The sequence below is a fragment of the Sporosarcina sp. P7 genome, assembly GCF_002743425.1.
Lineage (GTDB): Bacteria > Bacillota > Bacilli > Bacillales_A > Planococcaceae > Sporosarcina.
This window is the reverse complement of record NZ_PDZF01000009.1, coordinates 57,672-115,342: the sequence shown is the minus strand read 5'-3', so window position 1 is coordinate 115,342 and position 57,671 is coordinate 57,672. Positions and strand designations below refer to the sequence as shown.

At 40.1% G+C, this 57,671-nt stretch carries 55 protein-coding genes and 1 pseudogene (2 of these 56 cut by a window edge); 22 read left to right on the top strand and 34 right to left on the bottom strand.

Annotated features, from left to right (window positions below; translation table 11 throughout):
* Positions 1–421, top strand: partial view of a methyl-accepting chemotaxis protein gene (locus CSV60_RS10420; RefSeq protein WP_099636948.1) — the 3' end only. Its footprint begins 1,313 nt before the window's first position; the window shows 421 of its 1,734 coding nt (coding positions 1,314–1,734); its start codon lies beyond the left edge, outside the window; it ends in the stop codon at positions 419–421.
* A 48-nt stretch (positions 422–469) separates the two neighbouring features.
* Here the strand turns inward: CSV60_RS10420 and CSV60_RS10415 are convergent, their stop codons facing one another.
* The 3 genes from CSV60_RS10415 to CSV60_RS10405 form a co-directional block, all read right to left on the bottom strand.
* Positions 470–1,684: a carboxylate--amine ligase gene (locus CSV60_RS10415; protein ID WP_099636947.1), complete on the bottom strand. Its 1,215-nt coding sequence runs from the start codon at positions 1,682–1,684 to the stop codon at positions 470–472.
* A gap of 75 nt (positions 1,685–1,759) precedes the next feature.
* Positions 1,760–2,461 (bottom strand): RluA family pseudouridine synthase, encoded by a 702-nt coding sequence (locus CSV60_RS10410; protein WP_099636946.1) that lies wholly within the window; start codon positions 2,459–2,461, stop codon positions 1,760–1,762.
* On the bottom strand, positions 2,458–2,925 hold the full coding sequence (locus CSV60_RS10405; RefSeq protein WP_099636945.1) for a low molecular weight protein-tyrosine-phosphatase: 468 nt from the start codon (positions 2,923–2,925) through the stop codon (positions 2,458–2,460). Before CSV60_RS10405 ends, CSV60_RS10410 begins: the two co-directional genes overlap by 4 nt.
* Positions 2,926–3,143: 218 nt before the next feature.
* Between CSV60_RS10405 and CSV60_RS10400 the strand changes: the two genes are divergently transcribed.
* Positions 3,144–3,518 (top strand): SLAP domain-containing protein, encoded by a 375-nt coding sequence (locus CSV60_RS10400; RefSeq protein ID WP_099631758.1) that lies wholly within the window; start codon positions 3,144–3,146, stop codon positions 3,516–3,518.
* Positions 3,519–3,558: 40 nt separating this feature from the next.
* Here CSV60_RS10400 and CSV60_RS10395 read toward each other — a convergent pair whose 3' ends face one another.
* On the bottom strand, positions 3,559–4,275 hold the full coding sequence (locus tag CSV60_RS10395; RefSeq protein ID WP_099636944.1) for a YebC/PmpR family DNA-binding transcriptional regulator: 717 nt from the start codon (positions 4,273–4,275) through the stop codon (positions 3,559–3,561).
* 546 nt (positions 4,276–4,821) lie between these two features.
* Between CSV60_RS10395 and CSV60_RS10390 the strand changes: the two genes are divergently transcribed.
* The 6 genes from CSV60_RS10390 (at position 4,822) to CSV60_RS10365 (ending at position 9,510) form a co-directional block, all read left to right on the top strand.
* A complete protein-coding gene (locus CSV60_RS10390; protein WP_099636943.1) occupies positions 4,822–5,529 on the top strand; it encodes a phosphoadenylyl-sulfate reductase in 708 nt (235 codons plus the stop codon).
* 67 nt (positions 5,530–5,596) lie between these two features.
* Positions 5,597–6,739: a sulfate adenylyltransferase gene (gene sat / locus CSV60_RS10385; protein WP_099636942.1), complete on the top strand. Its 1,143-nt coding sequence runs from the start codon at positions 5,597–5,599 to the stop codon at positions 6,737–6,739.
* Between the two features lie 11 nt (positions 6,740–6,750).
* Entirely contained in the window at positions 6,751–7,347 is a 597-nt protein-coding gene (gene cysC, locus CSV60_RS10380; protein ID WP_099636941.1) for an adenylyl-sulfate kinase, read from the top strand.
* Positions 7,348–7,359: 12 nt separating this feature from the next.
* Complete coding sequence (gene cobA / locus CSV60_RS10375) at positions 7,360–8,136, top strand: uroporphyrinogen-III C-methyltransferase (RefSeq protein ID WP_099636940.1); 777 nt, start codon at positions 7,360–7,362, stop codon at positions 8,134–8,136.
* Positions 8,133–8,894 (top strand): sirohydrochlorin chelatase, encoded by a 762-nt coding sequence (locus tag CSV60_RS10370; RefSeq protein WP_099631752.1) that lies wholly within the window; start codon positions 8,133–8,135, stop codon positions 8,892–8,894. Before cobA ends, CSV60_RS10370 begins: the two co-directional genes overlap by 4 nt.
* A complete protein-coding gene (locus tag CSV60_RS10365) occupies positions 8,845–9,510 on the top strand; it encodes a precorrin-2 dehydrogenase/sirohydrochlorin ferrochelatase family protein (protein ID WP_233189600.1) in 666 nt (221 codons plus the stop codon). Before CSV60_RS10370 ends, CSV60_RS10365 begins: the two co-directional genes overlap by 50 nt.
* Before the next feature lie 72 nt (positions 9,511–9,582).
* Here CSV60_RS10365 and CSV60_RS10360 read toward each other — a convergent pair whose 3' ends face one another.
* The 12 genes and pseudogenes from CSV60_RS10360 to efeO form a co-directional block, all read right to left on the bottom strand.
* Positions 9,583–9,927 (bottom strand): DUF6568 family protein, encoded by a 345-nt coding sequence (locus CSV60_RS10360; RefSeq protein WP_099631750.1) that lies wholly within the window; start codon positions 9,925–9,927, stop codon positions 9,583–9,585.
* Between the two features lie 108 nt (positions 9,928–10,035).
* A pseudogene (locus CSV60_RS10355) lies at positions 10,036–10,533 on the bottom strand (P1 family peptidase); the annotation flags it as partial.
* Positions 10,534–10,688: 155 nt separating this feature from the next.
* Positions 10,689–11,390, bottom strand: a complete 702-nt coding sequence (locus CSV60_RS10350; protein ID WP_085131671.1) for an ABC transporter ATP-binding protein — start codon at positions 11,388–11,390, stop codon at positions 10,689–10,691.
* Positions 11,383–12,156, bottom strand: coding sequence for an ABC transporter ATP-binding protein (locus CSV60_RS10345; protein WP_099631748.1), 774 nt, complete (start codon positions 12,154–12,156; stop codon positions 11,383–11,385). Before CSV60_RS10345 ends, CSV60_RS10350 begins: the two co-directional genes overlap by 8 nt.
* The gene (locus tag CSV60_RS10340) at positions 12,128–13,111 is read right to left on the bottom strand and encodes a branched-chain amino acid ABC transporter permease (protein WP_099631747.1); all 984 of its coding nucleotides are present in this window, start codon (positions 13,109–13,111) and stop codon (positions 12,128–12,130) included. The genes CSV60_RS10345 and CSV60_RS10340 overlap by 29 nt, the downstream gene beginning before the upstream one ends.
* Before the next feature lie 4 nt (positions 13,112–13,115).
* The gene (locus CSV60_RS10335; RefSeq protein WP_029055115.1) at positions 13,116–14,000 is read right to left on the bottom strand and encodes a branched-chain amino acid ABC transporter permease; all 885 of its coding nucleotides are present in this window, start codon (positions 13,998–14,000) and stop codon (positions 13,116–13,118) included.
* A gap of 108 nt (positions 14,001–14,108) precedes the next feature.
* Entirely contained in the window at positions 14,109–15,260 is a 1,152-nt protein-coding gene (locus tag CSV60_RS10330) for an ABC transporter substrate-binding protein (RefSeq protein WP_099631746.1), read from the bottom strand.
* 691 nt (positions 15,261–15,951) lie between these two features.
* On the bottom strand, positions 15,952–17,676 hold the full coding sequence (gene cysI / locus CSV60_RS10325; RefSeq protein WP_099636937.1) for an assimilatory sulfite reductase (NADPH) hemoprotein subunit: 1,725 nt from the start codon (positions 17,674–17,676) through the stop codon (positions 15,952–15,954).
* Positions 17,677–17,701: 25 nt separating this feature from the next.
* Entirely contained in the window at positions 17,702–19,516 is a 1,815-nt protein-coding gene (locus CSV60_RS10320) for an assimilatory sulfite reductase (NADPH) flavoprotein subunit (RefSeq protein WP_099636965.1), read from the bottom strand.
* Between the two features lie 325 nt (positions 19,517–19,841).
* Positions 19,842–21,593: an FTR1 family iron permease gene (locus tag CSV60_RS10315; protein ID WP_233189599.1), complete on the bottom strand. Its 1,752-nt coding sequence runs from the start codon at positions 21,591–21,593 to the stop codon at positions 19,842–19,844.
* A complete protein-coding gene (gene efeB / locus CSV60_RS10310) occupies positions 21,568–22,845 on the bottom strand; it encodes an iron uptake transporter deferrochelatase/peroxidase subunit (protein ID WP_099636936.1) in 1,278 nt (425 codons plus the stop codon). Before efeB ends, CSV60_RS10315 begins: the two co-directional genes overlap by 26 nt.
* A gap of 4 nt (positions 22,846–22,849) precedes the next feature.
* Entirely contained in the window at positions 22,850–23,698 is an 849-nt protein-coding gene (gene efeO / locus CSV60_RS10305) for an iron uptake system protein EfeO (protein WP_099631743.1), read from the bottom strand.
* Positions 23,699–23,942: 244 nt separating this feature from the next.
* Here efeO and CSV60_RS10300 point away from each other — a divergent pair, with 244 nt between their 5' ends.
* The 3 genes from CSV60_RS10300 (at position 23,943) to CSV60_RS10290 (ending at position 27,558) form a co-directional block, all read left to right on the top strand.
* Positions 23,943–25,025: a DUF2157 domain-containing protein gene (locus tag CSV60_RS10300; RefSeq protein WP_099631742.1), complete on the top strand. Its 1,083-nt coding sequence runs from the start codon at positions 23,943–23,945 to the stop codon at positions 25,023–25,025.
* Positions 25,015–25,554, top strand: a complete 540-nt coding sequence (locus CSV60_RS10295; protein ID WP_099631741.1) for a GDYXXLXY domain-containing protein — start codon at positions 25,015–25,017, stop codon at positions 25,552–25,554. The genes CSV60_RS10300 and CSV60_RS10295 overlap by 11 nt, the downstream gene beginning before the upstream one ends.
* Before the next feature lie 270 nt (positions 25,555–25,824).
* Complete coding sequence (locus tag CSV60_RS10290) at positions 25,825–27,558, top strand: AAA family ATPase (protein WP_099636935.1); 1,734 nt, start codon at positions 25,825–25,827, stop codon at positions 27,556–27,558.
* 54 nt (positions 27,559–27,612) lie between these two features.
* On the opposite strand, the gene CSV60_RS10285 is transcribed toward CSV60_RS10290, so the two are convergent.
* Entirely contained in the window at positions 27,613–28,929 is a 1,317-nt protein-coding gene (locus CSV60_RS10285; protein WP_099636934.1) for a cytochrome P450, read from the bottom strand.
* A 95-nt stretch (positions 28,930–29,024) separates the two neighbouring features.
* Here CSV60_RS10285 and CSV60_RS10280 point away from each other — a divergent pair, with 95 nt between their 5' ends.
* A complete protein-coding gene (locus CSV60_RS10280; RefSeq protein ID WP_099631738.1) occupies positions 29,025–29,180 on the top strand; it encodes a DUF1540 domain-containing protein in 156 nt (51 codons plus the stop codon).
* A gap of 41 nt (positions 29,181–29,221) precedes the next feature.
* Here CSV60_RS10280 and CSV60_RS10275 read toward each other — a convergent pair whose 3' ends face one another.
* Positions 29,222–30,112, bottom strand: a complete 891-nt coding sequence (locus CSV60_RS10275) for a DMT family transporter (RefSeq protein WP_099636933.1) — start codon at positions 30,110–30,112, stop codon at positions 29,222–29,224.
* Positions 30,113–30,154: 42 nt separating this feature from the next.
* Entirely contained in the window at positions 30,155–30,562 is a 408-nt protein-coding gene (locus CSV60_RS10270) for a PaaI family thioesterase (protein ID WP_099631736.1), read from the bottom strand.
* Positions 30,563–30,945: 383 nt separating this feature from the next.
* Between CSV60_RS10270 and speD the strand changes: the two genes are divergently transcribed.
* From speD to nspC, 6 genes are read left to right on the top strand one after another with little or no spacing between them, the layout of a single operon-like run.
* Entirely contained in the window at positions 30,946–31,770 is an 825-nt protein-coding gene (gene speD, locus CSV60_RS10265; protein WP_099631735.1) for an adenosylmethionine decarboxylase, read from the top strand.
* Positions 31,757–33,235, top strand: coding sequence for an aminotransferase class I/II-fold pyridoxal phosphate-dependent enzyme (locus CSV60_RS10260; protein ID WP_099636932.1), 1,479 nt, complete (start codon positions 31,757–31,759; stop codon positions 33,233–33,235). The genes speD and CSV60_RS10260 overlap by 14 nt, the downstream gene beginning before the upstream one ends.
* The gene (gene speE / locus CSV60_RS10255) at positions 33,235–34,086 is read left to right on the top strand and encodes a polyamine aminopropyltransferase (protein WP_099636931.1); all 852 of its coding nucleotides are present in this window, start codon (positions 33,235–33,237) and stop codon (positions 34,084–34,086) included. Before CSV60_RS10260 ends, speE begins: the two co-directional genes overlap by 1 nt.
* Complete coding sequence (gene speB, locus CSV60_RS10250) at positions 34,076–34,936, top strand: agmatinase (RefSeq protein ID WP_099636930.1); 861 nt, start codon at positions 34,076–34,078, stop codon at positions 34,934–34,936. The genes speE and speB overlap by 11 nt, the downstream gene beginning before the upstream one ends.
* Positions 34,937–34,952: 16 nt before the next feature.
* Entirely contained in the window at positions 34,953–36,152 is a 1,200-nt protein-coding gene (locus CSV60_RS10245) for a saccharopine dehydrogenase family protein (protein ID WP_099636929.1), read from the top strand.
* 10 nt (positions 36,153–36,162) lie between these two features.
* Complete coding sequence (nspC, locus tag CSV60_RS10240; protein WP_099636928.1) at positions 36,163–37,299, top strand: carboxynorspermidine decarboxylase; 1,137 nt, start codon at positions 36,163–36,165, stop codon at positions 37,297–37,299.
* 687 nt (positions 37,300–37,986) lie between these two features.
* On the opposite strand, the gene cax is transcribed toward nspC, so the two are convergent.
* From cax to CSV60_RS10205, 7 genes are all read right to left on the bottom strand, one after another.
* Positions 37,987–39,033 (bottom strand): calcium/proton exchanger, encoded by a 1,047-nt coding sequence (gene cax / locus CSV60_RS10235; protein WP_304442532.1) that lies wholly within the window; start codon positions 39,031–39,033, stop codon positions 37,987–37,989.
* Positions 39,034–39,252: 219 nt separating this feature from the next.
* On the bottom strand, positions 39,253–40,149 hold the full coding sequence (nikC, locus tag CSV60_RS10230; protein ID WP_099631728.1) for a nickel transporter permease: 897 nt from the start codon (positions 40,147–40,149) through the stop codon (positions 39,253–39,255).
* Between the two features lie 17 nt (positions 40,150–40,166).
* Positions 40,167–41,171 carry an ABC transporter permease gene (locus tag CSV60_RS10225; protein ID WP_099631727.1) on the bottom strand — a complete coding sequence of 335 codons (1,005 nt, stop codon included), beginning with the start codon at positions 41,169–41,171 and terminating at the stop codon, positions 40,167–40,169.
* Positions 41,172–41,264: 93 nt separating this feature from the next.
* Complete coding sequence (locus CSV60_RS10220; RefSeq protein ID WP_099631726.1) at positions 41,265–42,893, bottom strand: ABC transporter substrate-binding protein; 1,629 nt, start codon at positions 42,891–42,893, stop codon at positions 41,265–41,267.
* Positions 42,890–43,909 (bottom strand): ABC transporter ATP-binding protein, encoded by a 1,020-nt coding sequence (locus CSV60_RS10215; protein WP_099636926.1) that lies wholly within the window; start codon positions 43,907–43,909, stop codon positions 42,890–42,892. Before CSV60_RS10215 ends, CSV60_RS10220 begins: the two co-directional genes overlap by 4 nt.
* Positions 43,884–44,909 carry an ABC transporter ATP-binding protein gene (locus CSV60_RS10210; protein WP_099636963.1) on the bottom strand — a complete coding sequence of 342 codons (1,026 nt, stop codon included), beginning with the start codon at positions 44,907–44,909 and terminating at the stop codon, positions 43,884–43,886. The genes CSV60_RS10215 and CSV60_RS10210 overlap by 26 nt, the downstream gene beginning before the upstream one ends.
* 208 nt (positions 44,910–45,117) lie before the next feature.
* Positions 45,118–47,058, bottom strand: coding sequence for an alkaline phosphatase family protein (locus CSV60_RS10205; protein ID WP_099636925.1), 1,941 nt, complete (start codon positions 47,056–47,058; stop codon positions 45,118–45,120).
* A gap of 98 nt (positions 47,059–47,156) precedes the next feature.
* Between CSV60_RS10205 and CSV60_RS16255 the strand changes: the two genes are divergently transcribed.
* Entirely contained in the window at positions 47,157–47,339 is a 183-nt protein-coding gene (locus tag CSV60_RS16255; protein WP_158233171.1) for a hypothetical protein, read from the top strand.
* A 191-nt stretch (positions 47,340–47,530) separates the two neighbouring features.
* Here the strand turns inward: CSV60_RS16255 and CSV60_RS10195 are convergent, their stop codons facing one another.
* From CSV60_RS10195 to CSV60_RS10185, 3 genes are all read right to left on the bottom strand, one after another.
* Positions 47,531–48,334, bottom strand: coding sequence for an alpha/beta hydrolase family protein (locus CSV60_RS10195; protein ID WP_099636923.1), 804 nt, complete (start codon positions 48,332–48,334; stop codon positions 47,531–47,533).
* A 289-nt stretch (positions 48,335–48,623) separates the two neighbouring features.
* Entirely contained in the window at positions 48,624–49,982 is a 1,359-nt protein-coding gene (locus CSV60_RS10190; RefSeq protein WP_099631721.1) for a sodium-dependent transporter, read from the bottom strand.
* 84 nt (positions 49,983–50,066) lie between these two features.
* Positions 50,067–51,275: a CDP-glycerol glycerophosphotransferase family protein gene (locus CSV60_RS10185; protein ID WP_099636922.1), complete on the bottom strand. Its 1,209-nt coding sequence runs from the start codon at positions 51,273–51,275 to the stop codon at positions 50,067–50,069.
* A gap of 145 nt (positions 51,276–51,420) precedes the next feature.
* Between CSV60_RS10185 and CSV60_RS10180 the strand changes: the two genes are divergently transcribed.
* On the top strand, positions 51,421–52,638 hold the full coding sequence (locus tag CSV60_RS10180; protein ID WP_099631719.1) for a glycosyltransferase: 1,218 nt from the start codon (positions 51,421–51,423) through the stop codon (positions 52,636–52,638).
* Entirely contained in the window at positions 52,607–53,341 is a 735-nt protein-coding gene (locus CSV60_RS10175) for an HAD-IIB family hydrolase (RefSeq protein WP_099631718.1), read from the top strand. The genes CSV60_RS10180 and CSV60_RS10175 overlap by 32 nt, the downstream gene beginning before the upstream one ends.
* Positions 53,342–53,371: 30 nt before the next feature.
* Here the strand turns inward: CSV60_RS10175 and CSV60_RS10170 are convergent, their stop codons facing one another.
* From CSV60_RS10170 to CSV60_RS10160, 3 genes are all read right to left on the bottom strand, one after another.
* Positions 53,372–53,923: an integrase gene (locus tag CSV60_RS10170; RefSeq protein WP_099631717.1), complete on the bottom strand. Its 552-nt coding sequence runs from the start codon at positions 53,921–53,923 to the stop codon at positions 53,372–53,374.
* A 262-nt stretch (positions 53,924–54,185) separates the two neighbouring features.
* Complete coding sequence (locus tag CSV60_RS10165; protein WP_099636921.1) at positions 54,186–54,515, bottom strand: KGG domain-containing protein; 330 nt, start codon at positions 54,513–54,515, stop codon at positions 54,186–54,188.
* 590 nt (positions 54,516–55,105) lie between these two features.
* Positions 55,106–55,399: a KGG domain-containing protein gene (locus CSV60_RS10160; RefSeq protein ID WP_143560709.1), complete on the bottom strand. Its 294-nt coding sequence runs from the start codon at positions 55,397–55,399 to the stop codon at positions 55,106–55,108.
* 234 nt (positions 55,400–55,633) lie between these two features.
* On the opposite strand from CSV60_RS10160, the gene CSV60_RS15970 reads away from it, so the two are divergent.
* Positions 55,634–55,792: a hypothetical protein gene (locus CSV60_RS15970; protein ID WP_199173172.1), complete on the top strand. Its 159-nt coding sequence runs from the start codon at positions 55,634–55,636 to the stop codon at positions 55,790–55,792.
* A gap of 40 nt (positions 55,793–55,832) precedes the next feature.
* On the opposite strand, the gene CSV60_RS10155 is transcribed toward CSV60_RS15970, so the two are convergent.
* Positions 55,833–56,567 (bottom strand): hypothetical protein, encoded by a 735-nt coding sequence (locus CSV60_RS10155; RefSeq protein ID WP_099636920.1) that lies wholly within the window; start codon positions 56,565–56,567, stop codon positions 55,833–55,835.
* 4 nt (positions 56,568–56,571) lie between these two features.
* Positions 56,572–57,671, bottom strand: partial view of an AAA domain-containing protein gene (locus CSV60_RS10150; protein WP_099636919.1) — the end only. Its footprint extends 2,749 nt past the window's final position; the window shows 1,100 of its 3,849 coding nt (coding positions 2,750–3,849); its start codon lies beyond the right edge, outside the window; its stop codon occupies positions 56,572–56,574.

Sequence of the window (57,671 nt, the reverse complement as noted above, 5' to 3'; positions counted from 1 at the left end):
TTTATCTGAAGACACAAACGAGGCAACTACGAGAGTTCGCGACCTGCTCGTGCATATTCGGAAAGATACGACGACTGCCGAGAACCAAATGAAACACACATTAGATTTGACAAGTCATCAAGAAGGTACGATTCTGGAAACTAAAAATGCTTTCGAACAACTATCCGATTCCATTCTCAAAATCACATCGCTGTTGAAGACTATGGAAAATGATATGAATAGTATGGATGAAAATCGACAACACGTTGTTCAAGCAATTGATCAAATTGCAGCTGTCGCAACTGAATCAGCTGCTGCTACCGAACAAGTCAATGCATCCATCGATGAACAAAAAGCTGCAATCAGCACGATTATGCACGCTTCCCTTGATCTTCATACAGAAGCGGAGAATATGCACGACCTTGTTGATCGATTTAGCTAATTAGTTAAGTGAAGTAAAACATCCCTGCGCGTAGGCAGGGATGTTTTATTATTCAACAGCATTTTTATATTTCTTGTAATAGTTGATTTGGCGCATCAGTAAATACAATTTACGCTTCATATGTTTATCTTTACTATAGAATAAAGGATTACCATACTTTCCTGCTTTGATAAGTGACCGAATCTCTTTTTCCATAGGCGGATTATCGACAAACTTTTTTAATACTGCTTTCGGTACGACAGTGAATAGGAAATGATCATCTAGATATGTGAGGGGTTTTTCTTTCCCGTATACTAAGTCATCGATTAAATACTTCGCCATATTTTCACCGCATTGCGTAATATAATAACTTGAACGCCCTTGACGGATATTCACTTCAAACGCTTTAAATTTGCCATCGCGTTCATCGTATTTCAAATCGAAATTCCCATAACCGACATAGCCAATCGCTTCAAGGAAGTTAGCTAATTTCGTCATAATTTCTTCATCATACCGCGTAATCAATGCTGTATAGTTTCCGATCGCCGTCATCGCACGTTCTTGTAATACCACCTGGGCCAATGTGATTAACTGCGCTTTACCATGCTGATCAGCGTAATATACAGCATCCCACATATACGTATCATCGCCTGGAATGAAATCTTGGATAATCAGATCTTCTGTGTATCCACTGGCTTTTACCATTTGGATAATACGATTGATTTCCTCATATGTATCGACTTTATAGATCTTCTGCAACCCTTCAAACGGATGGCGATAGTATTGAACACCATCGCTAGGCTTGATGATGACCGGGAACAGGACTTCCTCTGTAAATGGTTCATCAGATACACATGAATGGAAGTATGTAGAGGGTGTATCTATTCCATGCTCCGCGCATAATTCATAGAAATTTTTCTTAATATAGACGGCATTCATAATTTCTTCATCGATATAATTGAACAAGAAATCTTCTTGCAAAGCTTCTCGCTGCTCTATAATTAAACGGACATATAAATCGTCTGTTCCGACAAGTACTAATTTCTGATCAGCCGTGCGATACTTTTTAGCAATTTCACGTAAAAACTGGACGAATACTTTAGGATCATGCAAACCTGGATGTAATTCTTGGATATCTGTAATCGTACTATAGCTTGTGAAAGGCAATGATTCTCTACCTACAATTACAGGTTTAATGCCATATTCTTCATGAAATGAAATCGCCATATTATAGGCGTTAATGTTAGTTCCGACAATAATCGGGATAAAAGAATGCTTACTCATATATTCCTCCAACAGACGTTTTTCCATTTAGTGTAGTTGTACCGAATTCGTAAGTCAAGAAAGGACCGTTCTTCACTAACCATACGTTTTATAAACTTGATCATGAGTAGAATATAATTCCCAAGGATAAACTCGCGGCGCTTCCGAGGTAAATTGCATCATTTCCTTTGTTATGGGATGTTCGAATTCTAGTTTGTGCGCCCACAACGCAATCTGTTCGCCACGCATATTCATTGAACTTCCGTATTTCTGATCACCATAGAGTGGATGGCCTTCTGTGGCCATTTGTACTCGAATTTGATGTGAACGTCCTGTATGTAGACGTACACTTACCAAGCTGTGTTCAATTTTTTTATCAAGTACCTGATATTCCAAACTAGCTACTTTCCCTTCTGGATGATTTGGCTTCACACTATACACTTGATTTTTCAGACGATTCTTGTATAAATAGTGCTGAAGAGTAGATTGTTTTTTTCGAGGCACACCGCGGAGAACTGCTAAGTATTTCCGTTCAATGACGCCACGACGAAGCTGATCAGATAGACGAGATGCTGCTTTGGATGTTTTAGCAAATACCATCACACCGCCAACTGGACGATCAAGACGATGTACTAAGCCAAGATATACATTTCCCGGTTTTTGATAACGTCTTTTAATATCTTGCTTTAATATAGTCAATACGTCTAAGTCTCCGCTCTCATCTTTTTGCACCGGTACGTTGACCGGCTTTTCCACGACTAAGAGATGGTTATCTTCATATAGGATAGGTATCTTCATTTAATGGATGCCTCTTTTTTTATAAGTTCCAATAATGCCTGACAACCTTCAAGCACCAAGTCATATGTTTCCTGAAAATCACCCGTGAAGTACGGATCTGGAACGTCTTTTTGATGACTAGTCAAATCCAAAAAACGGAGCACACGCTGGTAGTCATGATCACCAAATATGTTATGAATATTTCGGACGTTTTCTTCATCCATTCCAATAATATATTCAAATTCCCCTGCATCTTTTATGTTCAACTGACGTCCAGCCATCCCATCTGCCGAAATTTGAAATTCCGCCAGTTTGGACAGCGTTCCTTCATGTGGAGCTTTCCCGACATGCCAATCGCTTGTTCCTGCCGAGTCTACTTCGATGTGATTCTCCAATCGTTCATCATGAATCATCTTACGAAATACACCTTCTGCCATAGGTGAGCGACAAATATTCCCGAGACAAACGAATAATACACGTATCATACGACTCTCTCCCTTTATTATATTTCTATTCTAGTATACATGATTCGATAAATTACTTCATTTTATGTATAATAATCAGCGGCAATTCCGAATACTACGAAATTTATATTTTATACAAGAGAATTAAGTCGTAATTAATATTTATTATTATTCTGTGATATAATAGGACTTAAATATCAATATCTAGGGAAAGATATAGGAGAAAGGGGGTCTATCCTATGCATATTGTGTTTGAAAAAACATGGGAAGCTACTTTATCAGAGCAACAAAAACAGGCTTTTATTTATCAATATGAAGCTAAAAGAACTGTACATGAAGAATTTACAGCTACACCTATACTGATAAAGAGAAAACGTAATGGAGGAATAGTCGCTACGGTATTTTTGCAAAATAATCGCGATGAATTATTATCTATCCGTGAAGCTACAGTATGTGTAGTAAATGAACGTGGAGAAACAGCGGCTGAGGAGACATTTTCACTGTCCCTCGATATTCCACCTTTCGCAGCAACGCCCTGGTCTTTCGTCTTTTTACCAACTTGTGTAGATTCCACTGAAGAACCGACTGATGGATGGAAGGTCACCGTAAAGTAATACATGAAGAAACAGCTGCTCCTTGTGGAACAGCTGTTTTTTATGTTAACTCAACATTATGGTGAACTTGTTGTACATCTTCTAAATCATCGAGTGCATCAATCATTTTTTCAAACTGTTCCTGCGCTTCTGCATCTAATGAAATTTCATTCTGCGCTATCATGGACAACTCTGCTACAGTAAAGTCCGTAATACCGGCTTGACTGAATGCTTCTTGTACTTCATGGAAATGGGAAGGATCAGCATATACAACTACTTGCCCATCTTCCTCCTCGATATCGTTTACATCAACGTCTGCTTCCATCAATAACTCCAAGACTTCTTCTTCCGTTTTGCCTTCCACACCGATAATCGCAGCGGGATCAAACATATAAGCTACAGAACCACTCACGCCCATATTGCCCCCATTTTTACCGAATGCCGCACGTACTTCGGAAACTGTCCGATTGACGTTATTTGTCAACGCGTCCACGATGACCATTGAACCATTCGGTCCGAATCCTTCGTAACGAAGTTCATCAAAGTTTTCCTCACCGCCACCTTTTGCCTTTTCGATTGCACGGTCGATGATTGCTTTTGGTACGCTGTACGTTTTTGCACGCTCGAGTACGAATTTCAGTGCTTGATTCGATTCGGGACTTGGATCTCCTGATTTTGCTGCCACATATATTTCACGGCCAAACTTTGCATAGATTCTACTTGTGTTCGCATCTTTAGACGCTTTCTTTTCTTTAATATTATTCCATTTACGGCCCATTGAGTACACACTTCTTCCTTTAGTTTTAATGGTTTGCTACTATTAAGTATACCAATTGCTTTTTTACATGAAAAGTAAAATGATAAATAGACGCAGGTAGACACCGCTGATCTTCGCCCCAAGTGGACATTGGTCTTTTGCTATTTTTCGCCTGTAACGAAGTGTGACTAGCATTAAATTCTTTCAATATACTGCCGCGAAGTACGTACCGAAACTAGAAATCTTTTTGGCAGAACCACTATCCAGCCACGCCTGTCGCGGTGGCGTAGCGACGAGCTATCTACTAGCGCCAAAGTGAGGATAATGAACTCTCCACTTACACTGCTAGTGCTATACGAAACTTCTTTCATCCCCCTTAAGAAAAGCTGTTTTTAAAAAACACTATCCATTATTAGTTATTAATTACTATGCAACGGACCTTACACCAATTAATAGGCTCTACTATTTACGCAAATAAATTTTAATCCCTACTATTCTAATTTGCATTGACTATTTTTAATTGTCTGTTAAACTGTTAATAATATAACAGTTAGCGGGGGGGATAAAATGGTCACATTTGAATCGTGGAAAGATGCACCGGTCTTACCAGAGTTTAAAGCAGACTCCGAGACCAAAGGAGCTTCCGAAGTGTTGCAATGGGCTTATGATCACTACGGAGAAAAGCTAGTCTATGCTTGTAGCTTTGGTATTGAAGGAATTGTATTGATTGAACTGATTTCACGGGTGAAGCCCGATGCCAAAATTGTTTTCTTAGACACGAATTATCATTTCCAAGAAACGTATGACACGATAGAAAAAGTGAAGAAGCGTTATCCTCAACTTCAAATCCATTTGCAACAACCTGGATTGACTATTGAAGAACAGTCAGATCAATATGGAATAGATCTTTGGAAAACCAATCCAAACCAATGCTGTGATTTGCGAAAAATTAAACCATTGGAAGAAGCGATTGCCCCTTCCACTGCTTGGATATCAGGATTACGTCGGGAACAATCTGCCATGAGAAAATCTACGGAGTATCTAAATGTAGATAACCGTTTTAAGAAGATTAAAGTGTGTCCGCTGATTCATTGGACATGGAAAGATGTTTGGCGTTTCGCCCACACACATGAACTGGACTATAATATACTTCATGATCAAGGCTACCCGAGTATTGGGTGCGCAAACTGTACAAAACCAGCATTTACTGAAGAAGATATGCGTTCTGGACGCTGGACTGGTATTGGTAAGACAGAATGTGGACTGCATACGTAAATTTTTTTAACTTAAACCCTAGTATTTCTATATGACTTATTAAAATGAAGAGGATAGGTGTTTACAAATGATAACAATACAACCACATGGCGGTAAGTTAGTTAATTTATATGATCCCACTCTCTCCACTAAGGGATTGCACAAAATAGTCTCAATTGATGCCACATCAGTAAGTGATTTGGAATTAATCGCAACGGGCGCATACAGCCCGCTAACTGGATTTTTAACTTCTGAAGATTATCACGCTGTCGTCAATGATATTCGTCTTGCGGACGGTACGATATGGAGTTTACCTATTACGCTACCCGTAAAAGATAGTTCGCCTTATTCCGTAGGCGATACGGTTTTACTCGACTATCAAGGTGATATATACGGCACACTTGAAATTACGGATATCTTCGAACCTGATCAACAAATTGAAGCAGAAAAAGTTTATAAGACAGCTGACAGAGCACATCCAGGTGTAGCGAAATTACTTGATCGTGGCCATATCTATCTAGGCGGACCGATTAAACTGATTAGACGAATAGAACAGAAAAATTTTGCTGAGTTTTATTTTGATCCTTCTGAAACTCGTCAAGCATTTGAAAATAATGGTTGGAAGACGGTTGTCGGATTCCAAACGCGTAATCCTGTGCATCGTGCGCATGAATATATTCAAAAAACCGCACTCGAAATCGTAGACGCACTTTTGCTCAACCCGCTAGTTGGTGAAACAAAGTCTGACGATATTCCCGCTGATGTACGGATGGAGAGTTATCAAGTATTACTGCGTGACTACTACCCTGAAGATCGCGTGAAGTTGGCTGTCTTCCCTGCCGCAATGCGTTATGCAGGACCACGCGAGGCAATTTTCCATGCTATTGTGCGTAAAAATTATGGTTGTACACACTTTATTGTCGGCCGTGACCATGCAGGTGTTGGAGATTATTATGGTACTTACGAAGCTCAAGAAATTTTCTCGAACTTTAAAGCGGAAGAAATCGGCATCACGTTACTGTTCTTTGAACATAGTTTCTTCTGTAAAACTTGCGGCAATATGGCAACACCTAAAACTTGCCCGCACTCCAGTGATAACCATGTCATCCTTTCGGGAACTAAAGTACGTGAGATGTTAAAAAGTGGTATCTTGCCTCCACCGGAATTCAGTCGCAAAGAAGTGGTTGATGTACTGATCAGTGGATTACAAGAAAAAGAACTGGCAAAGTGAGGGATGATGATATGGCAGAGAACATTGTATGGCATGACCAATTAATTTCAAAAGAAGATCAACGGGCAAAAAATAAACATCATAGCGCAGTACTTTACTTCACCGGCCTATCCGGTTCAGGTAAATCCACGATCGCCAATGCAGCCGCACGCCGGTTGCACGATCTTGGTGCTAACACATATGTACTTGATGGTGATAATGTGCGTCATGGCTTAAATAAGGACCTTGGCTTTTCTGATGAAGCACGTAAAGAAAACATTCGTCGCATTGGGGAAGTCTCGAAGTTATTCATTGACAGCGGACAGCTTGTGTTTACCGCATTCATCTCCCCTTTCCAAGAGGACCGCGACAGCGTCAGACGTTTAGTGGAAGAAGATGAATTTGTTGAAGTGTACATCAGTTGTCCTCTTGATGCTTGCGAGAAACGTGATCCAAAGGGATTATATGAAAAAGCACGTGCGGGTGTCATTCCGGAATTTACCGGGATTTCATCTCCTTATGAAGCACCAGTGAAACCTGAACTTACATTAGAAACTGATCAATATACGATTGAAGAGTGTGTCGAGCAATTAATCGGCTACTTACGCGATAAAAAATGGATTAATTAAGGAGTGAGTAGAATGGGCAAAGTTTGGCTAGTTGGAGCAGGTCCTGGAGATCCTGATTTATTGACCGTCAAAGCAGTGAAAGCTATACAGCAAGCGGATGTAATTCTTTATGACAGACTGATCAATCAAGAGATTTTAACTCATGCGAAGCCCGATGTGGAATTGATTTTTGTAGGCAAACTTCCTAAGCATCATTTTGTTCAGCAGGATATGATCAATTTCTTATTGGTTAAACATGCGAAGCAAGGTAAACAAGTCGTCCGTCTAAAAGGCGGCGATCCCTTTATATTCGGTCGTGGCGGAGAAGAAGCAGCGTTTGTGGTAAAGCATCACATCCCATTCGAAGTGATTCCCGGCATCACGTCCGGAATCGCAGCTCCAGCATATGCAGGAATACCTGTTACCCATCGTGATTACAGCGCTTCGTTTGCAATTGTCACGGGCCATCGTAAAGAAGGTGCCGAAGAGGCTGAGAAATGGCAGGCTCTCGCAAAAGGGATTGATACACTGGCGATTTACATGGGTGTCAGCAATCTTCCGTATATTCAACAACAACTGATTCAGCACGGTAAAGATCCAGATACACCGGTTGCTTTCATTCATTGGGGAACGACAGAGACACAGCACACGGTTACTGCAACGCTTTTCACCATGACGGAAACGGCACGTCTAGAAGAAGTCAAAAATCCGAGTATGATCGTGATCGGTGAAGTGGTTCGCTTGCGTGATGAATTACAGTGGTTTGAAGAATCCAGTAAAGAACGTCGGTTACACGAGGCGATAGTATGAAAGCAATCCTATATATTTGCCACGGCAGCCGCGTAAAGAAAGGACAGCAGGCTGCTTTGGCATTTATTGAGAAAACAATGGAAACCAAAGCGGCCCCTATCCAGGAAGCATGTTTTCTAGAACTCGCCGAACCGTCGATTGCTGACGGTGTTGCACGCTGTATCGCACGGGGTGCAACAGAAATTATAGCTATACCCTTTCTGTTATTGCGCGCAGGTCATGCCAACGTGGATATTCCTACTGAGCTACAGGAAGTCATGATGAATTACCCTGATATTCCTGTTTACTACGGTGATCCGATTGGTGTGGATGAACGTATGGTTGATGTGCTAATCGAACGATTGCATGAAACAACAGAAGTAATTCCTAAGGATGCATCCATTTTATTGATTGGAAGAGGCAGCAGTGACCCTGCTACGAAAGAAGATTTTGCGAAAATCAAAAGAATATTCCAAGAGAAAACCAAGCTTCAAAATGTTCATGTCGGCTATCTAGCAGCTTGCGAGCCTTTTTATGAAAATGAACTTGAACGACTACTAGAACACCAACCTAAAAATCTGTATATTTTACCGTATTTATTATTCACTGGTATTTTAATGAAGTCAATTGAAAGAACACTAAAGAAAACCAAAACAACAACCGCTATTCATCTCTGCCCCGAACTAGGCTATGATCCAGTGATTCATGCGATTCTGAATGAAAGGGCCGATGAAGCAACAGAAAGGAAACGTGGTCTCTATGTTCCCCATCATGCTTGAAAACATAGATGAATCAAATATATTCCTAGTCGGTGGCGGGCACGTCGCGTATCACAAAGTACTCAACCTACATCGTTTCGGTATTCATCCTACTATTATCAGCCCTGAATTCCACCCGTCTTTTGAAAAATTAGAACAACAAGGTACGGTTACGCTCATTAAGAAAGAAGCGGAATGGGAAGATGTTGAAAATGCTTTTCTCACCTTGCTCGTAACAGATGACGAAGCCGTAAATGATCGTCTTGCCAAGCTATTGAAAGAAGCAGGTAAACTAGTCGTTCACGCTTCCAATCCAACATTAGGTACCGCGCAAATTCCAGCAGTCATGACGCGTGGTAAACTGATCGTCAGCGTATCGACAAGTGGAGCAAGTCCTTCATTGGCCAAAAAGATTCGGACCGAAATAGCAGAAACGTATGATGAACGTTATGAAGACTATCTGGACTTCTTGGCAGATGTCAGACACTATGTGAAGCAGTACGTAGCGGATCGTGCAGAGCGTAGGACATGGCTGAAGGAAGCTATTGAGCCCATTTATCTTCATAATACCGAAGAGCGCCAAACATTCCTGAACGAACTGCAGCAAATCTTTCCTTCAGAACAGCTCATTCAGTAAAAATCATATAAATAAAAAAGATCCTTAATTCATGTGCGAATTAAGGACCTTTTTTACAGTGTTTTAAGTTGATTACTTATTCATGAAAGATTTAATTTCTTCTTTAGACATAGAGGAATCACATTTAACGTTTACAGTGTCTCCATTTGTGTAAATGAAGCCAGGTACTGTCGGAATGTCATATTCATTTCGGAAAGCAGAAATGCCTTTCATATCAGCGTTTTCATTACTGTTAACGTAATAGATATGTGCATCTGTTTCTTTGGCTACTTTATTTAGTTTTTCAACGAATATTTGGCAATAAGGACATACGGATTTACCCACATAAATTACAGCCTCTCCATGACCTTTTACTAATTCCTCTGCTCTAGCCGAATCAATTTTATCAAAACCAGCTACATTTTCTTCATAACTCATTTCAAATCCATCTCCTTTCCCTACTATTAGTATTATACCGCATTGTGTAATGACTCAAACAATTCAGCTTATAGGTTCACGTCCATATACTTTTTCAAAGACCTCCTTCATACTATTTCCAGCTCCAACTGCCCCTTCTACGGAAGCATTAGTGGTAGCATCTTTTATAGCAGCAATTGCATGACTTGGTTGAACCACTAGTTCACGGATTGAATTCATTCTTCTATCATTGCATTCTCCAACAACCAGATTAATGGTTCCAGTAGTATACCCAATTTCAGGACTTTCCTCCAACATATATTGTAAGGTTCCTTGGGTCACCGCGGGGACTCCAAACGTGTTTGTCAACATAATAGGAGGCTCAATCAAGCCTAATTCATTTACCTGAACGAGCCCAGTTGTTTTTCCAAAACCGTTTAAGACGTAACTTGCGCCTACCACTTTATTCATAAACAGACTGTCGCCATACGGTAAAATGGCAGTCACGCCTGTAGCTGCGTAATCATCTCCCTGTAATGGATGATCAAGTGTGACATGTCCAACTTTCACGCCTTTTATATCCGTGATACAATTTTTGTTACCCGTTGGAAGACGACCAATGATAATACCTCTATCTCAAACTTTTTTGGATTCGCGCAAGTCCATATTATTCACACAAATTTAAAATTTTAATTAAGTAAAGATTTAGTTTTAGACTATTTTTTTCTATTTTAATAAAAATAAAAAAAGGCAGCAAAGTTCTACTGCCTTTTCAATCTTGATTAATGACCTAAATAGGCTTTCTTAATCGTATCATCTTGCAATAATTCTTTAGCAGTACCAGAAGCAACTACCTTCCCATTTTCAAGTACATAACCATGATCTGCTACTTTTAATGCTTGGCGCGCATTTTGTTCAACAAGTAATACAGTGGTACCAGCTTCATTAATCTCTTTAATAATTTTAAATATATCTGCAACGATTATCGGTGCTAGACCCATTGAAGGTTCATCTAGTAAAAGAAGCTTTGGCCTAGACATAATCACTCTGGCAATCGCTAACATTTGTTGTTGCCCACCTGAAAGTGTACCACCGTATTGTTCTTTTCTTTCTCTCAGAATCGGAAAGCGATCCATCACCTTTTCAATATCCGCGCTAACTTCTGAATCACTTCGGTGATATGCACCCATTTCCAAGTTTTCTAAAACAGTCATTGTTGCCAAAATACCTCGACCTTCTGGAACAAGTGCTAAACCATTTCTTAAAAGCTGGTCTGGTCGACGGCCTGTAACGTCTTTCCCTAAATAATGGATTGTACCTTCTTTAGGTTTTAAAAGCCCAGCGATGGTATTCATCATCGTCGTCTTACCAGCACCATTGGCACCTAAAATCGTTACGATTGTTCCTTCTTCTACAGCTATATCTATACTTTTTAACGCTTGAATTTTACCATAAAAGGTACTGATGTTATCTAGTTTAAGCAAGCTCATCTTCCTCCTCAACCCCGAGGTAGGCTTCAATTACTTCTTTATTGTTTTGAATACTGCTCGGTGTACCTTCTGCAATTTTTTTACCAAAGTTCAAAACGATAATTCTACTACAAACACGCATCACTAGTGGCATATCATGTTCGATAAGTAACACTGTAATATCTAACGTTTGGATTTTTTTAATTAAATTAAATAAATCATTCGTTTCTTTTTCGTTCATCCCAGCTGCTGGTTCATCAAGAAGAATTAACTTTGGTCTACTTGCTAAAGCTCTTGCGATTTCTAATCTCCGCTGCGCACCGTATGAAAGGTTTTTTGCAATTGTTTCCTTGTCATCCGCTAAGCCAACAACTTCTAGTATCTCATCTGCAGTCGCCAAAACTCTAGCTTCTTCTGCTTTTTGAGCTTTCGTACGAAAAACACTTTGCATCACATTAGTTTTTAGTCGGCAATGATTACCTACCATAACATTTTCACGTACTGTTAAGTCAGAAAACAGACGGATATTTTGAAATGTACGGCAAATACCTTTTTCTGTAATTTGATGCGGCTTCAGATTTGAAAGTGGATTACCGATAAACGATATTTCACCAGAACTAGGAGGATACATAGCTGTAATCATATTAAACATCGTCGTCTTTCCAGCACCATTAGGCCCAATTAAACCAAGAATTTCGCCTTCTTCCACTGAAAAGGAGACATCGGTTAAAGCTTGGATACCACCGAAATTTTTACTGATCTTCTTTATTTCCAGTACCATGCTTTTTCTCCCCTTTCTTCTTAGGTCTTAATCGTTTAAATCGGTTCATCATATTCACATCGATAATTCCTTGTGGACGGAACGCCATCATAAGAACAAGAAGCGCACCATAAATCATAAATCGATATTCGTTGATAAAACGTAAGAATTCCGGCATTGCAGATAAGAACACAGCTCCGAATATGGATCCCCATATAACTTCGCTTCCGCCAAAAATAGAGAAAATCAATATTTCTACTGCTCTGTGATAATCAAAGTCTGATGGGCTAATGTACGCCATTAAATGGGCATATAATGCGCCTGCAAATCCTGCTAACATTGCGCCTTGACCGAAAGCTAATACTTTGTAATAAGTAATATTAATACCCATTGCTTCTGATGCTTCTTCATCCATTTTAATAGCGGAGAAAGCACGTCCAATTCTAGAATTATTTTGTCTCACGAAGAACCAAATGACAGAAATCGTTATAATAAGTAAGACAAAAAAGACAGCTAAACTTATGAACTGGTTGTTTTTCAACCCAAACATATCAGGTTCTATTCCTATAATTTTACTTATACTAAGTATTTCTCTTCCAAGATGCGGAATGCCTGATAAGCCAATTGCACCGTTTGTTAAACCATCCCAGTTAATGAAAAGAACTCGAACGACTTCACCAAACCCAAGTGTTGCAATAGCGAGATAAACACCTTGTAATCTTAAAGCCGGTATACCAATTAATGTCCCAACAATCCCTGTAAAGATAGCAGCTATAATGACACCGAGTACAAGCGGCATATTATAATTAAGCGTTAGAATTGCTGTTGTGTACGCGCCTATACTCATAAAACCTGCATGACCAAGTGATAATTGTCCCGTTCCAAGCGTTATGTATATACTAACAGCCAGAATAATATTAATTAAAATAAAAGAAATAACTTGTAGATAATATGGGTTTATTAATTCGCCTAACATCTAATCAACCCTTTCTCCCAGTTGTAGCTGTTCCAAAGATTCCTTGTGGTCGTACGATTAAAATAACAATGATAGCGATAAACGCAACAGCATCACGATAACCTGAATCTCCATATGCTACGATAAATGTTTCAGCCATCCCTAAAATCAAACCACCTACCATGGCTCCTCTAACATTACCTAAACCACCTAAAATAATAATAGCTAATCCTTTAAGTCCGAAAGATAAACCCATTTGGGGGTTAACAGAGTTGAAAGCAATTCCCACTAAAATTCCAGCAATTCCACCCATTGCTGATGCAATAATAACAGTTTGCGTTATCGTTCTCTTCGTATTTACACCGAGAAGACTTGCTACTGCCAAGTTTTCCGCGCTCGCACGTAATGCTTTTCCTGCTTTTGTTTTAGATAACCAAAAAGTAAGCCCAAACATTAGTAAAATAGCAATAACGAAAATAATAATTTGAACGTAGTAAACTGTTGTTGATCCTAAAACGAATTTTAATTCCGAAAGTGATGTACGGAATGGTTGGTTACCTGAACCAAAAAAGTGATGTGCAACGTTCTCAAGAAAAATAGAAACACCGATTGTACTTATTAAAGGCGCAAGATGTGAGACACCTTCTTTCCCTCGTAATGGTCTTAGCGCAAATGTTTCGAGAAAATAGCCTAAAATTCCCGTCACTACAATGGCTACAACGAATGCAATATATAATGGCCAACCCAATATATTCGTGACAACGACGCCCATAAATGCTCCGAACATAAAGATTTCCCCGTGCCCCATGTTTACTACGTTCAACACACCAAATACGAGCGTGTAACCTAGCGCAACAATGACATAAATACTCCCTAATGTTAAACCATTTATTAATTGTTCAATTAGCAATAGTACTCCTCCTTCTTCATTTTCGACTTGTATGATTAATCTTATTTTTCGTAAGTCATTTAGGAAAACAATAAGGCTGGGAAAATCCCCAGCCCCTCTCCTAAAAAATTATTCAAATACTACGTATTCGTCATCTTCAATAATTAAAACAGTTGGCTCCATAATAATGTCACCGTCTTCATCAAATGACATATTTCCTAGAACGCCTTCAAAATCTTTAATTTCAGCAAGTGCATCACGAATCGCATCACGATCTGCTTCACCAGCATTTTTAATTGCTTCAGCCATTACATAAAAACCATCATATGCTTGTGCTGCGAACTGGTCCGGCTCCATACCGTAAGCCGCTTTATAATCTTCAACAAACTTTTTAACTTTCTCGTTGTCTTTCTTAGCGAACCAAGGAGTTGCAACGATTAAACCATTTGCAGCATCGCCAGCAATTTTAATAACTTCCGGTGAGTTAAAACCATTACCGCCAACGAATGGTACGTCAATTCCCATTTTGCGAGCTTGATCAAGAATTACTGCGCCTTCATTATAAAGAGCAGAAGCTAAAACTAAGTCTGGATTTAGGCTCTTAATTTTTGTTAATTGTGCTTTATAATCAGATTGTCCTAATTGGAAAGTTTCTGTTGTTAAAACTTCCAAATCCAAATCTTCAGCAACTTGCTTCATCGTGTCATATCCTGCTTTTGTGAATACATCATCATTTCCATATAAAATAGCAACTTTTTTCGCGCCATATTTATCAATAGCTTTCTGCACAGATGCAGGAATTGCTAATGTCTCAGGAATTGAATTTCTGAATACATATTCTCCAAGTTGTGGAATACCTTCAGCTGTGTTTGACGTACCTAGAATCGGAACACCGTTTAAATCTGCTTCTGGTCCAACAATTTGCATTTCAGTACTTAAAGTAGGTCCAATAATTGCATCTACATTTTCTGAGTTCATTAATTTTTGTGCAACTGATAATGCTTCTTCTTGTTTACCAGCAGAGTCTTCAATCTTCAACTCGATGTCCACTTCTCCTAGTTCAGTAATTTCTTTGTGTGCAAGATTAATTCCGTTTGTAATCGCTTCACCATAACTAGCACCTGGACCAGTTAAGTATGAAATAACGCCTACTTTTGCTTTTACAACATCACCAGAATCTGCACTTTCAGTATCATCTGTTGATGAGTTTCCACATGCAGCTAACATTACTAATGTGAAAGCCATTAAAACTGTAAACAAGAGTTTACTTCTTTTACTCATTCTACCCAGCCCCCTATTTGATTGAAATTTCAATCACTGAGAATTACACAACTCTCAATAATTTGTTAGTTATATCATTTGGCATTTTCATTTGTCACAACTCTGGTTATCTTATGACTCATCGTATATGAGCTTCTGTTGTCACGTGACAAAATAGTGATATAACTAATATTTTGATTATACCCTACTATTATTAGTATAGGGTGTAATATTTCCAATATTTAAAACTTTCTATCGGATTAGAGTTATTCATTTCTCAATTGAAGATAATGTGAATTATTTTGATGAACTAGATTTATCCACTTATGGCTATCTTCGCAGCGAGTTGTTACGGTACACTCTCTACTATTATTAATCTCGCTATATTAGATGGTTTCACTGTTGCAGAAGCAGTCCGATAGCCGGACTAATTACCGCAGAAAAGACAATTACAGAAAGAAGCGTAAAGTATAGCATAAGAATACTCCTAGTCTATTGATAATTTGGCCCGTTTATGGAATAACCTACTTCTCTTATTTGTACGCTCTATCACATAATAAGTTTCACTTTTCTCACAACTTCCATTACAGTTCATCGAGTACACCAATCCTAAACTCTTTCTCTACTATATACATACAATTCACTTCTACGAATTTTTTCAAAACTTAAAAAAGAGCAGCTAGTTTTTACTCTAGCTGCTCTACTTATTTAATCACACCGTATGGAAATTGGTTCCGTCCGTAGTTTCTGCCACAATGCCAGCACGTATCACAAAGTCTCCGAAGTGCTCTCCGTCATCGCGTTCTTTCGCATAACGTTTTAATATAGGTCCTAATTCACTTAAGATCTCTTCTTCTCCAATATTTTCACGGTAGATCTTGCTCAAGCGTTGTCCCGAAAAACCGCCACCTAAATACATATTGTACTTGCCGGGTCCTTTACCGATGAAACCTAGTTCCGCTATCGCTGGACGTGCACAACCATTCGGGCAACCTGTCATACGCGTTACGATCTCTTCATCCCCTAGCCCTGCCTCGTCGAGCAAGCCTTCGATTTTCGTGATCAATGAAGGTAGATATCGCTCGGCCTCCGCCATCGCTAATCCACAAGTCGGTAGCGATACACATGCCATAGAGTTCTTACGCAGCGCTGACTGCTCTGTTGGTGATTCTAACCCGTATTTCGCAATAATTTCTTCTATATTCTTTTTATTTGAATCCGCTACATCACCTAATACTAAGTTTTGATTCGGACTCAAGCGGAAATCACCTGTGTGGATCTCTGCAATTTCACGAAGTGCGGTCATCAATTTATAGTTTTCTGTATCACGCACTCGACCGTTTTCAATAAAGAATGTATAATTCCAGCGATCATTTTCTGCTGCAACCCATCCATAGCGATCTCCGTTATGGTCAAAGTGATAAGGGCGTGTTTCTTCCAACTCCCAGCCTAGACGGCTATGAAGTTCGCTGACTAGCCAATCTAATCCTCGAGAATCAATTGTATACTTAAATCGTGCATATTTTCGTACAGAACGGTTTCCATTGTCACGCTGGATCATCATCAAGTGCTTCGCTACCTCCACCACTTGATCAGCAGGCACAAAACCGATTAAGCGTGCTAACTGCGGATACGTCTGCTCATCGCCATGCGCCATTCCCATGCCGCCACCTACCGCAACGTTGAAGCCGACTAATTTTTCATTTTCTACTATCGCAATTAATCCAATGTCTTGAGAAAATACATCAATATCATTCATTGGAGGTACCGCTATTCCAATTTTGAACTTTCTAGGCAAATAGGTCGCGCCATAGATTGGCTCTACTTCTTCCCCTGCCGTATCCACAACTTTTTCCTCATCCAACCAAATTTCATGATAAGCCGTTGTTTGTGGCAACAAGTCTAAGCTTAATCGCTTCGACCACTCATATATTTCCGCGTGAACCGATGACTGATTCGGATTCGGACTGCACATGACGTTTCGGTTGACGTCACCACAAGCGGCGATAGAATCCAGTAATGCATCATTCATTTCCTGGATATTTTTTTTCATATTCCATTTCAAAATACCATGCATTTGGAACGCTTGGCGTGTTGTTAACTTTAATGTTCCATTACCATATTTATGTGCCAATTCATCCATAACCAGCCATTGTTTTGGCGTGGCAAAGCCAGCTGGTGTCCGCACGCGGATCATGAACTGATAGGCAGGCTCTAATTTTTGGCGCTGACGCTCGACCCGCAGATCTCGGTCATCCTGCAAATAACTGCCGTGGAATTTCATCAGACGGTTATCATCATCTGGAATTCCGGAACTGATAGAGTCATTCATCGTTTCAATGAGACTACCACGCAAGTAATCACTTTTAATTTTAATTTCTTCTACATCACTCGGCGCTCCATCTTGTATATGGATTGGTTTTGTTGTTGAAGACATGCTCCCACACTTCCTTTCAAATTACTTAATAGACATCTCGCTGATAGCGTTTCTCTTGAACTAACTGTGTGATGAATTGTTCGGCTTCTTCAAGTGATTTGCCGCCTTCTAGTTGAAGAATTTCCAGCAAAGTCGCGTGGACGTCTTTTGCCATGTTCTGTTCATCACCACATACATAAATCACTGCACCTTCTTCAATCCATTGATACAGTTCTTGACTCGCTTGTTTCATACGATGTTGTACATATACTTTTTCATCCGTATCACGTGAAAAAGCTACATCGAGGCGTGTTAACGTGCCATCCTTCACGTAATTTTGCCACTCCGTTTGATAATAGAAATCGGTCACATAATGCTGATCTCCAAAGAACAACCAAGACTTTCCTTCCGCTCCTGTTTCACTACGTTCTTCAATGAATGAACGGAATGGCGCGATACCCGTCCCTGGCCCTATCATAATAATCGGTGTTTCCGAATTAGGTGGTAAACGGAAATTATCATTTTTATGGATATAAATCGGCAATGTATCTCCCGGCTCAAGATTTTCTGCACATTGGATAGAACACACGCCTTGTCTGTCGCGACCATGCGCTTCGTAACGAACAGCACCAATTGTCAGATGCACTTCTTCAGGGTTCGCTTCTAGGCTACTGGCAATTGAATATAATCTTGCTGGCAATTTACGAAGAATTCCCACCAGTTGTTGTTCTGAAGCTTCTACTGGTCCAAAGTCCATTAATGCATCGTATAAGTCCCGTCCATCGACATACGCACGAAACTCATCCGCATTTTCTTTATTTAGGAGTCGCTTCAACTCTTCTGACTTAGAGTAATTAGTCAGTTTTTCAAGTAGCGGTTTAGTTACTACGGTAATCTCTAAGTGATGAAGTAATGCGATACGTAAAGCACGGCGTTCCCCTTGTGAGTTGATTTCCACTGTTTCTTCTGCATTCCAGCTTCCTAACTTAATAATCTCATCGACTAAGTCGGATTTATTCGTTGGGAAAATCCCTACACTGTCACCCGGCTTATATGTCAATCCCGATCCTTCTAATGAAATCTCCACATGACGCGTCTCTTTATTAGAACCACGGCCGTTTAGATTTATATTTTCAAGTACTTCTGCATTAAACGGGTTGGTGCGTGAGTACTGAGTAGATGATGGGCTTTCCACTTCTACACTAGCTGCAGCCGATTGACCGCCAGATTGAATTTCTAACGACACTTCCACCGCTGATAGCCACTGCGCTGCCGGCTCATCATAATCTAAATCACAATCTACTCGTGGAGCTAACTGAACTGCGCCTAGTTCGGATAGTTTCTGATCAAAATCAGCGCCTGTTTTACAGAAAAATTCGTACGAGCTATCGCCAAGTGCCAATACTGAATAATGGAGATGATCTAGTTTCGGAGCACGTTTTCCATGCAAAAACTCATAGAATGGCAACGCTGTATCAGGTGGATCTCCTTCTCCATGCGTACTGACGACCAGTAATAGATTTTCAATTTTCTTCAGATTATTCGGCTTGAAATCATTCATAGACTGGATTGTCACATCAAAAGATTGTTCTTTTAACTTGGCTGCCGCTTGTTCAGCGATTCCCTGTCCGTTACCTGTTTGTGAGCCATAAAGAACAGTTATTTCTTTTACTGCCGTCGGAATTTCTATAGCGGGACGTTCTAATACAGCGACGTCAGCCGATGGTATTGAAGCTGAGCTGACAGCTGTTAAGTAACCACTCAACCAACTTTGCTGTGTTTCTGTAATGCTCGGTAATAAACGATTGAGCAATTCTACTTGTTCTTCACTAAAAGGACTGTTCGTTACTTGTAACGCCATATTCATCACCCTCGCAACCTCTAATTGTATTTTTTATTATTGCTTAATGTTGCAGAAAATCTGACTAGACTGACAACTGTTTTTAAGATGGTTTCATTGTATTATGATTATTCCTATTAGTCAAGTAGGCTTTTGATACGGAGTGTGGTATCTATAGTAATAGTACAGATTGATAGGTTTTCCTTGTGGTGATTTGCACTTCGAAAGGACAGTTTCCCTTCGAAATCACTAGTTAACCTACTACAACTATTAGCAAAAACTTTGAACTTAGAAACACGTAAAAGAATGCCCTGTTGAAGTACAATAACTTCTAGGACATTCTATTTTAGTAATTCGAAAGTTGTACGTTGGAGCGTTTACCTGCTTTTCGTATCCAGGCAGCCACTAAGATGATGACTAGTAAACCAAGTTGTGCCGTAATCGTTTCATTGGTCGGATAAAAACCAATAAAGTCTATAATCGGCAAACCGGGTTGCACCGTTGAGTTGATCACGTTCGTCAACTGTAACGTATGCAGACTGACACCAATAATCTTGAAAGCAAGTACATAAATTAATATCGTCGCCACTGCGAAGAAGCGATGGATTGGGATTCGATGGCTGAGCTTCATGAGGATAACTGCGACGACCGCCAATATGACAACCGCTAGCAATATCCCCAACACAAATTCCGCAGTAGACATTTTTGGCGCAATTCCTGCATAAAAGACCATTGTTTCTGCACCTTCTCTAAATACAGAAAGAAAGCTAACCGAAGCCATAGCGAGTATGCTACCTTTTGAAATTGCCTGTCCCATTTGTCTAGATATATAACGATTCCACGAGGCGACAGTAGATTTTTGATGCATCCAAATCCCGACACCGATCATCAGTGCTGCAGCAATGAGACCAACATAGCCTTCCATCATTTCACGATTATTGCCAATCGTGACAGAATGCAATACCGTAGACATCATAATCGCTACTACGACACTAAGCGTCATGCCAGCACCCACTCCAACATACACCCATTTACGCATAGCTTGTTGATTAGCATTCGTTAAGAATGATAATAGTGCCATAATAATCAACAACGCTTCTAGACCTTCACGTAATAAGATCAGTGCTGAATCCCAGAAACTGAAACCGTCATTTGTTTGCAATAAGGCAATTTGCTGTTTGAAATTTTTTAACTGATACACAGCCTTGTCAAGGTTATATCCACTATTAGACAATTGACCAATCATCATAGGCAGTTCATTTTCAAGTTCTGTATAAAGAGAGACATTTTTCGTACGTACTTCCCCTTCCACATTCGGCCAAATTTTAATGAACTCGCTCAATGATTTCTTCGCTTCAACAAGCTCTCCATTTCGCACTGATTCTGAGCTTTCATCTAGTAGTGCAATCAATGTGGTCAAAGAATAGTCTTCAGTCGCTGTCTCTTTCAACGTCCCGGAGACGAACTGGTCTACCGTGACGGTTAATTCATCAAACTGCGTCCGCAACAGATCAAGATCAGGTTCTTCTTCCGCTAACGCGATTCTCATGAATGCCATACTCGTTTCAATTGCACCATATGCTGAAATACTTTGCTCTCGCACTGGACGTTCATTGCGTGTCCAAGTAGAAATGAACTGCTGATTCGCCTCTTCGATTTCTTCTAGCGAACCTAACTTAATAGCCTGATTCAATTCAGCAAGTGCCGGTTCCATCAATTTACCGAATTCTTCTTGCTCTGCTTGTTCATCAACTGGATTTTCCGACTTTTCCAATTCATGTACCGCCTTAGATAATGAACTCAATAGCACTCCGCGTGTTTCCGAGTCAGCTTGTATTGTTTTTTTTAACGTTTTATCGATTTCCAACGTGTACTCCGAACTCTCTAGATTCTGTTGTTTCCAAATCGTTTCGAATTCTCGTAAAGATGTCAGTGCCGCCGCATCGTTTGCTTTCTTAGTTTGCATAATGGAATCACTGATAGAAATATACAGATCACTATAATTTGTTTCTGTATCGGCAATTGCTGGACGAATCGGCATGAATGCAATAATCAACAGTACTGCAATCCATCTATATAATCGAGAAGAGTGAGTCACCGATAAAGCCTCCCTTTTGGATCCCAGGGAAGCAGGCGAATAACGCACTGCCGCGATGAGTAATATATTCATTTAATTTATCTTTACGACCAAAACTGTTTTGGATTGCAATAAATTGTTCAGGATCTTTTTGGAACGAAATAAACAATAAACCCGCATCGAATGTACCTGTTGAATCCATGACACCGGAACTATAAGAGAATGAACGACGATAGATCTTCTGTTTGGTCTTTTTAGCCAGACGAACATGAGAATTTTCAGAAATAATATACGCACCGTTTGTATCCTTTTCATCCAAGTCTACTTCGTCCATCTCTTTTTCTTTACCTAATGGCGCCCCCGTATCACGATGGCGGCCAAATGTCGCTTCTTGTTCCTGCAGTGCTGTTCTGTCCCATGTTTCCAAATGCATCTGCACTCGACGGACAGCCATGTACGTGCCATTGGTCATCCAATCTTTTGATTGACTTGCATCAACCCAAGCAACTTCATTCATTTCGGATTCTCTGGATCCATTCGGATTGACAGAACCATCTTTAAACGCAAATAAGTTTCTTGGCGTCTCTTTTTTCTTCCCCTTCATTGGGTAAGAATTAAAGCCTGCCTGTGTCCATTTCAATGATACTTTTCCTGAAGCTGCACGTACTAAGTTTCGAACAGCATGAAATGCAACTTGCGGGTCATCTGCACATGCTTGAATACAAATATCTCCTCCTGTATATGCAGGATCTAGTTGATCTTTCGGGAAGTGAGGTAAATCTTTCAGTTCAGCAGGCTTTTTTGACGCTAAACCTAGTGACTCTTTTTCAAATAGTGACGGACCAACACCAAACGTCAATGTTAAATTTGAAGCATCTAACCCGACTACTTCCCCCGTATCTTTTGATGGAATGAGCATATTGGAGGTCTGACCATCAATCTGTTCGCCATTCATCAGGCGTACAGCAATGGGAGTCCACATTTTAAAAAGATCCATCAATTCCTGTTGTGAATTCACCAAGACATGTAACGAAGCAAAATATATGTAACTTTGGCATTCAGTCGCGATTCCGGATTGGTGCTTTCCATAAAAATTAATCTTATTCTTCGAGCGTGGATTATCTTCCTCCTCAGCCATTCCAAACACTTTGAAAACACCGCCAAGACCCGATGCTCCGATCGCAACACCAGCAGCACCTGCACCTGTATATTTCAACATTTGACGACGTGAAATTTTCTTTTCATAGAATCTTTCTTCAGTTCGGTCCGTCATAAAATCACTCCGTTACGATGCCCATCATACTTAATGGTTCACCTAATTGATTTACCGCTTCTGATAGCGATTTTGTATCTTCCTTTGTTAATTCTTCATAGGATATATAGCCGCCATTTTCATCTTCATATTCGGCAAGTAGACTATTAATGGTTTGGAATTTAGTTTCGAGTTCATCGACTAGTTGCTGATCTTTCGCTGCCATCTTATCCTTAAGAATTTCATAGATTTTTTCTGCACCTTCAATATTTGCTTTAAAGTCATATAGATCGGTGTGAGAATAAATTTCTTCTTCACCAGTTATTTTAGAAGTAGAAACTTCATTCAGTAAATCGACTGCTCCAGTGATCATTAAATCAGGCGATACTTCAACTGTTTCTACACGTGCACGCAGTTCTTTTGCATCCTTAAGCAATTGGTCGGCAACATCTTCGTATCCTTCAATTGTATTTTCCACCCATAGACCGTACTCAATTTTATGATAGCCAGACCATTCCTCTTCTCCCTGACCCTGTTCTTGAACATCTGCCAGACGTGCATCGATTCGTGGATCCAAGTCTCCGAAACTTTCCGCAATTGGTTCAGAGCGTTCAAAATACATTCTAGCTACAGGATAGATTTTCTTTGCTTCTTCTAAATCACCCGCCTTAACAGCCGTGACAAATTTTTCTGTGTTTATAACGAATTCATCCATTTGTTCAAGCGCAAATTCTTTATATGCATCAGTTTCAGCAGTTAAGTCGACTTCTTCAGTCGCTACTGGCGTTTTTTCGACAGATTCTTCAGCTGCCCCGCAACCTGATAGGAGAATTCCTGTTGTTAAAGCGAAAGCTGTTACTAGTGTTTGTTTCATATTTCTTCCTACTTCCCACAGTTTAATTTTATGTTTTCAATGATAATCGTTCTCAAATGAATGTCAATAGGCAATTAAAGGATAAATATGTATCTTTCTAGTATTTATTGTGTTTTTAGAAAATATACGAGATACTATATTTAACTAGATAATTTCTGTGAGAACCTTTTCATTCCTGATATTCTGTAACATATAATGTGTTTATTAGTCCACTTAGTAACTATTATGAAAGGAGGGATTTAGTATGAAAAGAAAGGTCAGTAAGCAACAATTGACTTTCTTGCAACAAGAGTTTTCTTTTCTACAACAGCAAGGCAAAATGAAAGAAGTAGATGCCAACGAAATGCTCTCGCTATATGAATCTAAAGGTGGCACTAATTTCGTGAGAATCTTGCTGGCTTTCGGGGCTATATTAGTGGGGATAGGAATACTGAGTTTTATCGCAGGTAACTGGGCTTTACTAACGCCATTCTTTAAGCTCGGATTAATCATCGTTGGCATGGTCTTGGCATACTTCGCAGGATACAAGCTTGAAAGCAATTACGAAAAAACGTCTCGCAGTATGTATTATATCGGGGCTGCCATTTTTGGAGCTGGAATATTCCTAATTGGTCAGAGCTTTCATTTACAACATACGGTGTATACAGATTTCCTATTATGGGGGATCGGAATCCTGCCACTTGCCTATTATGTAAAAGATCAATTGCTCGCTGTATTTGCTAGTGCATTTTTTATTATTTACAGCTTTAGTGCTTTCACAACGTATGAAGTTGGAAGCTTCGGTCCTTTTTGGCTACTTCTATTGATTCCTCTACTGTTCTGGATGAATGAAACGCGATTCAGAAGAAAAAGTGCGTTGTTTGTTATGAATGTATTGCTTAGTGTAGCTTTTATCGTCAATATGCTAGAATTCTTCCATGTTGAGGAATGGATTTCCGTCTTGATTGTCTTTGTATTAGGTGTATTTCTTGCACTCGCACCTTTAAAACAGTATCGTACAGAGTCGTCTTGGACGGGTTCCGTATTATTTGGAATCACGGGCATGATGCTAACGTTCCCATTCATATGGGATGATGTACGATTTGGTGATTCTATACCTTATATCTTCACCGCTATATTCGTTATCTTATTGATTTATCTTCTAAAGAAAGACAGCTTACCAGCCATCTTGATCACATGTGCGTTAATCTACCGTTATTACACGGATATCACATATGACTTCATGCCAAAGTCATTATTTTTCATCATAGGTGGTTTGCTGTTGATCGGCTTTGGATTCTGGTTTGAAAAATCACGACGAGAGACGGTGAAACGTCATGAAGAATAAACGGAATCTATTTCTTATTGCCTTAATCGTCCCAATCATCCTCCTGTTAGCGATGACTTGGAAACCTTTATACACAGTGAAAACAGGTAAAACCATCACATTGGAAACAGTACCTGTCGACCCGCGCGATATTCTTTATGGTGATTATGTTAGTCTTCAATTTGCGATTGAAGAATTCTCCAAAGAAAGTCTTGACCCTGCGCTCATTAAAGAATTCTCCAAACATGATACTGGAAGACTGACAGTATATGCAGTTTTAGAACAAGAAGAAGGAGATGTATATGGGTTAAAGACCGTTACACATAAGAAACCAAGCGATGGCCTTTTTTTAAAAGGTGATATGTATTACTACGGTGAACACAATATCGATGAAAATCAAATGTATTTTGCAAACTTCCTTCCTGATCGTTTCTATGTAGCTGAAAATACGGGTATGCAGTTGGAAGATTTGTCACGCAAAGGTCAATTGCTTGCAGATATAAAAGTTCGTGATGGTTTTGCTGTATTAGAAGATGTACGGCCTAAATAGGTCACTTTATTGGAGTAGCGGAAGCCCTCACTGGAGGTCGTGGTATATACGATTTCGAGTAGGGGCTTTTTTTAGTTGGTTATCTTTTTGAAGGTAGTGAGAAGTCGGCTTCGGGGTGTAGTACTGCCACTTACTTCATTCGCTTGTGTCTCTTTAGGTATTTCCTCACAAGTTCTTGAATTTGTAACTATTTTTTCTGTTTACACACTATACAAAACTACTACTTTTACGTATAATTTAGGTAATTCACTAAAGGAGCTGGAGCTGAACTTGAAGCCTATTTCAAAATTAGCATCAAAGATTTTTGTCGTAGCCCTCTTTGTCACGGCCATTGCAGCAGGTGTCACTTGGAACTATTTACTACCCACTGGAGGAAAAGAAGTTTCATTTGCTCAGATGGAAAAACTGATTGCTGAACAATCAGGTGCTGGTGTCTTATTAAACGAAACGGCCAAAGGAAAGTTATCCATCATTGTAGATAACACAACATACAGCACGATGGTGCGTCCGCAAAGTACATTAGTGGATGACTTAGTACAGAAATATAATGTAACGTATCAATATAAAGCAGAGAGTTCGATGGGCGGTTGGATTTTTGGTGGGCTTGTATTGGCAGCTCTTTTGACACTTTTCATTCTTCATAAAAAAGGTAAGCTCAATATTGGCGCGTCAGCTATGAAGCATCAAGCGTCAAAGGCGACTCCCCTACCTGACATCACAATGGATGATATCGGTGGAATCCCTCAAGAAATGAAGGATGAAATCCAACAGACGTTAGAAGTATTCAAAAACCCTGAAGCGGCAAATGAAATGGGCATTGCTTTGCCTCAAGGTATTTTACTTTATGGACCTCCGGGGACAGGTAAAACATTACTAGCTCAAGCTATCGCTAAAGAAATAGGAGCTACTTTTTATTCTTCTAGTGGAGCAGCCTTTACAGAATTATTTGTAGGTGTTGGAGCTTCACGAGTACGTACACTTTTTGAAAATGCACGCAAACAACGTCCTGCTGTGATCTTTATAGACGAAGTAGATGCGTTGGCTGGAAAACGAAAAGAACATGGTGGAGAAGAATCTGAAAAGACGTTAACGGAACTACTTGTTCAACTTGACGGTGGTAATGATAATGACGGTGTTTTATTCATTGCAGCTACGAATCGGAAAGATATGCTGGATGATGCATTCTTGCGACCTGGGCGTATCGACTTTACTTTTCATGTTCAATTGCCGGATACAAAAGGACGTCGCGAAATTATCGATATCCATACAAACGGCAAAACGTTGGCTCCTAATGTGGCCGCGTCTCTCGATACACTTGCAGATAGCACTTCAGGTTTTTCTGGCGCAGAAATAAGTAGCTTGTTCGAAACAGCCAGCCGCCGGGCCATTCGCGAAGGACGGAAATTAATCGAGAAGCATGATTTAGATTTTGCAATTGACCGGACAATCCTTGGAAATACAGCACGCACGTTAAGCGACCAAGAAACAAAGCGTCGTGTAGCCATTCACGAATCCGGACATGCCATCATCGCTGCTCTTACAAAGCCAGGTTCTGTAAGAAAAGCGACGATTATTCCAAGGGGTCAAGCACTCGGTTATGTAGCCCCTATTCAAAAGGAATTACATTTATCTACTGCTAGCGAATTGCTTGATCAAGTCAGTATGATTTTAGCGGGCGGCATTGCAGAGCGTCTCTATTTGGGGGAGCACAGTATCGGAGTTGGAGGCGATGTGGAACAGGCCAAAGACATTCTTGAGCGTATGGTGAATACTGGATTGTTCCAAGAAGGATTTTCTTTGATCTTCAATAAAGCTGAACGTGAAGAAAAAATGCAAATGCTATTTGATCAAGCTGCGCAAAAGACGGAAACGCTCATTAAGGAGCACGCATATCAATTTGAAGAGTTAGTCAATGCACTATATAAAGAAGAAACGCTTGAAGGTGACGAAGTACAACGCATAGTCGAGTTGTCGACTCCTAAAGATGCGGTAGTGTTTATCTGATAGCAAAACAGCGATCATCCTCTTGATGATCGCTGTTTTTTTAGTTTGCGTTGGTTAACAGCGCTTCTCTAACCTCATCGGCCATCCATCTTTGATCCGCAACGAAATCAATGGTTCCGGAACGGGCGCATGTGGTCGTATATTGAAAAAGATAAACTTCTTATAAAGTACCGATATGATCAATGTCGCTTCTAGCATAGCAAATCGAGAACCGATACAACTGCGTGAACCACCGCCGAATGGGAGATAACTAAATGGCGCATACTTATTACCTGTCGCAAACCGATCGGGATCAAATGTGTCGGGATCTGGAAATATCTCTTTATTTCGGTGAATCGCAAATGGACAAATCATAAACGTGCTTCCCTTTTTAAAAGACCTTCCAAACATCTCGACCGGTTCGTTAAGTTCGCGATAAATTAGCCAAGCAGGCGGATAAAGACGCAAGCCTTCTTCAATAATTTGCTGTGTATATGGTAATTCTCGCATCCAATTAAATGGGTTACCTACCAAGTTCGCGGAATTCAATTCATCCAACAGACGCTTCTCTACTTTAGGAAGCCGTGCAATTTCAGCAAATAACCAGCCTAATAAGTTTGCCGTTGTTTCATGTCCTGCGAGCAACATCGTCATCATCTGATCACGTACTTCTTTGTCAGGCAACCTGTTTCCGGCCTCATCTGTAACCGCCATCATCATGCCAAGCAACGAGTCTTTAAACCATTCTGGATGTTCTTTTGCAGCGACTAATACATCGTCAATCATTTCCTCAAGTGTTTGTATCGCTTTTTTATGTTTCAAGTTGGCTTTAGTCGGAACAGAAGATGGAATCATCACAGGACTAAATAAAATTTTGACGCTTTGCTCAATCGTTGTTGTGACGGCATCTGCAAGTTCTTTCTCCTCTGCAGAGACATCTGTCGAAAACATTGTTCGTGTAATGATCGACAATGTCAAACGCATCATTACTGTATGTATATCTACTTCCTCTTCATGCTCAAGACGTTTGACTAGCTTCTCCGTTTCATCAATGATCGAATAGGCATAACGTTCCATCACCTCTTTATAAAACGCTGGTTGAATATATTTCTTCTGCGTCGCATGCCGTTCACCTTCCGTCGTCAATAGACCCTCTCCCACTGTTCTCTGCAACACAGTCGTTGTTCGCCCTTTAATAAATGACTGGTCTTGACGAATCAAGATTTCTCGAATTGCTTCGGGACTGTTAACCACAAACGTCGGTGAAATGCCTGTCTTCAATGAAATCACATCACCAAGTGGCTGTACTCGCATAAAAAAAGCAATCGGATCACGCACGAATTCCAAATAGTTCTGTAATCGTGGCGTTGCAATATCTTGTACAGTAACCATAAACTCTCCTCCAAAATTATCATATTGAATTACTTCTCCATCTCCAGTATGTATGCTGTGTTTCTGGATATGCTAGTAAAAAGGAGGTGGGTCAATTGGCAAAAGACGTATTATGTGAAGTGACAAATTGTCATTTTTGGGAATCAGGTAACCAATGTGGAGCAGATGAAATCAAAGTAATTTCACGAAAAGGAAGAAAAGCAAAAGACTCAGCCGAAACAGATTGTAATACGTTCATTCCAAAAGGATGATCCACCGTGCAGCAGCCACGCTTTTATGCTTGGCTGCTTTTTTATTGATAAGTTGAACGCGTACGCATCGCTTCCCAGTTAACAGCAATCACACTTAAAACTGCAATCACTCCACCAATCATAGACAATCCACTCGGAAGTTCTTGTAGCCATACCCAAGCAACCAATATCGCCACGACTGGCTCTATATAGAGTAGACTCGAAACCGCTCCCGCATCGGCAATCGACAACGCAGTAGACCAGGTTACATAGGCAATCGTTGCTGGAATAACCCCCATATAAATTGTTGATAATGTGGCTTCAAGCGTAGCCCCTTGTATTTCATTTAGCAAGCCTGGTGTGAAATATAAAAACGGTAAGGTACCTGCCCATGTGAAGTATGCTGTCAACTCGACAGGAGTGTAACGGTTGAATAAAGGTTTCTGAAAGACAAAAAATATAGAAGTAGAAATAACCGCAATAATAATGAACCACGCGCCTACCGATACTTCCAACGCACCTTCCGAACTTCCTATCGTTATCAACGCAACACCTGATAATCCGATTGCCATGCCAATCCAACCTAATCGACTAATTTTTTCACTTAGGAAAATCACTGCGATTATCGAAGTGAAAATCGGCACCGTTGCGATAAACAGACCAGCCGTTCCAGCTGATACCGTTTGTTCTCCGTATGTCAGACCAAAGTGATAAATACTGATTCCCGCGAAGCCTAGTAGCATGATCTTCCCTATATCCTGTTTTGCAGGCAGACGAATTTTCGTTCCCGGCCATAATGCATATAAAATAAATACTAATGAAGCGACGATAAACCGTGTCAACACCAAATGTCCAGGAGAATACCCTCCTAGCAAACTCACTCGAATAGCAGCAAAACTGGAGCCCCATGCGACAACGGTGAATAATCCTAAATAGAAAGCTTTCTTATTCATATGAAAACCTGCCTTGATTTGAAATTACAGAGTAAATAATAATCATTTCAACTTGAACGTAGCGGTGCAATGAGCAACTAATTCATCTTTCTCATTGAATAACGTTCCTTCAACCAGAGCCGTAGAGCGTGTTCTATTAATAACGGCAGCTTTTGAATAAACGGTTTCCTGAACGACCGGCTTTAAAAATTGTGTCGTCATTTGTATTGTCATGACATCATTTGCACCCATCGAACGACAAAGCATTCCCATCGTCGTATCGAGAACGGACATATACATACCACCGTGAATAGTTCCGCGTACATTATCATACTCTTGACGATAAGGTAAATATAATTCCACTTGACCCGCTTCTAATTTTTGTGTTTGCAGACCGGCAAATTTCCAAAAAGGACTTGTTTCGAAGTCTTGTCGAACCTGTTCCAAATATTCCATTGTTGTATCGTTCATTTCATTACCTCCATAGAATGTAGTAATTGTTTTATATACCATATCGTAAAGACGTTCTGACGACAATTCAAAGCATTTTACCATTTGCCATAAAAAAGTTTTTTCTAATATTTTTCTATAAAAAGTATATATTTTTCATTCTTTTTCCTTTATAATGAAATCAATTTCATAAGTTTTTTAATTTAGAAAGAGTACCTGTGAGCATTACGCCAATCCAATCACCTGTTATGTAATGGAATAGAGTGAATATCTATTCTTATATCAACAAGCGAAACAGAGTAAAGGTCCCTCTCCAATCTGTCATGTTTGTATTATTTCATGTGGATTGGAGAGGGACTTTTTTATGTGATTATACTTTTTAAAAAGCAATTTTGAAAGGACGGATGTTTCGGTTGGAAAATAAGCTGAAGCTCTACGGCTTTAACAACCTCACCAAAACTCTTAGCTTCAACATTTACGATGTGAGCTATGCAAAGAGTAGAAGAGAGCAAAGTGAGTATATCGCCTATATAGATGAGCAATACAATTCAGAACGTTTAACGAAAATTCTCTACGATGTTACTGAAATGATTGGTGCGCATGTATTGAATGTCAGTAAACAAGATTACGACCCACAAGGTGCTAGTGTAACGTTGATGATTTCAGAGGAAAAATTCCCTGCATCACAAATTGATCCTTCTTGTAATCAAGGCGCGATTCCTATCTTGCCAGATAAAGACTCCGTCGTCAGTCATTTAGACAAGAGCCACGTGACTGTCCATACGTATCCCGAGTATCATCCCGATAACTCCATTGCAACATTTCGTGTAGATATAGATGTGTCGACGTGTGGAGAGATTTCTCCGTTGAATGCGCTCGACTACCTGATCGGAAGCTTTGATTCGGATATTATTACCGCAGACTATCGCGTGCGTGGATTTACACGGTCAGTAGACGGTAAAAAACTTTTCATGGATCATGCAATTACATCCATTCAAGACTTCATTGACCAGAAAACATTGCAAAAATATGATGCAATCGATATAAATGTTTACCAAGCGAATATCTTCCATACGAAATTACTCATTAAAGAGATTGATTTACAAGATTACCTATTCAACAAAGATGTTTCGGAATTACCGCCAAAGGAACGCCTTCAAATTTCTCATAATCTTCGCAAAGAGATGATTGAAATCTACAGCGGTTCCAACGTCTATGAAAATGAGTGAGGAGAGACCATTGAAATTATCACAACATCGCGTTCCTATTATGGAAGCATTGCAACAATATCAAGAAGCACGTGTCGTTCCTTTTGATGTACCCGGACACAAGCACGGTCGAGGCAATAAGGAGCTCGCTGGTTTTCTCGGGGAGACTTGCTTACAACACGACGTGAATTCCATGAAGCCTCTTGATAATTTATGCCACCCTGTTTCTGTCATACGTGAAGCTGAAGAGTTGGCAGCGGACGCGTTCGGCGCGAAACACGCTTTCTTGCTTGTAAACGGGACGACCTCTGCTGTACAAGCGATGGTCATGACAGCTTGCAAAGCAGGAGAGAAAATCATCATGCCGCGTAATGTTCATCGCAGTGCAATCAATGCCTTGATCTTAAGTGGTGCTATTCCTATCTATGTGAATCCGGGAGTGCAAGAGGATCTTGGCATTCCACTCGGTATGGCAGTAGATGAAGTTAAGAAAGCCATCGTGGATTACCCAGACGCCAAAGCGATTCTCATTAATAATCCAACCTATTATGGTATTTGCTCCAATTTGCAAGCCATTACTGATATAGCACATGCACACGGTATGCTCGTGCTAGTGGATGAAGCACATGGCACGCATTTTTATTTTAATGATAAACTGCCTGCTTCCGCGATGTCCGTCGGCGCGGATATGGCTTCTATCAGTATGCATAAATCAGGTGGATCTTTAACACAAAGTTCCTTTTTATTAATCAATAATGCGGTGAGTGAAGGCTATACGCGACAGATTATTAACCTAACGCAGACTACGAGCGGTTCTTATCTATTGATGTCGTCATTGGATATTTCACGGAAAAACCTGGCATTACACGGGCAGGAAATCTTCGATAAAGTGATCAAGATGGCACAGTACACCCGTGATGAAGTCAATCAGATCGGCGGCTATTATGCATACTCTAAAGAGCTGATAAACGGCGATACCATCTATGACTTTGACGAGTCCAAATTGTCGATTCATACGCGTCAAATGGGTCTGGCTGGCATTGAAGTATATGATATTTTACGCGATGAATACGATATCCAAATTGAGTTCGGGGACGTAGCGAATATCCTTGCCTATATTTCAGTCGGGGACCGTACACTCGATCTTGAACGATTGGTCGCAGCACTAGCAGAAATCAATCGTCGTTATAAAAAGGATCCTAGTTCGTTATTCGACCACGAATATATCAATCCGCAAATTGTTCAATCGCCCCAACAGGCTTTTTACGCGGATAAAGAGACAGTAGTACTTTCCGAATCTTCAGGACGCGTGGCAAGCGAATTCGTCATGTGCTATCCCCCTGGCATTCCAATTCTGGCACCCGGAGAACGAATCACTAATGAAATAATTGAATACATCAATTACTGTAAGGACAAGGGATGTTTCTTGACGGGTACCGAAGATGCAAAAGTTAATTGGATTAATGTAGTAAAGGAGGACGTCTAATGAATCTATGGTTTACTGAAGATCATTCACCCCATACACGATTTTCATTTCGTGTCGAAGAACATCTATATACTGCGACGAGTGAATTCCAGAAAATTGATGTCTTCCAAACGACAGAGTTCGGTAAAATTTTGACATTGGACGGTTATGTCATGGTGACAGAAAAAGACGAATTTATTTATCACGATATGATTGTTCACGTGCCGATGGCTACCAATCCGTCCATCGAGAACGTGTTGGTTATCGGTGCAGGTGATGGTGGGACCGTACGCGAATTGACGCGCTATCCATCAATCAAACAAATCGATATGGTGGAGATTGATGAGCAAGTTGTGAAAGTGTGCCAGGAATTTTTACCACAAACCGCAGCTAAACTGACTGATCCGCGCGTTACACTCTATTTTGAGGATGGTCTGAAATTCGTTCGTCAGCAAGAAAATGCCTATGATTTGATCATTGTCGATTCCACCGATCCATTCGGGCCAGGTGAAGGACTCTTCACGAAGGAGTTTTATGGCAATTGCTACAAGGCTTTGAATAGCCAAGGCATTCTTGTAAATCAGCATGAAAGTGCTTTTTACGCCGAAGATGCACGCGGTATGCAACGAGCACATAAAAGTATTATGGGATTCTTCCCCGTTTCTAAAGTCTATCAAGCACACATACCAACCTATCCATCGGGGCACTGGCTGTTCGGATTTGCTTCCAAAAAATATGACCCGATAGATGATTTGGATGCTAATGCGTGGAATGCACTTGGTTTGCAAACAAAATATTATAATACAAAACTTCATGTCGGCTCATTCGCTTTACCGAATTATGTTAAGGAGCTATTAACCCATGCTAAATAAAAATATAGAAACATTTCTAGGGTTCGAAGCAGATTACGAGGAGGCTTCATTCGTAATATTCGGTGCTCCTTTTGATTCCACAACATCTTTTCGTCCTGGTACACGATTCGCTAGTAAAGTGATGCGAAGCGAATCATTCGGTCTTGAGACATATAGTCCTTATCAAGAAGCAGATTTAACGGATTACTCATTATTCGACGGCGGTGATCTGGAATTAAGTTTTGGTAACACGGAGCGTGCTCTTGAGCAAATTGAACAGTTCACCTCACTCGTTTTGGAGGATGGGAAAATCCCTTGCATGATTGGCGGTGAACATTTAGTCACTTTGGGAGCTGTACGTGCTGTTGCGAAAATGCATCCTGATTTACATGTCATTCAATTCGATGCACATACAGACTTGCGCGAAGAATATTTAGATCAACGCCTATCTCATGCTACGGTTATTCGCAGAATCTGGGACTTGCTCGGAGATAATAAAATCTATCAATACGGTATCCGTTCCGGTGATCGTTCAGAATTTGAATGGGCGGCTAAGCAACATGTCTTTATGAATAAATTTAATTTTGATGGACTTGAAGATACGGTTAAGAAGTTACAGGATAAACCCGTCTATTTGACGATTGATCTAGATGTCTTAGACCCTTCCGTATTCCCGGGAACTGGTACGCCGGAAGCGGGTGGCGTCAGCTTTGTTGAATTGCTACAAGCGATATTGACGGTCAGCGGTTTGAATATCGTTGCCTGTGATATCAACGAGCTGTCCCCTATCTATGACCAAAGCGGCGCATCAACAGCCGTGGCTTGTAAAGTGTTACGTGAATTAACGATTGCTATAAACAAAAATAACTAAATTGGTGGTGTCTTTAATGGGAAAAGCATTAATTATTGGAGCTGGCGGCGTGGCAAGTGTTGTCGTGCATAAGTGTTGTGAGGTACCGGATGTATTTGAAGAAATTTGTATCGCGAGTCGCACGAAATCTAAATGTGATGCATTGAAAGAAAAGCTGGACGGTGGACGAACGAAAATCCAAACAGCTCAAGTAGATGCAGATAAAGTGCCTGAACTTGTCGCGTTAATCAATGAATTTAAACCAGATATCGTCATTAATGTCGCATTGCCTTATCAGGACTTGACGATTATGGATGCATGTCTTGAAACAAAAGTAGACTATCTGGATACTGCAAACTATGAACCGCTTGATACTGCGAAATTTGAATATAAATGGCAGTGGGCTTATAAAGAGAAGTTTGAAGAAGCAGGTATTACCGCATTGCTCGGCAGCGGTTTCGACCCTGGCGTAACCGGTGTGTTCTCCGCATATGCATTGAAGCATTACTTCGATGAAATCCATACGATTGATATTGTCGATGCCAATGCAGGCGACCACGGCTATCCGTTCGCAACTAACTTTAACCCGGAAATCAACATCCGTGAAATCACAGCTAACGGACGCTATTACGAAAATGGAGAGTTCATCGAAACAGAACCTCTTGAAGTGAAGCGCGTCTATGATCTACCTGAAATCGGACCAAAAGATGTCTATTTGCTATATCATGAGGAACTTGAGTCATTAGCGAAAAATATTACCGGTGTAAATAAAATCCGTTTCTGGATGACGTTCTCCGAAAAGTATTTGATGCATTTGCGTGTACTTGAAAATGTGGGTATGACATCCATCGAACCGATTGATTTTGAAGGTCAGCAAATTGTTCCACTACAATTCTTAAAGGCGGTACTACCGGACCCTGCTTCTCTTGGACCACGTACGAAAGGAAAAACGAATATAGGTTGTATCTATCAAGGTACGAAGAACGGTGAGCCAAAAACGTATTATGTTTACAATATTTGTGATCACCAAGAGTGCTTTCAAGAAGTGGGATCACAAGCTATTTCCTATACAACAGGTGTTCCAGCTATGATCGGTGCGATGATGATGTTAACAGGCAAATGGAAAAAGCCAGGGGTCTTCAATATTGAAGAATTCGATCCGGATCCATTTATGGATGCGTTGAATGAGTATGGTTTACCTTGGCACGAAGATTTCAATCCAACTTTGATAGATTGAGGAGAATAGTATGAAATTTGATGTCCAAGCAGTCCCTTCACCTAGTTATGTTGTGGATGAAAAATTGCTGATTGCTAACTTAGAAAAATTGAAATCTATTATCGACCAAACAGGATGCAAGATTTTACTCGCACAAAAAGGGTTTTCGATGTTCGAAGTTTATCCATTAATCGGTCGGTATTTGCATGGCGTTACTTCAAGTGGTTTATTTGAAGCGCGTCTCGGCTTTGAAGAGATGGGGAAAGAAGTGCACACGTATGCCCCTGCTTTCCACGAGAATGAGTTTGAGGAAATCCTTCGCTACTCTGATCATTTGGTATTCAATTCATTTGCGCAGTGGAAGCTGTTTAAGAGCCGAGTTCAGGAGCAGGAAAAGTCCATTGAATGTGGAATCCGAATCAATCCCGAGTACTCGGAAATTGAAGTGGATATGTACAACCCTTGCTTCACCTATTCGAGATTTGGTGTTACGTTAGATACTTTCAAAGCTGACGAACTCGAAGGTATTAGCGGTCTGCACTTCCATACGATGTGCGAGCAGAACTCCGATACGTTGTGGCGGACGATCCAAATCATCGATGAAGAGTTCGGTCCCTATTTACAGAAGATGAAGTGGATCAACTTCGGTGGCGGTCATCATATCACTCGGGCCGATTACGATCTAAAGACATTAATCCGTTGCATTCGTTTCATGCAAGATAAATATAATCTTGAAGTGTATCTAGAACCGGGTGAAGCCGTTGCCTTAAACACAGGCTTTCTCGTCGCGACAGTACTTGACACGATGTATAATGGGATGGACATTGCTATTCTCGATACGTCGGCTTCTTGTCATATGCCAGATGTTTTGGAGATGCCTTATCGTCCTGAGATTATTGGGGCAGGTACGCCAAATGAAAAAGCCCATACCTATAGATTAGGCGGGCCAACATGTCTTGCAGGTGATGTTATTGGTGATTATTCATTCGATCAGCCATTGCAACCTGGTGATCGCCTAGTATTTTGCGATATGGCACATTATTCGATGGTAAAGAACAATACGTTCAATGGCGTTAATTTGCCATCGATCGTTCTTCATACTGCCGATGATGAAATCAACGTTGTGAAGCAATTTGGTTATGAGGATTTCAAGCAGCGTTTGTCTTAAGTGTAGTGAGTGTGAATTTGAGAGTAAGTTGATCTGCGTTCCAGGCGGACGCTTCCCATGGGCGTGGCTTGAGCCTCCTCGTCCGCTAAGTGCAAAGACGTACTCCTAACGCTTCGCTTTTACTCGCAAAAGCCGTTCTTCGTTACGGCTTTCGCTACCTGCGGGGTCTCAAGGCGCACGCTTATCCATCGGAAGTCGCCGCCTTCCACTACAATCAACTGGTGTCTTTTTCTGATTTTAGAAAGTGGAGTTCAAGTTCCTAACTACTAATCAAAATTACATCATTTTCTTTACTCCATTCGACTATTTCGTTTAAGACGTAAAAACCCGATTCGCTGAAAAATGCGAATCGGGCTTTTACACTTTGATACAAATAAGTAATGTGTAAAAGTCTATAATAGTTTAAGGTTTCATTAGAATTATCAATCAACACACTGATACTTTTTATATTCCAGTTCAAGTTAGAATAGTACATTAGTTTTTCTTTCCACTCGCGACCATCAGAAGATAACGCCAGTTGATCGTAGTGGAAGGCGGCGACTCGGGGAGGATCAGCCCGATCAGGTGAAACAACTAAAGGAGCACCGCGACTAGTTGGTTCACAGCGGGCCCTCCCGAACGCGTCCGCCTGGAACGCAGATCAATGTTACTTACCTCTATCCCGATCTTAAACCTTATACTTACCACTCACAGTAAGAAGAATCCAATACCCATGATAAGATAAGCTGAAAATAGCACGAGACCCTCGAACCAATTTGACTCTCCGTCATGACATATATTGACGACTAGTAATGTGGCAGTAATCATCGCGATCAACTCTGGCCACGTGAATACAAGTGGCATTGCAGTAGGCATCAGTAAAGAAATCAATACAAGCACCGGTGTGACAAACATTGCGATTTGCAATGTAGAACCGATTGCAATCTCTACAGATACATCCATTTTATTTTTCATTGCCAATGTAATTGCGGAAGAATGCTCTGCCGCGTTACCAACAATGGCGACGATAATTACACCGATAAATAATTCTGACCAGCCAAACTTTTCACCTAGTGTACCAAATGTGTGCACAAGCTTTTCAGAAACAAATGCAACTGCTACTGTCGCAACTAACAGGACCACTATAGATTTCTTCTTTGTCCACTCCGGCACTTCTTCTGTCTCATGATTTTCTGAACCGAACACGCCTCGATGAGTAAATAACTTAAATACTAGACCCGCCAAGTAAATCAGGATGAGAATGATGGAAATACCGACACTCAAGTTCAGTCCAGTTCTAGTATCCATCGTCATTGAGAAAACTTCCGGAATGACAAATGCTACGACAATCGCAAAAATCAATAATGCGGAATTAAATCGGGCATCAAAGATATTAAAATTTTGTCTTTTATACTTTACACCGCCTGCGAAAAATGACAGACCGAGAACTAATAATAAGTTTCCTAATACTGAACCCGTCAACGATGCTAGTACGATTGCAATCAATCCAGCTTTCAATGTAAATATGGAAATAATAAGTTCAACTGCATTACCAAATGTTGCATTTAATAAACCACCAATTCGTGGTCCACTGACAATCGCTAAACTTTCTGTTGCTCTTCCAATGAATCCAGCTAGAGCAATAATACTGTAACAACACAACGCAAACATCCATAAATCCGACCAATTCAAGAATGATGCAATAAATACTAAAGGTACACCTGTAAATGCCATGACAGTAAATACTTTATTCAGTGTCTCCACCTCTTTTCATAATCAATTTGTTATAAGCATTCCCTATTCTGAGGGCAAATAAACTGGTTAATAAATGACTTTTCAACAGAGATAGATATGGCAAATAGCGCATAAAAAATTATTGCTTATTAGAATTAAAAAAGGATAGAGGACAGTCTGTACATTAGACTGTCCTCTATCCATTATCATTTTAGATTATATTCATCATAAAAAAACAGCTTAACTCTTCATTTTCGGATCCAACGCATCACGTAACCCATCACCCATCAAGTTAAAGCCTAATACGGTCAGCATAATGGCGAGTCCCGGGAAAATCATTGTCCAGGGAGCATTTTGTAAATAATCTTTGGAGTCAGCTAACATCTTTCCCCACTCAGGGTATGGAGCTTCTGCCCCCAATCCTAGGAATCCGAGTGCTGCTGCTTCGAGAATAGCTGTAGCAATCGCCAATGTACCTTGTACGATAACAGGCGCCATCGAGTTAGGTAAAATATGCGAAAACAGAATTCTGAAGTCTTTCATACCAATTGCCTTTGCCGCTATAATATATTCATCTTCTTTAATACTCAATACTTTGGATCGTATCAATCGTCCGAAGTTCGGTACGTTAATGATTGCAATCGCAATCAACGCATTACGTAAGCTTGGTCCCAATACGGATACAATCGCAATAGCCAGTAAGATAGAAGGGAAAGCTAGCATAATATCAAATATCCTAGAGATAATAGTATCGATCCAGCGGCCGTAATAACCAGCAATGATCCCAAGAAAACTCCCCACTACAATCGAACCGACGACCGAGAAGAATCCGACAGATAACGAAATACGCGCACCGTGGATAATGCGTGAGAATATATCACGGCCAAAGTCATCCGTTCCAAACCAATACTCCGAAGAAGGAGGTTGCAGTCGATCTGTCATGAATTGTTCGTTGATGCCCTCTTTTGTGACAAGAGGACCGAATAGTGCAAGTACAATAAAGAATATCACAATGGCTGCGCCTACGACTGCTACTTTACTTTTGCGAAAACCTACCCAAGCTTCCCGCCAAGGTCCTATTGTTTTTTCTAATTCTGCTTCCACCACTCCGTCTACCTTAGGTGTAAACTCTGACATGAACTGTTCCTCCTTCCTCAATCATACTTAATCCTTGGATCGATCAGTCCATATAGTAAATCGACGATTAGATTAATCATGACAAAGATAAATGCTACGATAAGAATTCCTGATTGAATAACGGGATAATCTCTAAAGTTGATTGCATCATAGATATAGCGTCCAATTCCAGGCCACGCGAAGATTGTTTCTGTCAGAATAGCTCCACCTAGGAGTAGACCAATTTGCAGACCGATAACTGTCAAAACAGGAATGATTGCATTTTTTAATGCGTGCTTATATACTATCCAAAACATTTTCTGACCCTTTGCTCGTGCTGTACGAATATAGTCAGAACGCATCACTTCTAGCATGCTCGAACGCGTCATCCGGGCGATAATCGCCATCGGAATGGTCGCAAGCGCTAGCCCAGGTAAGATCAAATGTTTAATGACTACCCATAATTGATCAACCCTGCCCTGGATGAGCGTATCAATTATGTATAAATTGGTTATGGCAGATACGGGATCACGGACATTTTCACGCCCAGTTGTCGGCAACCATTGCAATTCAATTGCAAATGCCCATTGCCCCATTAATCCTAACCAGAAAATAGGCATGGAAACACCGACTAGTGCCAATACCATTGCTGAATAATCAAACCACGAGTTTTGGAACCAAGCGGAAATAATACCCGCATTAATCCCTACAAAGACCGCGATAATCATCGCAAATAAGGCCAATTCTAATGTAGCTGCTAGATAAGGCCAAATTTCGTCCGCCACAGGAAGTCGAGTACGCATGGATTCCCCTAGATCACCTTTTAAAATGCCGCCAAGATAACTGAAATATTGTGTATACCATGGTTGATCAAGACCTAGCTTGATCGTCAAAGCTTCCACCGCTTCTTTTGTTGCTTGTTGTCCTAAAATAACTTGCGCTGGATTACCAGGAATTGCGCGAATCAACATAAAAACTAAAAATGTCATACCAAGCAGGACAGGAATCAGCTGTAAAAGCCTCTTAATCGTATAGTTGAACAACTCTTTCACCCCTCCGGCTTTTATTATTTATGAATCAAAGAAAGGGAGAATGCTGGCTTCTCCCTCTTCTTTCATCATGTAATTTACCTATTTTTACTTAAATTCAACATTCGACAACAGATCAGAACCAGTAGGATGCGGAACAAACCCTGTTAGTTCCTTCGCTCCGCCTAATAATGGAATAGAGTGTGCAAGTGGTACCCAAGGAGCTTCTTCGTGAAGAATTTCTTGAGCTTGCTTGTACAACTCAATACGCTTGTCTTCGTCTACTTCTGTTTGCGCTTCTAGGAATAGCTTATGTGTTTCGTCGTTTTTAAAGTACGTGTAGTTATTACTTCCGATATTGTCTTCATCCAACAATACGTACAGGAAGTTGTCTGCGTCTCCATTATCCCCAGTCCAACCAAGCATGAAAGCATCTGCTTCCCCTTTGCTCGCCTTATCCAGGTAAGTCGCCCACTCATACGAAACGATTTTTGCTTTAATACCTACGTCAGCCAAGTTGCTTTGAATAGCTTCAGCTACTTTTGTGCCGTCTGGCATGTATGGACGTGGAACTGGCATAGCCCATAGCTCCATTTCAAATCCATTTTCAAGACCTGCCTCTTTCAATAGTTCTTTAGCTTTTTCAGGATCATATGCATATGCTTCTACATCTTCGTTATAACCTGAAATAGATGAAGGCATTGGATTTTTCGCCACTTCTGCACGTCCTTCAAAGAATGAATCGATGATTGATTGTTTATCAATAGCATAGTTCATTGCCTGACGAACTTCTTTTTTATCAAATGGTTCACGAGTTACTGTTAATCCAAGATATCCTACGTTCATGGAAGGACGCTCGAACAACTGCAATGCATCGTTATCTTCTATCTTTACTCCATCAGCTGGATTAATTCCATCTGCTAAATCAATTTCACCGGAAAGTAAAGCATTCAGACGGGCAGAGTTGTCGGGAATTGCTTGGAAAATGATGCGATCCAATTTCGGCAATCCTTCTTGCCAATAGTCTTCGTTCTTTTCAATTGTAATGGTTTCATTTGGCTTCCATTCTACAAACTTGAATGGACCTGTTCCGACTGGGTTACGCTCATACTCATCGTCGCCCTTCTCGAAAGCCGTAGGACTCGAAATAGCGAACATACTCATCGCAAGGTTTTTCAAGAATGGCGCTTGTGGGCGCTTCAATGTAATAATCACTGTGGAATTTCCATCTGCTTTAACAGATTCAATTACGTGCTCTTCATCGTCTTTAAATCCACCGAACATAGAGTTATAGTATGGGAATGTATCTGAATCTCCATTAGCCCAACGCTCAAAGTTCTTTACGACTGCTTCTGCATTAAAATCAGTTCCATCATGGAATTTCACGCCTTCTTCCAATTGGAATGTATACGTTAATCCATCTTCACTTGTATCATACTCTTTAGCAAGTCCTGGTTGAATCGTAGTATCCTGCTCCCCAAAGTTTAATAAGGTTTCGAATAAATTGACCGTTACTTTAAATGTTTCCCCTTCTGTTACGCGGGATGGGTCAAGAGATGTTGAATCTCCACCTCGTCCAAATACTAACGTTTTGTTCTCACTGCCGCCTTTATCTGCAGCATCTTTGTCCTTGTCGCCACTGCCTTCTTGATCATCACCGCCTGAACAAGCTGCCAAAGCAGTCGATAAGACAAGAAGCATGATCAATGCGAACGACCACAGTTTCCCTTTTCTCATACAGATCCCTCCAATTGTTTTTTTCTTTCTATATCATCGTTGCTTTCCGACGTATAAAGATGGCAAGCAACAGAATGACCAATTTTCTCCTCTGCTAATACAGGAATTACTTTCGTACACACATCCATTTTGAAAGGGCAGCGAGTGTGGAATGCACAACCGCTTGGCGGATTCGCGGGGCTTGGCATATCCCCTTCAATAATGATTTGTTCCTTCTTATAATTTGGATCTGGTACAGGTACCGCAGACAGTAAAGCCTGTGTATACGGATGGAGGGGGTTTGCATATAGCTCTTCACTCTCTGTAATCTCCACAATCTTCCCCAAGTACATGACTGCCACACGATCACTGATATGGCGTACAACACCAAGATCATGTGCAATGAAGATATACGTCAAGTTGAATTCCTTTTGTAAATCCTGCATTAAGTTTAATACTTGCGCCTGAATGGATACGTCAAGCGCAGACACTGGCTCATCTGCAATAATCAATTTGGGATTCGTCATCAAAGCACGTGCTATACCAATTCGCTGACGCTGCCCACCACTGAATTGGTGAGGGTAGCGTTTTGCATGGTATTCACTCAAACCGACAATTTTTAGGAACTCTACGACTTTTTCACGACGTTCCTTTGCATTGCCCCCACCATGGACAATCAATGGTTCTTCTAAAATCTTTCCGATTGTATGACGAGGATTCAAAGAGGCATAAGGATCTTGGAAGACCATTTGCATATCTCGACGAACCGCTCGAATTTCATTAGCAGAGAGCTTCGTCAAATCTTTTTCTCGGAATTCGACGACTCCCTCTGTAGGTTCCAGCAATTGCATAATCGTCCGCCCTGTCGTAGACTTCCCGCAACCACTTTCCCCAACGATTCCGAGCGTCTCTCCTTCATTTACATGAAATGAAACATTATCGATTGCTTTGACATGACCTACTGTTTTACCAATCAATCCTTTGCGAATCGGGAAGTATTTTTTCAACCCTTCAACTCTTAGCAATGGTTTGTTCATTTGCACTTATCACTCCTTCTCGTTCGTCATATAAGAAGCATCTTGTTTGATGATTGTCGGAGTTTCGGTACAATTCTGGTGTTTCTGTCCAACATCTTGGGAAAGCGCTTTCACATCTCGCTGCAAATCTACATCCCTTTTCAATAGATCCTGGTTTTGGTACGTTACCTTGAATCGAATAGAGACGATCTTTTTTATTGCGCATATCTGGCACGGATTGAATCAATCCTCGTGTATATGGGTGACAAGGATTCTTAAAAATCACTTCTGTCGCTGCTTCTTCAATGACTTGTCCTGCATACATGACTACGACGCGTTCACAGGTTTCAGCCACTACTCCTAGGTCATGTGTAATGAGTAAAATTGCTGTATTCATGCGCTCGTTTAACTCTCGCATCAATTTGAGAATTTGTGCTTGAATAGTTACATCAAGTGCTGTTGTAGGTTCATCCGCAATGAGGACTTTCGGATCGCATACAAGCGCCATTGCAATCATGACACGTTGTCGCATACCACCAGATAACTGATGAGGATATTCTTTCATAATTTCTTCAGAGCGGGGTAGTCCGACTAATTTCAACATTTCGATTGCCCGTTCCTTAATTTGCTTTTTCGACCACTTTTTCTGATGAAGTGAAATGGCTTCAGACATCTGATTGCCAATAGTGAATAGCGGATTCAAAGAAGTCATAGGCTCTTGAAAAATCATCGCGACGTCGTTCCCACGAATCTCTCTCATTTCCTTCTCTGTTTTTTTCAGGAGATCCTGACCTTCAAAAAGGATTTCCCCTCCGGTGATTTTCCCTGGTGGACTTGGTATTAACTGCATGATAGATAAAGAGGTGACACTCTTTCCGCAACCTGACTCTCCAACGATCCCTAAGACTTCCCCTTCTCTTACATAAAAGTCCACATGATCTACCGCTGGAATTTCTCCTGAATCCGTGAAAAAGGTCGTTTGCAAATCATTCACTTCAAGTAATTTCCTTCTTTCTTTCATTTGCTCACCTTTTTCCATTTTCTGAAATAACCAATTAATCACTATTATACTTTTATTCTGATTAAACGCAAGATGCTTTTTTAATAAAGTAATATGTTAAGAGACTTCTGTTAATAACAAAAGAAGTGCGATAGGTAATGTTCTACCTACGCACTTCCTGAAAAACAATATGCATCAAAATATTATACTTTTCATTTCACCTATATAACTATTCCCTTAACCAAATGGCTTCTCCATCTACAAAATTAGGAATTTGCAAGTCCAATAACTCATATACACTTGGAGCAATATCTGTCATCGTAATTCTTTTGTTCATTTCCCCCGGTGGAATCATAGGTCCCGACGCATATAAAATTGGCCGTAATTGCAAGCGCTCAGGATTTCCGCCATGACTCCCTAATTCCTGCGTTGGTTCGACAGCAACTTTTGCGTCTTTCCCCATTAAAAATCCAGGAGCTGCAGATAAAAACACGTCTCCACTATTATTATTATTTAACTCAGAATACCCTTCTGAGTCGTCTGTCCAAATAGTCTCATATGGATACACTTGTGACTGCTCTTCGCTAGATAATACAGACAAAGTCGGATACATATAAACCTTTTCAACGTTTTTACTTTTACTAGTAAGCCAACGTAAAATAGGTTGTGCTACCTTTTCCGGATCTTGGGTTAGGCTAGTAAAAACGGTCCTATTAGTAAAGGTCGATACAATTTCATTCCTCACCTGTTCATATTCTTCTTTTTTCACAATTCCTTTTTTCTCTCTGCCTTTCAAATTTACATAGACATGAGCGATCGTTCCACTCGCTTCTGCATAAGCTTTGGTTTTAGATGCATCTATATTTCCCTTTTTATCTTTTACAAGTAGTCCTGCCTTTTCCAATTCCTTATTCGGCGAAAGTCTGGTATGAATTGGTTCCAACCCATGATCGGAAACAATCAATAAGTGATCGTCATCATTAAGATTGTTTTTAATTCGACCGATTGCTCGATCTGCTTGGCCAAACGCCCAGCTGACATATGCCTCTTTTTCCAACACATTCGCTAATTGATATCCAGGTTGTGCGGGTTCTCTTAATAGGAACTCATGTAATTCATTATCTACTAGGGAGTAATAGTAAAATAGCAGATCGGGCTGATAATGCTCCTTAATATAAAAGCTGACATCCGTCACCCAATTCGCAAATCGTTCGCCAACTTGTTCATATTCCTTCCTCGTTATATCCCCATTTTTGAACGCATCAATTTCATCAGCTGCTGGGTAAAATCCGAATTCAGATTGAATCTTATCTGCAAATTGACCAGGTCCTTTGTATAGTCCGCCCATTACAGTACCTTGAAATAGCTGAAGTTCTTCTTTGTTCTCAGGATCTCCTTTTAGTTTCACATAAAATCCTGCGCTATCGAGATTATGTAAGTTCAGCGCGACAGCCATCCAATCATTGGGTGATACTTCTTCGCCCAACTTCTTTCTATCCATGGAAATATAATAGTTCGATTCTTTTTCATCTGTTCGCAAAATGTATAACTTTTGAGTAGGGGAGTTTTTTATATCCAATGAAATAACTGCTTCTTCTACCTTGGAAGTTCTTGCATTTATTTGTTCAACGCGTCCATCCTTAATCTCTGAAAACCCCAAGTCATGAAGTTTCGATTCTGCTAAGGTTCCACCAGAATAAACAGCGTACGTAGCAGCAGATGCGTTATCCGGATTCGAGTCGGGAAAGGAGACGGTTGCTGTGACCTTCCCTTGATTTCTTGCCTCTTTCCATATAGGCGTAACACCTAACGTCTGTGAAAACCCACTTTGGTCATCTTTCACTTTTTCTCCTGATGAATGGAACTGATTACTGACAATACCTGTCTTGGAAGGTTCAGCACCAGTAGACATTGCTGCATGTGATGGTGCCGTCAATGATGGTGTAATGGTAACAAAATCTGTAGCGTAGGCTGCCTGTTGCTGAAATTCTTCTAAATTGGGCATGATTCCTTTAGTTATGTAACGTTGTGCATCTCCATATCCCAAGCCGTCAAATGACACGACACTAATTGTACCAGTTGTCTCAGCGGCTTTTCCAGTTGAATGAGTTGCAGTAACGGTCATGCTAGATAAAATAATAATGAAAAAGATTTTTATAGGTTTAAACATGCTTACATCCCTCGCTTTATAAAACTATTCCCTTGATGAAAACAAGGTAAACTTGCTAACTAGAAAATCATGAATAGTTTCTTACCGTTTTCCTGGAGGTGAAAAATGAAATCCACCATAGTAAACATCATCAGAAGTACGTCAATAACTTGAATGCAGCGCCGCAAAATTACGAAGGATTTCAGTCCCAACCTCCTGATACCATAAGGACTGATTTCCTTAGGTACCTGAGTAGATTCGCACTGCATTCAAAATATAGGCGGTGGACATTGCTGACATAGCTTATTATTTATCGTTCAAGAACCGCCGCTCTGAATTTGTATAAATTCGGAAATTATTGTAGAGTGGAACATTTTGAATGAGCGTTTCATTCAAGTTGCTAAACCATCGGCGGGAACAGATCAGGTCACCCTAATTTTATTCCAAAAAAATCTCCCGCCATATTTATACTCTGCGGGAGATCTCAATCACTTTATTTTTGCACTACAAACCTTTCTGCCGAATTACCTTTTAGCCACGCCAAACTTTTCTCAAATAGTTCATCTTCAAAAGAATAACCAGAAAAGGTGTGATCTGCTTTGTCGATATACTGTTCAACTACTTGCTCGGCATTTACGCGTTTATTGAGTGAATTAGCGTATCGCGCCGCATGTTCTTTCGGAATTTGCTCGTCGGCCCTTGCATGAATAATATGCGTTGGCCCCGTAAATGAACGAACAGATTCAATTGGGTGATGTTTTTTCAAATCTTTCAAGAACGTTTGGCTGATCATAAACCCATGGTAATCATGACTGCCTTGTCTAACAATCTCATGAACTGCTTTCGGTCCAAGAATCCCTGTAATATCTTCGTATGGCATGCCTACCGGTGACCAAAGAATTAATTGCTTAATTCGTGTATCGCTCGCTGCCGTAAGTGATGCAACAGCTCCACCCATACTGTGTCCCACTATCGTAATGCGTTGTTTATCTATCCCTCGGATTGAACTTAAATAATTTATGACATCCTGTAATTCATTCAATTGATTGGTTATAGTTACATCTGCATAATCCCCATCACTTTCACCACAACCGCTAAAATCGAAGCGGAATACCCCATATCCACGCTCCGTAAAGTACCGTGCAGCTTTTACAAACAAACGGTGCTCCCCTACTTTACTGCCCACAAATCCATGAACAAGTATAAGTAGTGGTATGGCTTCTTTTCTATATTCAGGCAGATGCAATGCACCAGATAAATTATTTTCCCCAGAACGAATCTCGATCATTTTTTGCATTTCTTACCCACTCCTGTCAAAATATATTATTCCAACATGTTTAATAGGTATTATATAATTTTGATATGAATAAGTCAAATCAACCTGTAGGAATCTTTAATTTTCATATTAAAAAAACTCTCGTAGAAGAGAGTCTTAAAGAACAAAACGCTATTTTTATTGTGACCGGTTTTCATTTCGGAAGAGGAAACTTCCCAAAGTATGATAGTTAGTTTCATTATAATGAGCACGAGGAACATACATTGCATTAGCGAACTAGTTGGATCAATAGTTCTTTACCGTACCTACCTTATTTCACAATCCCGAGTGTATTCAAGAATACCACAATAATAGTCAATGGCACTACCCACTTCATTAAAAAGTGCCATAGCGGATAGAAGCCTTTGGATTGCGTATTATACAATGTAAATTCATCGCGCACCAACACTTGGTCCATCTTGTGGACGATAAACAACGCGATTAGCAAACATCCTGCTGGTAGCAAAATATTACTAACCAGATAATCGGTTGCATCAAAAATGCTCTTATCGAATAGTAAGAACCCTGACAACGTACTCGAAGACAATGCAGAAGGAATCGCGGCAATGAAAACAACCGCACCAATCAACCAAGTCACTGACCTACGTGTCCGCTTGCCACTTGCAGTCATGGCTGCCACAATAATCTCATACAAACTAAACGAGGACGTCAATGTTGCAAACAAAAACAAGATTAAAAATAACGCCAAGAATACTTGCCCGAGTGGAAGTTGTGAAAAGACTGCCGGTAACACCATGAATAGTAATTCTGGTCCTGCAGCCGGTTCTTGACCGAACGCGAAGACTGCTGGGAAAATAGCTAAACCTGCTAGTAATGAAACAAATAAATTCATCCCCACTACGGAACTAGCAGATGAAGTTAAACTAACATCTTTTTTCAAATATGAACTATACGTTACCATACAAGAAAATCCGACGGCCAATGAAAAGAAAGACTGGCCAAGTGCATATAACACGGATTCTCTTGTAATGCTAGAGAAATCAGGCTTCAGAAAGAACGATACACCTTCCATTGCACCAGGCAACGTCAATGAACGAATAACTAAAATGATAAAAAACACAAATAATAAAGGCATCATATATTTATTCGCTTTTTCAATCCCGTTTTGTACACCGGAAGAAACGACTAATATGTTAATGATAGTAAATAGAAACAGACCGATCAATGTCGTGATTGGCGAACCTACAACCGATCCAAATTGATCCGAATAGGAAGCACCTTCACTAATGATCTTGCCACCAATGGATAACCCGCTGTATACGAATACCCAACCGCCAACTACACTATAGAAAGATAGTAAAAGAAAACATCCAGCAACACCGAGCTTGCCAATCCACGGCCATGCACTGGCTGGCGCCAACTTCTTGTAGGCATTAATTGCTTCTCTACCTGAACCACGTCCAATAATGAATTCGGAAATCAACATTGGTAATCCGATCAAAACTGTAAATATAACGAATAATAGGAAAAACGCGCCACCACCACTCATTCCTGTTACATATGGGAATTTCCAGATTGCTCCAAGGCCAATTGCTGCACCTGCCGAGGACATAATAAATCCAAGCTTTGAAGACCATTGTTCTTTACGTTGTTCCACTTTTTCACCCATTTTCCTTTACTTCTGTTTATTACAGTTATACTGTACTGCTTCGATAGAAACAAGAGGAAAATGTTTTTCATTCTTAGAATGCTATTAATGACCTCTCTGATTCAATACAAATTCCTTTTGAAAAAGAGCCTTTGCTAGACGTTCACAATTTTGCTGATCGAAAAAGTCAATGTATTCGGATGCTCTGCCGAAAAAAGGATTATCATATCGTTTTTCTTCAATAATAGTTTCTAAATAATGGAGTACCTTTCCTTGATTATTCGCCTTATAGCCAAATAGATCTGTATCCAAATCTAAATAGGAACCTCGATTTTCCAAAAATGCTTGTTGATCGAACGTATAGAAAATAATAGGTTTATTCATATAAAGAAAATCCCAGCAAATGCTGGAGTAATCTGTTATCAGCAGATCCGCATCATGCAATTCTCGCATAATTACTATTTCATCGAAACTGAAAAAAGATATCTGGTCATTAATTAAACTATTTTTTCTGAAATATGTTTCATAACGTTTCATGAAAGGGTGTAGGATAACCCTCACTTCAAGCTTCTCCTCTTGGACGAGCTCTTGTAGCTTTTCGCTATTTAGAAGTTCCACGGTTGATTGAAAATACGTACTTTCTAAAAATTCTTCTTCAGTTAGGTCAAATAGCCACTCTCTCCAAGTAAACATCAGCAAAAGACGTTTAATTTCAGAGGAAGGCCGATTGAATGGCAACAGGTCAAAACGAGCCATACCTGTCACAATCAACTTTTCTTTTGGTATCCCCCATTCATTGCGCTTGATATTATATTCATATTCCGAAGCACAATTAAAGTAATTACACCTTTCCAATAATGGGATATCTTCTTTCTGAATTAAAATCTTTTTGAAACATTCAATACCATGACTGATATGCAACATCACGGTTTTTTTATTCAAGAAGATGAACTTATCCATATAAGGAGCCAAGTCATACATGATGGAATGACCATGAACGGAATACTTCGCTCGAAAGAATAATAAATAATTACGTAAACTGCCAAGCGGCACAGCATTCGGAATCTCATGTTTTTTTATGTAATCGTATTGCGGATCATACATCCAGTAAATATCCATTTGCTCCGAAAAGTTATCTATAGCGTAGCGATGAAACACCGCAGCGTTATCCTCGTATTTTTCTCCAAGATTTCCGCCAATCAACAGAATTATGTCGGTATTCTTTCGATAAAATAATTTAGTGATTACATAGGCTGCCAGAATCTTAACATATGTCCATCCTGTTTTCCATACAGGGCTTTGTTTTAGCTGCATACATTCACCTCCAGACTTCCTTCATTTCCCCTATATTTATACATAATAAACCAATATATGTTTCTCTTTGAGATATTTAGGGTAAATGAATAGAGCTTTAAGAATTATTTGTTTGAAAAGTATGAAGAAAGGAGCATTAAAAGGCATGGTAAGAAAAGTATTGTTTATTTCTGATCATGGTGATCCGTTAGCACCACTAGGCAGTGAGCAAGCCGGCGGCCAAAATAATTATGTTAGACAACTGGCTCTAGCTTTAGAGAGTGAGGGGTATGCGGTAGATGTGGTCACGCATTGGAATAGTCTAGATACACCTCAAGTTGAACGTTTCGGAACCGCCTGCCGTGTCATACGCATAGCAGCAGGAAAACATTATTTTGTGCAAAAAAATGAAATGTACCGTCTGATTCCCGCCTTCTTTGATGAAATGTCAAAGACCCTTAACTTCAAAGATTATGATGTCGTGCATACTCATTATTGGTTATCGGGCCTTGTTGGTTCTTTTATAAAGCAAAAGTGGGGTATTCCTTGGATTCACACGAATCATTCGCTGGGCATGGCGAAGCGGAAAGCAACAGGTAACACGGAAGCACTCCGCTTGCTTACTGAAAAAATGATTCTGACTTCAGCAGATTTGATTGTAGTTACAACTCAATCGGAAAAACAACTAATCCGTGAATTTATAGATAATCCAGCACCTATGAAAGTTATTCCTATCGGTGTTGACAAAGCGTTTCAAGCGAACAAGCCAAAACTTGTAGTATCACCTTACTTTGCCTTTGCCGGTAGATTGCAAACAACGAAAGGTATATACACTCTCCTAAAGGCATTTGAACTGTTTATAAAAGACCGTCCTTCCACAGACCGTACTAAGCTGATTATTGCAGGCGGCAGTGAATCGTGTATTTCTCCTACAAATCATTTACCGAAGAGCCCGAAGCTTCGTATGGCAATTGAAGGCTTTAATCACAAAGTGGAATTTCTGGGCCCTCAAAATCAACAGCAACTGGCTCGATTGTTTACTAACTCAATCGCTACTATTGTCCCGTCATATTATGAATCATTCGGAATGGTCGCTGCGGAAGCGCAAGCATGTGGAAGTCCTGTTATTGCTTCAAAAGTCGGGGGACTGCAGAACATTATAATGCATGGCATGACAGGTCTGCACGTGGAGCATAACAATCCCTTTCAACTATCACAAGTCATGTCTACTCTATTGGATAAGCCTCATTTCACCAAAAAGCTAGGACAGAGAGCAGCTGCTTATGCACGTGAGGAATTTGATTGGAGAGTAATCGCATACAAAATGGCAAGAGCATACAAAGGAGTTGCCAATGAAACAAAAATCGTACTTGCTGGCGACTGACCTGGATAATACGTTAGTCGGTGATCAGACAGCATTAAATAACCTTTTCTCATTCTACCGTGACAAACAGTTTGATCCTGCCCTCGTTTATGTAACAGGCAGACATTTAAATTCGGCGCTTTCACTCATCAAACAAGAAAAATTGCCACTGCCCGATATCCTCATCACGGATGTTGGAACAGCAATTTACCATGCACCTGATTGGTCAGAAGACAGGACATGGGCCGCATGGGTAAATGAAACGTGGTCACCTAATGACGTTCTATCAGCTTCTGCAGACTTCCATTCGATAATCCGGCAGAACTTACCTCATCAAAAGCGTATATCCTATACCCTAGATTCCTGTCAGCCACATATCGTACAAGCTATTCAAGCTAAGCTCGATACTCATCATATTCCCTGTCATATCGTATACAGTTCAGGAAGTGATTTGGATATACTACCTGAACGTAGCGGTAAAGGCAAAGCAATGGAATATGTCCTTCTTGAATATGCTAAGAAAGGCGTGAATATTTTACTCGCAGGGGATTCAGGCAATGACGCTGAAATGCTGTCACTTGATTATCCCGCCGTTATTGTTGGAAATGCTCAAGATGAATTGAATGAGCTGCCACCCCATGCGCTTCTTTACCGCGCTGAAGGGTATTATGCAGACGGCATAAAAGAAGCTTGGGACCATTTCTATCCTACAATTCACATCTAAAAACCAGTTGGCTTGGTGTCCAATTGGTTTTTACTTTAAAGAATTTTCTTTTATCAGCTGACGGTAAACTTGTAAATGATTTTGAGAGAGTTTGTTATAGGTAGCCAGACTAGTATTTTTAATTGAATGAAAATCGATTAGGTTGACTATCTGATACCGCTCGTTCAACTTGTACGCATTTTTCCAAGCGGTTACTTCGAAAGCTAAGTTCATTTCATCTTCTTCAATCAGCATTTCCAACAAATCAGGCGATTGATAAATCTCTTCCATAGTAAAACTCTTTTTCATAGTGAAAATTTCCATGGTTCTCGCTATTGATTCTTCTAAAGCAGGCAGATCAATGGCGTGGCCCAGTTCATGCATGGTAAGGGTCTGTACATATGTCTCAAACGAACAGAAAAAAGCGAGCTCTCCATAGGCAGTTTTCAGCCGCCCTTCGTCAAATCCAATATATTTTCCTATAAAATTATAACTCATATTGATTCCATCCTGAACTTTTCGGATTTCTTCTTTCATACACACATTTTTCATAACATCGTCAATACATTGTAGTACATTTAAAGACACAACCTGATTATCCATTCTCATTCATCCCTGTTTCCCTTATATATGTTTCTTCCACAGAATTTTATTCCTGAGAACATTATACTAACCCTTATATATTCAATCAATATACTTTATGATTAATTGCCTGTTTAATTTCAAATTTAAAAAATGAATTCACGCTTCAGACAAAACACCCATTTCACTACGTAAAAATACTCTTGAATCATATAAATGATTCAAGAGTATTTTCATTTTGCCTTTATATTAGATTTTATGTGTATATAGCATTCCCCAGTTATCAGTTATTATCGCGCTGTCTAGCACGTGCTTCTCCGCCTTTACGACCCGCTTCTTCTCGGCTCATTTTACCATTATTGCGGCTATTGTTGTTCGAGTTGCCTGAGTTATTTGAGTCGTTCTGATCGGCTCTTGCTTCGCCACCTTTGCGACCGATTTCTTCATAGAATTCCTGGCCATGGTTTTTAGAGGTGGCTTCCCCACCTTTACGACCGATTTCTTCGTAGAATTCCTGATCATGATTTTTAGAGGTAGCTTCTCCGCCTTTACGTCCCGCTTCTTCAAGACTCATTTTCTCATCATTGTTGTTGCGATTGTTTTGGTTAGCCATTTTTATAATTCCTCCTATTACATTAATCGTTTTTAGCTCGTCGACAAGCTTACTAGATATATTCCCAGCAGACATGAGAATAAACTTATAAAATGATTTTAATGGCATATCAGTATAAAAGTGATAGAAAATTCTATTTATTATTTATATTTTTAGGTGTTAATACCCGCTAATTTTAACAAATCACAAATTTATTCTTGGTTACCCCCATTTAAATCTGAATTTATTTATCTTTTACAATAAAAGCTGCATATTTATTATACAATTACGCCTACTTACAATAGACCTTTTAGATCTTTTAAAAGAAAGGAGACACAACCGTGGTGTACGATGAATATAAAACAGGCAGTAACGCTTCCTAATATTTGCAACAAATGACAAAAAATATTTATGGATATAAAAGAAGACATTTCCCGAGGGTTTGCCATATTATGCCAAGCCGCTGTTTTATTAAAAAACGCACATCCTACGTGTTGCAATGTGGCATTAATCCATTCGAAAAACCGGGGTTATCCATACTTCCCCGGTTTTTACTGTGTTATTTAATGTAAAGAATCTTTGAGAACTGCTGACTGTTTTACCATGTAAAATCATACGGATGTATGTTTTTCATTACGCTGACTGGCGCGAGCTTCACCGCCCTTACGTCCAATGTTCTCGTAAAATTGTTTATCGTGCTTCTCGGAAGTAGCTTTTCCACCTTTCCGACCAATTTCTTTATAAAATTCGCTACTATGCTTTTTAGCTGTGGCTTCCCCACCTTTACGACCAATCTGTTCATAGAACTCTTTGTTATGCTTTTTAGAGGTGGCTTGACCGCCTTTACGTCCCGCTTCTTTCAAAGTCATTTTCTTCTTTTGTTCTGTATGATGTTGGTTAGTCATATATATTCTTCCTCCTTATTATTCAACTTACAAAGCCTAATGAATATATTCCCAATATACTACGTGCTAAACACAAGACATCTTAAACAGCTTCTTTTCGAATGGAAGACTTACAGAATAGAATTTATTCCCCATTTAAATGAATTTGCCAAACGCTATCCCTTTTTTCACGTATAACTTTTCAATTTTGAACCAACTTACGTATGAAGGTACTTACAGAAGGGAGATTGACAAATGGGAAGAGATGAACATACTAAAGGAAGTAAATCGGCCGGCTCCTTACCACAAACGCCAAAGAACCAGACGATTGCTGCACGCGATATGCATGAAGAAATCGCGAAAGAATTCGCCGAATTACGTAAAGCTCCCACACAAAAAAAGCGTAAGTCTTAAGTAAAAAAGATCAGGGGAAATTATCCCTGATCTTTTTTATTTATTTCCGAAGTGGGGCTTGATCATCTAGAAGTTTCTCCAAGTGCTCGTCCCATTCTTCCGTTAAAGTATTCCACACTCTAGTGAAATAGCTGTTTTCCGCACGATTATAAACGTAGAACTCCACACAAGGAATATGTTGGTTTTCAAGCTTTTGCGGGATCTCTATTTTATCTACCACATTCTGAAGTGAACCTTCTGCAACTTCTACGCGAGTAGCAAGTAGTGTCACTCGCAATTGTTCATCATCTAGTTCTTGCGGACTTCTTGTGAATTTCTGAGCTAATCTAAACTCTTTAACTTTTGCCGTAAAAACTTTTTCAGGTTGTTCACATAAAATTGAATTGTGGCAAGGACTATAATAAAACTTTTTTTCTGCCTTTTCAGGTGGATGTTCGTAAATACCTGATTGTAATTGATTTACTCCAACGCTCGTCAATTCAAAACTGTCTTTACGCAACTTGATCATCTGTGCAGCTTCCATCTTATTAAACAAATTCTCTATAAACAGTGGTTCAACGGCAAGAAAATCTGCAATTACCTTGGGCTCAGATACATCTAACCTTTGAATTGTTAATAAGATCATTTTCATTAATATGTCCATCGTCGTGCGTTTAATCGTTGTGTAGGGTATTTTAATAAGCTCGACCGGCAATCCCCAGCTGTCTGATTGTTGTATATGGATATCGGGTTGTTGCTCGAGTTCTTGTTGTAATTTTTTTCGAAGCAAATCCATTTACTCATCTCCCCTGGATTTGGTTTATTTTGCGCAATCCACCTTGATGATCTACAACTTCTAGCAAGTGTTTATACATATTCCTCGTAGTAGCATTTTTAGTATGGATGGTGAACATATCAGAACTCCCAACGATAATGAGCAGTTCTCTTGCACGTGATAAAGCCACATTCAGACGTCGATAATCTTTAGCGAATCCAATGTCACCATTTTTATTATCATGATTTCTAACGAAGCTCAAAATAATAATATCCATTTCCATACCTTGGAACTTATCTACCGAACCTGTTCGGCAATGTAATTGTTTGGGACGAATTTCTTGTTGGATCAATCGATCAATTCGCTTCACTTGTTCACCGTAAAAACTAATAACACCGACGCTTTTCTTTTCGTCTGGCTTCATAAGGCCGTCTTTTTTAGCTTTTTCCGTCGCTTGTTCTATATCTAGCAACGTATCTTGAACGATGGTGAGCTCCGCTTCATTGAAACGACTTGTCCCCCCTTTGACTTGATTTTCGAAAAATGAAGGTGTATTGGGTGTATCTAGCCATAGCAAATGGTCTTTTCTAGTGATATTACTGCTTTCGAGCAGATGATCACGCAATTCGTCTGAATTGGGAAGCCCGCATTGTAATTGATAGTCCCCGTCTTTATAAAATGGTGCGATAGTTTCCATGATTTTTTCATGCATCCGGTACTGAATACTGAGCATCGTTTTGTTTTGCTTGGGCAACGTACGGAATAACCGTTCGAATAATGATTCATTAAGTAGTTTTTTCATTTCACGTTGCACTTCTGGATCTTTTTGCTGATCTACCAGTTCGTCCATCGTTTCTTGACCTACAAGTGGCGGTAACTGATGATGGTCACCCACTAGAATAACTTTTTTACCTTTTAGCATGGGTAATAATAATTCTGGCGGTGTTGCTTTAGATACTTCATCAATAATCACTACGTCGAAGACAGGGTATTCTTCCATAAACTTTTTAGAAGCTGATGCGACACATGTCGTGCCTATTACGTTCGCATGATCGATATACAGCTTACGGATTTCGTCAAGGTCATATTCATTGGCATCACGCAGCAATTCCTCCCACTGCGCCT

Bases quoted from the DNA above. Each gene is read 5' to 3' on its own strand.
- CSV60_RS10415 (WP_099636947.1), bottom strand. From the start codon at position 1,684: ATGAGTAAGCATTCTTTTATCCCGATTATTGTCGGAACTAACATTAAC.
- CSV60_RS10410 (WP_099636946.1), bottom strand. From the start codon at position 2,461: ATGAAGATACCTATCCTATATGAAGATAACCATCTCTTAGTCGTGGAA.
- CSV60_RS10405 (WP_099636945.1), bottom strand. From the start codon at position 2,925: ATGATACGTGTATTATTCGTTTGTCTCGGGAATATTTGTCGCTCACCT.
- CSV60_RS10400 (WP_099631758.1), top strand. From the start codon at position 3,144: ATGCATATTGTGTTTGAAAAAACATGGGAAGCTACTTTATCAGAGCAA.
- CSV60_RS10395 (WP_099636944.1), bottom strand. From the start codon at position 4,275: ATGGGCCGTAAATGGAATAATATTAAAGAAAAGAAAGCGTCTAAAGAT.
- CSV60_RS10390 (WP_099636943.1), top strand. From the start codon at position 4,822: ATGGTCACATTTGAATCGTGGAAAGATGCACCGGTCTTACCAGAGTTT.
- sat (WP_099636942.1), top strand. From the start codon at position 5,597: ATGATAACAATACAACCACATGGCGGTAAGTTAGTTAATTTATATGAT.
- cysC (WP_099636941.1), top strand. From the start codon at position 6,751: ATGGCAGAGAACATTGTATGGCATGACCAATTAATTTCAAAAGAAGAT.
- cobA (WP_099636940.1), top strand. From the start codon at position 7,360: ATGGGCAAAGTTTGGCTAGTTGGAGCAGGTCCTGGAGATCCTGATTTA.
- CSV60_RS10370 (WP_099631752.1), top strand. From the start codon at position 8,133: ATGAAAGCAATCCTATATATTTGCCACGGCAGCCGCGTAAAGAAAGGA.
- CSV60_RS10365 (WP_233189600.1), top strand. From the start codon at position 8,845: ATGAAGCAACAGAAAGGAAACGTGGTCTCTATGTTCCCCATCATGCTT.
- CSV60_RS10360 (WP_099631750.1), bottom strand. From the start codon at position 9,927: ATGAGTTATGAAGAAAATGTAGCTGGTTTTGATAAAATTGATTCGGCT.
- CSV60_RS10345 (WP_099631748.1), bottom strand. From the start codon at position 12,156: ATGGTACTGGAAATAAAGAAGATCAGTAAAAATTTCGGTGGTATCCAA.
- CSV60_RS10340 (WP_099631747.1), bottom strand. From the start codon at position 13,111: ATGTTAGGCGAATTAATAAACCCATATTATCTACAAGTTATTTCTTTT.
- CSV60_RS10330 (WP_099631746.1), bottom strand. From the start codon at position 15,260: ATGAGTAAAAGAAGTAAACTCTTGTTTACAGTTTTAATGGCTTTCACA.
- cysI (WP_099636937.1), bottom strand. From the start codon at position 17,676: ATGTCTTCAACAACAAAACCAATCCATATACAAGATGGAGCGCCGAGT.
- CSV60_RS10320 (WP_099636965.1), bottom strand. From the start codon at position 19,516: ATGGCGTTACAAGTAACGAACAGTCCTTTTAGTGAAGAACAAGTAGAA.
- efeB (WP_099636936.1), bottom strand. From the start codon at position 22,845: ATGACGGACCGAACTGAAGAAAGATTCTATGAAAAGAAAATTTCACGT.
- efeO (WP_099631743.1), bottom strand. From the start codon at position 23,698: ATGAAACAAACACTAGTAACAGCTTTCGCTTTAACAACAGGAATTCTC.
- CSV60_RS10300 (WP_099631742.1), top strand. From the start codon at position 23,943: ATGAAAAGAAAGGTCAGTAAGCAACAATTGACTTTCTTGCAACAAGAG.
- CSV60_RS10295 (WP_099631741.1), top strand. From the start codon at position 25,015: ATGAAGAATAAACGGAATCTATTTCTTATTGCCTTAATCGTCCCAATC.
- CSV60_RS10285 (WP_099636934.1), bottom strand. From the start codon at position 28,929: ATGGTTACTGTACAAGATATTGCAACGCCACGATTACAGAACTATTTG.
- CSV60_RS10275 (WP_099636933.1), bottom strand. From the start codon at position 30,112: ATGAATAAGAAAGCTTTCTATTTAGGATTATTCACCGTTGTCGCATGG.
- CSV60_RS10270 (WP_099631736.1), bottom strand. From the start codon at position 30,562: ATGAACGATACAACAATGGAATATTTGGAACAGGTTCGACAAGACTTC.
- speD (WP_099631735.1), top strand. From the start codon at position 30,946: ATGTTTCGGTTGGAAAATAAGCTGAAGCTCTACGGCTTTAACAACCTC.
- CSV60_RS10260 (WP_099636932.1), top strand. From the start codon at position 31,757: ATGAAAATGAGTGAGGAGAGACCATTGAAATTATCACAACATCGCGTT.
- speE (WP_099636931.1), top strand. From the start codon at position 33,235: ATGAATCTATGGTTTACTGAAGATCATTCACCCCATACACGATTTTCA.
- speB (WP_099636930.1), top strand. From the start codon at position 34,076: ATGCTAAATAAAAATATAGAAACATTTCTAGGGTTCGAAGCAGATTAC.
- CSV60_RS10245 (WP_099636929.1), top strand. From the start codon at position 34,953: ATGGGAAAAGCATTAATTATTGGAGCTGGCGGCGTGGCAAGTGTTGTC.
- nspC (WP_099636928.1), top strand. From the start codon at position 36,163: ATGAAATTTGATGTCCAAGCAGTCCCTTCACCTAGTTATGTTGTGGAT.
- nikC (WP_099631728.1), bottom strand. From the start codon at position 40,149: ATGTCAGAGTTTACACCTAAGGTAGACGGAGTGGTGGAAGCAGAATTA.
- CSV60_RS10220 (WP_099631726.1), bottom strand. From the start codon at position 42,893: ATGAGAAAAGGGAAACTGTGGTCGTTCGCATTGATCATGCTTCTTGTC.
- CSV60_RS10215 (WP_099636926.1), bottom strand. From the start codon at position 43,909: ATGAACAAACCATTGCTAAGAGTTGAAGGGTTGAAAAAATACTTCCCG.
- CSV60_RS10210 (WP_099636963.1), bottom strand. From the start codon at position 44,909: ATGAAAGAAAGAAGGAAATTACTTGAAGTGAATGATTTGCAAACGACC.
- CSV60_RS10205 (WP_099636925.1), bottom strand. From the start codon at position 47,058: ATGTTTAAACCTATAAAAATCTTTTTCATTATTATTTTATCTAGCATG.
- CSV60_RS10195 (WP_099636923.1), bottom strand. From the start codon at position 48,334: ATGCAAAAAATGATCGAGATTCGTTCTGGGGAAAATAATTTATCTGGT.
- CSV60_RS10190 (WP_099631721.1), bottom strand. From the start codon at position 49,982: ATGGGTGAAAAAGTGGAACAACGTAAAGAACAATGGTCTTCAAAGCTT.
- CSV60_RS10185 (WP_099636922.1), bottom strand. From the start codon at position 51,275: ATGCAGCTAAAACAAAGCCCTGTATGGAAAACAGGATGGACATATGTT.
- CSV60_RS10180 (WP_099631719.1), top strand. From the start codon at position 51,421: ATGGTAAGAAAAGTATTGTTTATTTCTGATCATGGTGATCCGTTAGCA.
- CSV60_RS10175 (WP_099631718.1), top strand. From the start codon at position 52,607: ATGAAACAAAAATCGTACTTGCTGGCGACTGACCTGGATAATACGTTA.
- CSV60_RS10170 (WP_099631717.1), bottom strand. From the start codon at position 53,923: ATGGATAATCAGGTTGTGTCTTTAAATGTACTACAATGTATTGACGAT.
- CSV60_RS10165 (WP_099636921.1), bottom strand. From the start codon at position 54,515: ATGGCTAACCAAAACAATCGCAACAACAATGATGAGAAAATGAGTCTT.
- CSV60_RS10160 (WP_143560709.1), bottom strand. From the start codon at position 55,399: ATGACTAACCAACATCATACAGAACAAAAGAAGAAAATGACTTTGAAA.
- CSV60_RS15970 (WP_199173172.1), top strand. From the start codon at position 55,634: ATGGGAAGAGATGAACATACTAAAGGAAGTAAATCGGCCGGCTCCTTA.
- CSV60_RS10155 (WP_099636920.1), bottom strand. From the start codon at position 56,567: ATGGATTTGCTTCGAAAAAAATTACAACAAGAACTCGAGCAACAACCC.